The sequence below is a fragment of the Mesorhizobium sp. M0088 genome (assembly GCF_040322895.1).
In the GTDB taxonomy this organism is placed as follows: domain Bacteria; phylum Pseudomonadota; class Alphaproteobacteria; order Rhizobiales; family Rhizobiaceae; genus Mesorhizobium.
Window position 1 is genome coordinate 1 of record NZ_JAMYUI010000003.1, and the last position, 56,189, is coordinate 56,189.

The 56,189-nt window shown below is 61.6% G+C and carries 51 protein-coding genes and 1 tRNA gene (1 of these 52 running past the window's edge); 29 read left to right on the forward strand and 23 right to left on the reverse strand.

Features of this window, described 5'->3' with window-relative positions; translation table 11 throughout:
- Positions 1 to 154: 154 nt before the first annotated feature.
- Entirely contained in the window at positions 155 to 343 is a 189-nt protein-coding gene (locus tag NKJ67_RS04345) for a hypothetical protein (RefSeq protein ID WP_127272037.1), read from the reverse strand.
- Positions 344 to 531: 188 nt separating this feature from the next.
- On the opposite strand from NKJ67_RS04345, the gene NKJ67_RS04350 reads away from it, so the two are divergent.
- Positions 532 to 1,569, forward strand: a complete 1,038-nt coding sequence (locus NKJ67_RS04350; RefSeq protein ID WP_352580644.1) for a hypothetical protein — start codon at positions 532 to 534, stop codon at positions 1,567 to 1,569.
- Here the strand turns inward: NKJ67_RS04350 and NKJ67_RS04355 are convergent.
- From NKJ67_RS04355 to NKJ67_RS04365, 3 genes are all read right to left on the reverse strand, one after another.
- Positions 1,547 to 1,894, reverse strand: coding sequence for a DUF1491 family protein (locus NKJ67_RS04355; protein ID WP_127268163.1), 348 nt, complete (start codon positions 1,892 to 1,894; stop codon positions 1,547 to 1,549). The two genes, NKJ67_RS04350 and NKJ67_RS04355, sit on opposite strands and share 23 nt — an antisense overlap.
- A 69-nt stretch (positions 1,895 to 1,963) precedes the next feature.
- On the reverse strand, positions 1,964 to 2,761 hold the full coding sequence (locus NKJ67_RS04360; protein WP_128309500.1) for a peptidoglycan-binding domain-containing protein: 798 nt from the start codon (positions 2,759 to 2,761) through the stop codon (positions 1,964 to 1,966).
- Complete coding sequence (locus NKJ67_RS04365; RefSeq protein WP_352580646.1) at positions 2,736 to 4,466, reverse strand: ATP-binding protein; 1,731 nt, start codon at positions 4,464 to 4,466, stop codon at positions 2,736 to 2,738. Before NKJ67_RS04365 ends, NKJ67_RS04360 begins: the two co-directional genes overlap by 26 nt.
- Before the next feature lie 536 nt (positions 4,467 to 5,002).
- Between NKJ67_RS04365 and NKJ67_RS04370 the strand changes: the two genes are divergently transcribed.
- A complete protein-coding gene (locus tag NKJ67_RS04370; protein WP_027035810.1) occupies positions 5,003 to 5,356 on the forward strand; it encodes a DUF5330 domain-containing protein in 354 nt (117 codons plus the stop codon).
- Between the two features lie 101 nt (positions 5,357 to 5,457).
- The gene (locus NKJ67_RS04375; protein WP_256745851.1) at positions 5,458 to 5,886 is read left to right on the forward strand and encodes a SufE family protein; all 429 of its coding nucleotides are present in this window, start codon (positions 5,458 to 5,460) and stop codon (positions 5,884 to 5,886) included.
- A 167-nt stretch (positions 5,887 to 6,053) separates the two neighbouring features.
- On the opposite strand, the gene NKJ67_RS04380 is transcribed toward NKJ67_RS04375, so the two are convergent.
- Together NKJ67_RS04380 and NKJ67_RS04385 are read right to left on the reverse strand one after the other, a co-directional pair.
- On the reverse strand, positions 6,054 to 6,479 hold the full coding sequence (locus NKJ67_RS04380; RefSeq protein ID WP_013532660.1) for a Ros/MucR family transcriptional regulator: 426 nt from the start codon (positions 6,477 to 6,479) through the stop codon (positions 6,054 to 6,056).
- 443 nt (positions 6,480 to 6,922) lie between these two features.
- Positions 6,923 to 7,291, reverse strand: coding sequence for an SH3 domain-containing protein (locus NKJ67_RS04385; RefSeq protein ID WP_127268166.1), 369 nt, complete (start codon positions 7,289 to 7,291; stop codon positions 6,923 to 6,925).
- A gap of 181 nt (positions 7,292 to 7,472) precedes the next feature.
- On the opposite strand from NKJ67_RS04385, the gene NKJ67_RS04390 reads away from it, so the two are divergent.
- From NKJ67_RS04390 to NKJ67_RS04400, 3 genes are all read left to right on the forward strand, one after another.
- A complete protein-coding gene (locus tag NKJ67_RS04390; protein ID WP_352580647.1) occupies positions 7,473 to 9,596 on the forward strand; it encodes a S9 family peptidase in 2,124 nt (707 codons plus the stop codon).
- Positions 9,593 to 10,219 (forward strand): LysE family translocator, encoded by a 627-nt coding sequence (locus NKJ67_RS04395; RefSeq protein WP_127269948.1) that lies wholly within the window; start codon positions 9,593 to 9,595, stop codon positions 10,217 to 10,219. Before NKJ67_RS04390 ends, NKJ67_RS04395 begins: the two co-directional genes overlap by 4 nt.
- A gap of 156 nt (positions 10,220 to 10,375) precedes the next feature.
- The gene (locus NKJ67_RS04400) at positions 10,376 to 10,780 is read left to right on the forward strand and encodes an SET domain-containing protein (RefSeq protein WP_127321379.1); all 405 of its coding nucleotides are present in this window, start codon (positions 10,376 to 10,378) and stop codon (positions 10,778 to 10,780) included.
- Here NKJ67_RS04400 and NKJ67_RS04405 read toward each other — a convergent pair.
- The 4 genes from NKJ67_RS04405 to NKJ67_RS04420 all read right to left on the reverse strand — a co-directional run bounded on the left by NKJ67_RS04405 (position 10,777) and on the right by NKJ67_RS04420 (position 13,916).
- The gene (locus NKJ67_RS04405; protein WP_352580648.1) at positions 10,777 to 11,727 is read right to left on the reverse strand and encodes a cytochrome c; all 951 of its coding nucleotides are present in this window, start codon (positions 11,725 to 11,727) and stop codon (positions 10,777 to 10,779) included. The two genes, NKJ67_RS04400 and NKJ67_RS04405, sit on opposite strands and share 4 nt — an antisense overlap.
- 9 nt (positions 11,728 to 11,736) lie before the next feature.
- Positions 11,737 to 12,174, reverse strand: a complete 438-nt coding sequence (locus tag NKJ67_RS04410; protein WP_127269954.1) for a c-type cytochrome — start codon at positions 12,172 to 12,174, stop codon at positions 11,737 to 11,739.
- 157 nt (positions 12,175 to 12,331) lie between these two features.
- Positions 12,332 to 12,931, reverse strand: coding sequence for a superoxide dismutase (locus NKJ67_RS04415; protein ID WP_352580649.1), 600 nt, complete (start codon positions 12,929 to 12,931; stop codon positions 12,332 to 12,334).
- Between the two features lie 106 nt (positions 12,932 to 13,037).
- A complete protein-coding gene (locus tag NKJ67_RS04420; protein ID WP_352580650.1) occupies positions 13,038 to 13,916 on the reverse strand; it encodes a branched-chain amino acid aminotransferase in 879 nt (292 codons plus the stop codon).
- Positions 13,917 to 14,073: 157 nt separating this feature from the next.
- Here NKJ67_RS04420 and NKJ67_RS04425 point away from each other — a divergent pair, with 157 nt between their 5' ends.
- Both NKJ67_RS04425 and NKJ67_RS04430 read left to right on the forward strand, forming a co-directional pair.
- Positions 14,074 to 14,736 carry a haloacid dehalogenase type II gene (locus NKJ67_RS04425; RefSeq protein WP_027035819.1) on the forward strand — a complete coding sequence of 221 codons (663 nt, stop codon included), beginning with the start codon at positions 14,074 to 14,076 and terminating at the stop codon, positions 14,734 to 14,736.
- 170 nt (positions 14,737 to 14,906) lie between these two features.
- Positions 14,907 to 15,731: a L,D-transpeptidase gene (locus NKJ67_RS04430; RefSeq protein WP_127269960.1), complete on the forward strand. Its 825-nt coding sequence runs from the start codon at positions 14,907 to 14,909 to the stop codon at positions 15,729 to 15,731.
- Positions 15,732 to 15,891: 160 nt separating this feature from the next.
- On the opposite strand, the gene NKJ67_RS04435 is transcribed toward NKJ67_RS04430, so the two are convergent.
- On the reverse strand, positions 15,892 to 16,602 hold the full coding sequence (locus NKJ67_RS04435; RefSeq protein WP_352580651.1) for a FadR/GntR family transcriptional regulator: 711 nt from the start codon (positions 16,600 to 16,602) through the stop codon (positions 15,892 to 15,894).
- A 284-nt stretch (positions 16,603 to 16,886) separates the two neighbouring features.
- On the opposite strand from NKJ67_RS04435, the gene NKJ67_RS04440 reads away from it, so the two are divergent.
- The 5 genes from NKJ67_RS04440 (at position 16,887) to NKJ67_RS04460 (ending at position 22,072) form a co-directional block, all read left to right on the forward strand.
- Positions 16,887 to 17,990 (forward strand): sugar ABC transporter substrate-binding protein, encoded by a 1,104-nt coding sequence (locus NKJ67_RS04440; RefSeq protein WP_127269964.1) that lies wholly within the window; start codon positions 16,887 to 16,889, stop codon positions 17,988 to 17,990.
- A gap of 167 nt (positions 17,991 to 18,157) precedes the next feature.
- Complete coding sequence (locus tag NKJ67_RS04445) at positions 18,158 to 19,198, forward strand: ABC transporter permease (RefSeq protein ID WP_245463626.1); 1,041 nt, start codon at positions 18,158 to 18,160, stop codon at positions 19,196 to 19,198.
- A 10-nt stretch (positions 19,199 to 19,208) separates the two neighbouring features.
- Positions 19,209 to 20,753: a sugar ABC transporter ATP-binding protein gene (locus NKJ67_RS04450; protein ID WP_352580652.1), complete on the forward strand. Its 1,545-nt coding sequence runs from the start codon at positions 19,209 to 19,211 to the stop codon at positions 20,751 to 20,753.
- The gene (gene attM, locus NKJ67_RS04455; RefSeq protein WP_127268346.1) at positions 20,750 to 21,538 is read left to right on the forward strand and encodes an AttM family quorum-quenching N-acyl homoserine lactonase; all 789 of its coding nucleotides are present in this window, start codon (positions 20,750 to 20,752) and stop codon (positions 21,536 to 21,538) included. Before NKJ67_RS04450 ends, attM begins: the two co-directional genes overlap by 4 nt.
- Positions 21,539 to 21,595: 57 nt before the next feature.
- On the forward strand, positions 21,596 to 22,072 hold the full coding sequence (locus tag NKJ67_RS04460) for a YybH family protein (RefSeq protein WP_236382862.1): 477 nt from the start codon (positions 21,596 to 21,598) through the stop codon (positions 22,070 to 22,072).
- A gap of 89 nt (positions 22,073 to 22,161) precedes the next feature.
- On the opposite strand, the gene NKJ67_RS04465 is transcribed toward NKJ67_RS04460, so the two are convergent.
- A complete protein-coding gene (locus NKJ67_RS04465) occupies positions 22,162 to 23,709 on the reverse strand; it encodes a helicase HerA-like C-terminal domain-containing protein (RefSeq protein ID WP_127327181.1) in 1,548 nt (515 codons plus the stop codon).
- A 291-nt stretch (positions 23,710 to 24,000) separates the two neighbouring features.
- On the opposite strand from NKJ67_RS04465, the gene NKJ67_RS04470 reads away from it, so the two are divergent.
- The 4 genes from NKJ67_RS04470 to NKJ67_RS04485 all read left to right on the forward strand — a co-directional run bounded on the left by NKJ67_RS04470 (position 24,001) and on the right by NKJ67_RS04485 (position 28,241).
- Positions 24,001 to 25,443 carry a methylmalonyl-CoA mutase subunit beta gene (locus NKJ67_RS04470; protein ID WP_352580653.1) on the forward strand — a complete coding sequence of 481 codons (1,443 nt, stop codon included), beginning with the start codon at positions 24,001 to 24,003 and terminating at the stop codon, positions 25,441 to 25,443.
- The gene (gene scpA, locus NKJ67_RS04475; RefSeq protein WP_352580654.1) at positions 25,440 to 27,563 is read left to right on the forward strand and encodes a methylmalonyl-CoA mutase; all 2,124 of its coding nucleotides are present in this window, start codon (positions 25,440 to 25,442) and stop codon (positions 27,561 to 27,563) included. Before NKJ67_RS04470 ends, scpA begins: the two co-directional genes overlap by 4 nt.
- Positions 27,564 to 27,633: 70 nt before the next feature.
- Positions 27,634 to 27,855, forward strand: a complete 222-nt coding sequence (locus NKJ67_RS04480) for an AbrB/MazE/SpoVT family DNA-binding domain-containing protein (protein WP_127269970.1) — start codon at positions 27,634 to 27,636, stop codon at positions 27,853 to 27,855.
- Positions 27,852 to 28,241, forward strand: a complete 390-nt coding sequence (locus NKJ67_RS04485) for a type II toxin-antitoxin system death-on-curing family toxin (RefSeq protein WP_127319079.1) — start codon at positions 27,852 to 27,854, stop codon at positions 28,239 to 28,241. Before NKJ67_RS04480 ends, NKJ67_RS04485 begins: the two co-directional genes overlap by 4 nt.
- Here NKJ67_RS04485 and greA read toward each other — a convergent pair.
- On the reverse strand, positions 28,238 to 28,711 hold the full coding sequence (gene greA, locus NKJ67_RS04490; protein ID WP_256745719.1) for a transcription elongation factor GreA: 474 nt from the start codon (positions 28,709 to 28,711) through the stop codon (positions 28,238 to 28,240). The two genes, NKJ67_RS04485 and greA, sit on opposite strands and share 4 nt — an antisense overlap.
- A 120-nt stretch (positions 28,712 to 28,831) precedes the next feature.
- Here greA and NKJ67_RS04495 point away from each other — a divergent pair, with 120 nt between their 5' ends.
- Positions 28,832 to 30,208 carry a TIGR03808 family TAT-translocated repetitive protein gene (locus NKJ67_RS04495; RefSeq protein ID WP_352580655.1) on the forward strand — a complete coding sequence of 459 codons (1,377 nt, stop codon included), beginning with the start codon at positions 28,832 to 28,834 and terminating at the stop codon, positions 30,206 to 30,208.
- Here NKJ67_RS04495 and NKJ67_RS04500 read toward each other — a convergent pair.
- Entirely contained in the window at positions 30,201 to 31,205 is a 1,005-nt protein-coding gene (locus tag NKJ67_RS04500; RefSeq protein ID WP_352580656.1) for an asparaginase, read from the reverse strand. The two genes, NKJ67_RS04495 and NKJ67_RS04500, sit on opposite strands and share 8 nt — an antisense overlap.
- A 25-nt stretch (positions 31,206 to 31,230) precedes the next feature.
- The gene (locus tag NKJ67_RS04505; protein ID WP_127267966.1) at positions 31,231 to 32,397 is read right to left on the reverse strand and encodes an acetyl-CoA acetyltransferase; all 1,167 of its coding nucleotides are present in this window, start codon (positions 32,395 to 32,397) and stop codon (positions 31,231 to 31,233) included.
- A gap of 203 nt (positions 32,398 to 32,600) precedes the next feature.
- Between NKJ67_RS04505 and betI the strand changes: the two genes are divergently transcribed.
- Genes betI through betB form a run of 5 tightly spaced genes read left to right on the forward strand, consistent with a single transcriptional unit; the run spans position 32,601 to position 38,883 of the window.
- Positions 32,601 to 33,191: a choline-binding transcriptional repressor BetI gene (gene betI, locus NKJ67_RS04510; protein WP_127322783.1), complete on the forward strand. Its 591-nt coding sequence runs from the start codon at positions 32,601 to 32,603 to the stop codon at positions 33,189 to 33,191.
- Positions 33,188 to 34,717 (forward strand): choline-sulfatase, encoded by a 1,530-nt coding sequence (gene betC, locus NKJ67_RS04515; protein WP_352580657.1) that lies wholly within the window; start codon positions 33,188 to 33,190, stop codon positions 34,715 to 34,717. Before betI ends, betC begins: the two co-directional genes overlap by 4 nt.
- Positions 34,717 to 35,718: a threonine/serine dehydratase family protein gene (locus tag NKJ67_RS04520; protein WP_127327175.1), complete on the forward strand. Its 1,002-nt coding sequence runs from the start codon at positions 34,717 to 34,719 to the stop codon at positions 35,716 to 35,718. The genes betC and NKJ67_RS04520 overlap by 1 nt, the downstream gene beginning before the upstream one ends.
- Positions 35,711 to 37,363 carry a choline dehydrogenase gene (gene betA / locus NKJ67_RS04525; protein WP_352580658.1) on the forward strand — a complete coding sequence of 551 codons (1,653 nt, stop codon included), beginning with the start codon at positions 35,711 to 35,713 and terminating at the stop codon, positions 37,361 to 37,363. The genes NKJ67_RS04520 and betA overlap by 8 nt, the downstream gene beginning before the upstream one ends.
- 56 nt (positions 37,364 to 37,419) lie before the next feature.
- Positions 37,420 to 38,883 (forward strand): betaine-aldehyde dehydrogenase, encoded by a 1,464-nt coding sequence (gene betB / locus NKJ67_RS04530; RefSeq protein WP_127327173.1) that lies wholly within the window; start codon positions 37,420 to 37,422, stop codon positions 38,881 to 38,883.
- An 8-nt stretch (positions 38,884 to 38,891) separates the two neighbouring features.
- Here the strand turns inward: betB and NKJ67_RS04535 are convergent, their stop codons facing one another.
- Both NKJ67_RS04535 and NKJ67_RS04540 read right to left on the reverse strand, forming a co-directional pair.
- Positions 38,892 to 41,132 carry a mannose-1-phosphate guanylyltransferase/mannose-6-phosphate isomerase gene (locus tag NKJ67_RS04535; protein WP_352580659.1) on the reverse strand — a complete coding sequence of 747 codons (2,241 nt, stop codon included), beginning with the start codon at positions 41,130 to 41,132 and terminating at the stop codon, positions 38,892 to 38,894.
- Between the two features lie 11 nt (positions 41,133 to 41,143).
- Positions 41,144 to 42,664 carry a phosphomannomutase/phosphoglucomutase gene (locus tag NKJ67_RS04540; RefSeq protein WP_352580660.1) on the reverse strand — a complete coding sequence of 507 codons (1,521 nt, stop codon included), beginning with the start codon at positions 42,662 to 42,664 and terminating at the stop codon, positions 41,144 to 41,146.
- A 200-nt stretch (positions 42,665 to 42,864) separates the two neighbouring features.
- On the opposite strand from NKJ67_RS04540, the gene NKJ67_RS04545 reads away from it, so the two are divergent.
- The 4 genes from NKJ67_RS04545 to NKJ67_RS04560 all read left to right on the forward strand — a co-directional run bounded on the left by NKJ67_RS04545 (position 42,865) and on the right by NKJ67_RS04560 (position 44,913).
- Positions 42,865 to 42,941, forward strand: a tRNA-Pro gene (locus NKJ67_RS04545).
- Between the two features lie 783 nt (positions 42,942 to 43,724).
- Positions 43,725 to 43,940, forward strand: a complete 216-nt coding sequence (locus NKJ67_RS04550) for a hypothetical protein (RefSeq protein WP_164748709.1) — start codon at positions 43,725 to 43,727, stop codon at positions 43,938 to 43,940.
- A gap of 6 nt (positions 43,941 to 43,946) precedes the next feature.
- Complete coding sequence (locus tag NKJ67_RS04555; RefSeq protein WP_352580661.1) at positions 43,947 to 44,390, forward strand: hypothetical protein; 444 nt, start codon at positions 43,947 to 43,949, stop codon at positions 44,388 to 44,390.
- Between the two features lie 178 nt (positions 44,391 to 44,568).
- Complete coding sequence (locus NKJ67_RS04560; RefSeq protein WP_128364051.1) at positions 44,569 to 44,913, forward strand: hypothetical protein; 345 nt, start codon at positions 44,569 to 44,571, stop codon at positions 44,911 to 44,913.
- Positions 44,914 to 44,945: 32 nt separating this feature from the next.
- On the opposite strand, the gene NKJ67_RS04565 is transcribed toward NKJ67_RS04560, so the two are convergent.
- The 4 genes from NKJ67_RS04565 to NKJ67_RS04580 form a co-directional block, all read right to left on the reverse strand.
- On the reverse strand, positions 44,946 to 46,565 hold the full coding sequence (locus NKJ67_RS04565; RefSeq protein ID WP_352580662.1) for an ABC transporter ATP-binding protein: 1,620 nt from the start codon (positions 46,563 to 46,565) through the stop codon (positions 44,946 to 44,948).
- 16 nt (positions 46,566 to 46,581) lie between these two features.
- A complete protein-coding gene (locus tag NKJ67_RS04570) occupies positions 46,582 to 47,703 on the reverse strand; it encodes an ABC transporter permease (RefSeq protein ID WP_127267925.1) in 1,122 nt (373 codons plus the stop codon).
- The gene (locus tag NKJ67_RS04575; RefSeq protein ID WP_027035849.1) at positions 47,696 to 48,619 is read right to left on the reverse strand and encodes an ABC transporter permease subunit; all 924 of its coding nucleotides are present in this window, start codon (positions 48,617 to 48,619) and stop codon (positions 47,696 to 47,698) included. Before NKJ67_RS04575 ends, NKJ67_RS04570 begins: the two co-directional genes overlap by 8 nt.
- A gap of 164 nt (positions 48,620 to 48,783) precedes the next feature.
- Positions 48,784 to 50,376 carry a peptide ABC transporter substrate-binding protein gene (locus NKJ67_RS04580; protein WP_127327167.1) on the reverse strand — a complete coding sequence of 531 codons (1,593 nt, stop codon included), beginning with the start codon at positions 50,374 to 50,376 and terminating at the stop codon, positions 48,784 to 48,786.
- Between the two features lie 411 nt (positions 50,377 to 50,787).
- On the opposite strand from NKJ67_RS04580, the gene NKJ67_RS04585 reads away from it, so the two are divergent.
- Both NKJ67_RS04585 and NKJ67_RS04590 read left to right on the forward strand, forming a co-directional pair.
- Complete coding sequence (locus tag NKJ67_RS04585) at positions 50,788 to 51,201, forward strand: TadE family protein (RefSeq protein ID WP_185928987.1); 414 nt, start codon at positions 50,788 to 50,790, stop codon at positions 51,199 to 51,201.
- Complete coding sequence (locus NKJ67_RS04590) at positions 51,202 to 52,956, forward strand: Tad domain-containing protein (RefSeq protein ID WP_127267928.1); 1,755 nt, start codon at positions 51,202 to 51,204, stop codon at positions 52,954 to 52,956.
- Between the two features lie 13 nt (positions 52,957 to 52,969).
- On the opposite strand, the gene bglA is transcribed toward NKJ67_RS04590, so the two are convergent.
- Positions 52,970 to 54,595, reverse strand: a complete 1,626-nt coding sequence (gene bglA / locus NKJ67_RS04595; protein WP_352580663.1) for a beta-galactosidase BglA — start codon at positions 54,593 to 54,595, stop codon at positions 52,970 to 52,972.
- Positions 54,582 to 56,189, reverse strand: partial view of a glycogen debranching protein GlgX gene (gene glgX, locus NKJ67_RS04600; protein WP_352580664.1) — the 3' portion only. Its footprint extends 396 nt past the window's final position; the window shows 1,608 of its 2,004 coding nt (coding positions 397–2,004); the start codon falls outside the window, past its right edge; its stop codon occupies positions 54,582 to 54,584. The genes bglA and glgX overlap by 14 nt, the downstream gene beginning before the upstream one ends.

Consider the following 56,189-nt stretch of genomic DNA (forward strand, 5'->3'; position numbering starts at 1 on the left):
GTCTTGCCATGGTTCTCTCTCCGAAAACCCGACAGCCATGGTCAATTCCTCAGGACGATCTGTCCACCCCCAGGGGCGCACTCCAAACCGAGGTCACTTTTGGGCGACATGCACTAGACATGATCCCGGACCAAAGGTCCGTGGCCGCCGAAACTCAGTGGTGCGGGACCGGTTTTGGTCCTGGCGAACCCGGCTTGTCGGGATCGACCGGCCGCACTTCGCCGGCATGCGGCCGCTCGTAGCGGATGCCGGGAAAGATGATCACCGCTGCCGGCATTTCGGCGGTTTGCTTTACTCTGGTGTTTGGTGCCGTACGCGGCACGAAAGACAGTACCATGCCCATGGTTCGCGCATTCCTCTCGGTTTCCCCGGAGCACAACGCAACGCCTCCAAATGTCATTAAGGCCGGCAGAGGGTTAACGGAACGCTAACGGATCGTCGCTAACTTGAACTTTGTTCTTGGCACTCTCGGAACCGACACGGTCCCGGTCGAGCGTCGTCAAGGTTGTGTCGAGTACGGGCGTATCCTTCGTGTCATCTTCGGACTTCAGGCAAATCGCGGTGCGAAAAGACTCGGGAAAGGCCGAAAGGCTGTTCCGCGCCGCGGTGTCGGCATTCTGCTCGCTCACTCGCCCTTCACGCCGCGAGATCGGTCAACTCGAAGACCTGACGCTGCCGCTGTTCAATGACGTGTCCGTCGAATCTCGCCGTTACGTGGCAGCCGCCCTTTCCGAATGCGAATACGCACCCGCCGCCCTGGTGCGCCGTCTTTGCGAGGAGCCGGTCGACATTGCCGCGCCGCTGCTCATCCGCTCACGCGCCGTCAGCGACATCGATCTCATCGCCCTGATCGGGCGACATGGCCTGCCGCATGCGCGTGCCATCGCGCGCCGCAAGGGCTTGAACCCGACCATTGCTGATCTGATCAGAGCCCTCGAGAGGCCAACCCTGGTGCGAGCGCCGGAACCGGATGCGAACACCGCCGCGGCAGACAAGATCGCGCCAGCGAGTGCGGAAACCGCCTCCGGCGAGCCCGCCCGGGAACAGGCGCTCGGCATCGCGGCCGAGAATGCACGGCGCAGGCTGCGCTCGATGATGCGCACCGGCGACGAGGCGACAGCGACGGGCCCCGACCCTTTCAAGGGCGTCGACACCTATGTGAAATTGCGCGAGACAGCTCTGACGGGAAACGCCGCGTTCTTCCAGACCGCGCTCGCCGATGCACTCGATATCGATTTCGAGATCGCGCGATCACTCACCGCCAACCAGAATTATGCCTCGCTGCTTGCCGCCTTGCGCTCGCTCGATCTCAGCGAAGACAGGGCCTTCCTGATCACGGTTGCCGTCTATCCCAGCCAGTTCCCGCATCCGCAGGCTATCCGGACTTTCCTCGACCGCTACCGGCTGCTGCATCGCGAGGCGGCCCAGGACAAGATGCGGTCGTGGAGAGCGGAAACCCTTTCAAGGGTGGTTCGCGGCGCAGCACCTGCCAACGGCGATACACGCACCGCTTCGGACAGCGACGATGCGGCGGCTTCGTCCGGCCTCAGGGCGTCTTCACGGAAATAAGCTCCTCGACGGGCACGGTACCGGCCTCGATCTCGACCACCCAGATATCGGGATCGAATTTTTTCTCCCTTTCCAGCCTGGCGTCGAGCACTGTGGCATCCTCGCCGGTTCCGAGCTGAGTGAAAAACCGGTCGTCGGGCTTGGCCGAATCATAGCTTGTCTGCGGCGCCGGCCCGAACAGGGCAACCTCACCCAGCCTGCCCCGCGCCAGCACGAACACAGCGCCGGCCTCGGTCGCGCCGCGCTTGACCACGGCGGCAAATCCCCCGGCGCCGAAAACCCGGCGCAACAGGGCCGAGACCCACAGATCCGATGTGACGCGCATGAGAGAGCTCCCGAAACTGCCGGTTCTCTATCGATATTTCCGCCGCTGGGCGAGCCGTCGTTTCAGCCGTCAGTTGGTCAGGCCGATCTCGCGCATCTTGACGTAGACGATCTCATCGGGCTCGCCGGTCTGCGGCAGCCCGAACAGCGACTGGAATTCCTTGATCGCCGCCTTGGTGCGCGCGCCGACGACACCATCCAGCTGCATGTCGTCATTGCCGAACGCCTTGAGCCCGGCCTGGATCTTGACGATGCGGGCATCGGGCGCTTGCGTCTCGGCATCCGCCTGCCCGGAATTTGTCTGTCCTGAACCTGTCTGCAAAGACACCGGAACGGCGGCCGGCATATCCGGGCGCGGCTGCGGCCTGGGTACGACGGAAGCGGTTTTCGGCGTCGCGCCCAGTTGATCGAGCAGAAGCGCGTCGATCTCGCCGGACGCGTTGAGCCCGACCTTCTGCTGATAGTCCTGGATGGCCTTGCGGGTGTTGGGTCCGGAAATGCCGTCGACCGTTCCCGAATAGAAATCAAGATCCTTCAATATGCCTTGCACCTGCTCGACAACCGGATCGCCCTTGATCGGTGCCGGCGCGCCGGATGGCCGCACGATGTTGAACGTCGTTTCCGGCTCGTCGGGCGCCGCGTGCGGAAAGCCCGCAATGCTGCGGGTCGCGAAGAATGCGCCGGCATGCGGGAAAGGCTGGTACCACAAGGCATTTGCGGAGACGTAGAACAGCGTCACCAGGAATGCCGTCGAGCCGCCCACCAGGACAGGATTGCGCGAGATCATGCCGCCGACGGCGACAGCGCCGTCCTGAAAGGCATTGCTGCGGCGCTTGACCGCCTTAGCCGGTTTTGCGGAGCGAGCCATCTCTGTCCCCTTTCGCCATCGCTACAGGCATGGTCGGCACGCCGGCCTTCTCCGCCTGATGTCCCTTCGGTCCGTTCACCGGCAGGCTGATGGTCACCGTGGTGCCCTCGCCCGGCATGCTTTCGATGGACATCGTGCCTTCGTGCAGCGCCACAAGGCCCTTGACCAGTGAAAGGCCAAGACCAGTCCCCTCGAAACGGCGGGTATAGTCGTTCTGGATCTGCATGAAGGGCTTGCCGAGATTGGCGAAATCCTCCTCGGCGATGCCGATGCCGGTATCCCTGACCCAGAAATGGAGGCGCGAACCGATCCGCTTGGCACCGACGACGACGTCGCCGCCGTCGGGGGTGAACTTGATCGCATTGGAGACCAGGTTGATCAGCATCTGCTGCACGGCGCGCTGGTCGGCATTGATGTCGCCGGCGTCCGGCGCGATCTGCGCCCGCAGATCGATGTTCTTGGCCTGCGCCTGCAGCTGCATCATCGACTGGCACATGTCGACCGCTTCCGCGAACCGGAACGGCTCCGGCTCGGTCGCATAAACGCCCGATTCAATCCTGGACACGTCGAGTATCGAGGTTACGACGGCGAGCAGATGCTGGCCCGAATCCCTCACCAGGCCGACATATTCCTTCTGGCGCGGATCCTTGAAGCCGCCGAACATCTCATGCAGCAGCATATCCGAGAAGCCGATGATGGCATTCAACGGCGTGCGCAGTTCGTGGCTGACCACCGCCAGGAAGCGGCCCTTCGCCACTTCGGCGGATGCGGCCGCCTCATTGGCCGCCGCGAGATCCTCGCGCAACCGGGCGATCTCGTCATTCTCGCGCAGGACGAGCGTAAAGACGTCACCCTGTTCCTCACCGCGCACCAGATCAAGTGAGAACGGGCGGTAATTGTCGGCCGTCAGGCTATTGCCGTTCTGAGGCAGGCGGATGCGCAATTCGAGCCGGCGCGACAGCGCACCGTCGCGCATGTCGGCCATTGCGCTGAGATAGGAAACGCGATCCGACAGATGGACGCGATCGAAGAGGCCGTTTCCAGACAGCAGTTCGGGCGGCAGTTTCAAAAGCGTGCGCGCTTTCGGCGACGCGTCCAGGACCTCGCCATGGCGGGCGACCCGCAAGACCACCGCATCGATGATTTCTTCGAGCCGGTCGGCAGTGTCGACCACAGCCGCGTCGGCCGTGTTTTGAAACGCCGATGCACGCGGCATCAGCGTAAGCGCCCACGCCAACGGCACCAGCCAGTGCCACGCCGCGATCTGCGCTCCTGCGAACGGAAATACGGTTCCAGCCAAAGGCTGAGCCAGGATGGCGACAGCGGCCGACACGGCTCCCCACAGTGCTGCACGTCGCGAGCCGCCGATCCACCAGGCTTCGAAAGGCAGCGCCAGGACAAGCATGGCGACAGGCGAACTCAGCCCGCCGGCGGCGGCAATGAGACTGCCGAGAGAAATGCCGGCCAGCACCAGGGCGAGCCCACTCGCCATCGCCATCTTGCCGGTCGCCGCCACCAGCAAGGCGACGAACCAGCACAGGCCAAAGGCGGCGAAGATGGCGGCCATGGTGACGGCAACGCCCATGCCTGAAGTGACCAGGGTGACCGCGGCGCCGGCGGCAAAGAAAGGAGCGGCGAGCATGACGCCGATGAAACGGCGCTGGCGCTCGCGGTCGCTCCGCCCAAGGATGGACGGATGGACCATACGTTCGCAACCGGCAGAAATCGCGCCAGGCAATTCAACGTATCTGGCCTTGATTGAACTCAACTCAACGCACTCGCACTTGTCGTGGACAGCTCTGCTTTGCAGATGGTTCTGGTTGGCTTTGAAACTGGCATCCAGCGTTTAAGGAATGGATAAGGCAGGGCCGACCAAGGCCCTGGCCTGCGGCAAATATCGGGATGCCGGCCGCCGAAAGCACGGGCAAATGCAGCCATAGTAAACGGAGAGTTATCCGGCGACGGCACCTATCGGACAGGCGCACACGGCACCCGGACTTCCGCATTCCAAGAAAAATACAGGAAAATCAGGGGGATGTATGGTTATTTGTTGTTAAGGAAAATCACTGGCAATTGAGACAAATCGATCGCAGAACGCTTCGTCTCGAATTTGCCTAAAATTTGAGGAAAATTCTCTCTTTGCCCGCAAGCCGTCCTTTGCGCCTGTGTGCCAAGATCCTGCCTACAAAAGAGGTCATGCCATATGGATGCATGATCCGGTCACGACGAGAGGGCAAGGGCATGGTCTTCCTCATAAGAATGGCTTTCTGGTTTTCGCTGGTGCTGCTGGCGCTGCCGCTGGCTGTCGGCCCCGATGAATCGGGCCGCGAAAGCGTCGGGCCGATCCAGGCCTTGTTTGCGGCACGCGAAGCGGTTGGCGATATCGCCGGCATTTGCGAACGCAAGCCCGATGTCTGCGAGACTGGCAAGTCGGCAATGCACACCATCACCGCCCGCGCCAAGGAGACCGCCAAGATCGCGGCAGCGATGATGGACGACAAGTCCGCCGCCGGCCCCGACACGTCGACGATGACCGGCAGCCTGCCCGAAGAAATCGTCTTGCCCGAGACCGTCAACCTGCCGCCTCAGAATTAAGCCGTTTCGACGGCGCACCGCGGGCTGTCTGCCCTCTCGACGCCCGCGGTGTCCTTGTTTTTTCCGTGACGCGGCGCCGCCGCGTGACTATATCCGGCATTATGATCACCACGATCCAGACGATCCGCGACGATTTTTCGTTCCTCGAGGAATGGGAAGACCGCTATCGCTATGTCATCGAACTCGGCGAGGCGCTGCCGCCATTTCCCGACGAGCAGCGCAGCGCCGCCAACAAGGTGCCAGGATGCGTGAGCCAGGTCTGGTTGACCACCGAACGCGGGGCTGGAGCCGACCCAGTCATCACCTTCACGGGCGATTCGGACGCTCACATCGTGCGTGGACTGGTTGCGATCATACTTGCGCTGTTTTCCGGCAGGACCGCCAGCGAAATCCAGCAGACCGATGCGGAAGCGACATTGAAAGAACTCGGCCTCGACGAACATCTGTCGCCGCAGCGCGCCAACGGCCTTCGCTCGATGGTCAAGCGCATCAAGCGCGACGCCGAGGCAGCGCTCAAGCAGACCGCCTGACACCTTCATACCGGATCCGCGCCTCGCGGCGCAAAAATCAAACGGCGCCCGAAGGCGCCGTTGATGTCGATCCGATCTGGCTTATTTTGACGCAATTCCCAAGGGAGAGCTCTATGCGCTTTCCCGGGAAAACCGTTTCACTTTTCCTTGAATTGCTCTGGCAGCGATTACCGCGCTTTGCGCTTGCGGCCGAGGCCCATCTTCTTGGCAAGCTGTGACCGGGCAGCCGCATAGTTGGGTGCAACCATCGGATAGGTCGGGTCAAGGTTCCACTTTTCGCGATACTGGTCCGGTGTCAGGTCATAGTGGGTCATCAAATGGCGCTTCAGCGACTTGAACTTCTTGCCGTCTTCAAGGCAGACGATGTAGTCGTCATGAACCGACCGCTTCGGGTTGACCGCCGGCTTCTGCTTGTCGGCAGGCGGCTGTTCGGCGGTTCCGCCCACACGCCCGAGCGCAGCATGGACATCGGATATCAGGTTCGGCAATTCGCCGACCGGCACGGGATTGTTACTGACATAGGCGGCCACCACATCGGCGGTCAATTCGATCAGCGCATCGCTGTTTCTGGAAGGTGTTTCGACAATATCCATGGTCTTCGGGCCCCAACAAGAGTTACATCGATCTGCGCCCTTTTTTACAAGCAGGGCATCGCACGAATTTTGTGCAGGTAGAGTTTCTACGATTCGTGTCGCGGGCACATCAATGAGCGCCCAGACCAAGTAAGTCAATTCGGCCCTTACGCTATATTGAACGATATTGATCAATTATTCCGCGATCAGCTTCAATCTTTCGTGCATTGTGTAATTTATCGATATTTCGCGCGCTCGTCGGCAACGGCTGACGCAACGTCAGCTCACCGTTACATTCGCGGCATCTCACGAAATGGGTTTTAATGTTTGATTTTGCTTGGCTATCGTCGGGCAATATTGGTTGTTCATATTTGTCCACAAAACCACAGGTTGCCGTGGTCATACGCAAGCAATCAGGCGACATGCCTGTCATCCGGCGGATCGGCTGATTGCTGCCGGATCAATCAATGCGGCGTGATGTATTTGCCATACGCCCAGCCGGTGACGAATTTGCCGTTCTGGGCCGGATCATGCCAGACTTCGCACCAGCGAAAACGAATCTTTTGTTCCTGCTTCCATGCCGGCTGGTTGGCGATGTCGAGCAGGTTTATTCCGCCGGTGCATCGCCCGGTCATCTGCAGAACGGTCCCGTTCGGATATGCCGCCTGCTTCTGGGATGCGCCCGAAGGGTATTTGCGCACATTGAGCGTGTCGCCGAACGGCACATTGGCCACTTGCCAAGCCGCGAATACGGTCGCATGAGACTGGCCGGCAAAGGCCAGAGTTAGTGAAGCAACGGCGAAAGCCGCAGCAGTCCGAGACCAAATAGTCATCATCTCTTCCTCCCGGCTCATCTCCTGGAGCCGACACAATCCATACGCTCCGGCTCTTGAACCTGCCCTGATCGGCGTGTTCATTCGCCGTTCAAGATATTTCTCCATTTGAGATGGTCCATTCAAGATACTGGCCTATTCAAGATACTGGCCCGTTCAAGATACTGCAAAGCGAGACGCAATGACCAAGACATCCATATTTCCGATCGTCAGCCCGCCTACGCCCGAGAAGCGGCCGGTTTCCGACACGCATCACGGCATCACGCGAACCGACGACTATGCCTGGCTGCGGGCCGACAACTGGCAGGAAATGTTCCGCGACCCGTCATTGCTCGATACCGGGATCCGCGCAGAACTCGAGGCGGAGAATGCCTACCAGTCAAAGCTGATGGCCGACACGGTCGAACTGCAAAAGCAGCTTTTCAAGGAGATGAAGGGCCGTATCAAGGAAGACGATTCTTCCGTGCCGATGAAGGATGGGCCCTATGCCTATGGCTCGTCCTTCAAACTTGGTGGCGAGCAGCCGCGCTATTTCCGCATGCCGCGAGACGGCGGTGCCGAGCATATCCTGCTCGATGGTGACGCGGAGGCCGCGGGCAAGGCCTATTTCCGTCTTGGCGGCGTCGACCATTCGGCCGACCACGCAAGGCTGCTGTGGGCATTCGACGACAAGGGCTCCGAATTCTACACGCTTCGCGTGCGTGACCTTGCCGACGGCAGGGAACTTGCGGACCAGATCCCCGACACCGGCGGTTCAGGTGTCTGGAACGCCGCCAATGACGGCTTCTTCTATACACGTCTCGACCCCAACCACCGCCCGTCGAAGGTGCTGTTCCATGCGCTTGGCAACAGCCCGCAAAGCGACCGGCTGATCTATGAGGAAACCGATCCCGGCTTCTTCATGAATGTCGACGGCACCCGCAACAACGAGTGGATCATGATCGGCATCAACGATCACGAGACCTCGGAATACCGCCTGATGCGCGCCGACGATCCGTTTGCCGAACCGAAACTGGTGTCGCAGCGCGAGATTGGCCTTCAGTACGAGTTGGAAGAAGGCGGCGATATCTTCTTCATCCTGACCAATGCCGACGGCGCCAAGGACTTCAAGATCATGACGGCACCAGCGGGCGATCCCGTGCGCGCCAACTGGCAGGAACTGGTGCCGCACGAGCCCGGCCGGCTGATCCTGTCGGTGATCGGCTTCAGAGACCACATGGTTCGGCTCGAACGCAAGGAAGGCCTGCCGCGCATTGTGGTGCGCGATCGCACCAGCGGCGAGGAGCATCTTCTGTCCCTCGACGAGGAGGCCTTCTCGCTCGGCCTGTCGGGTTCCTATGAGTACGACACCGAGATCATGCGCTTTTCCTACTCGTCGATGACGACGCCGGCCCAGGTGTTCGACTATAATATGCGTACCCGCGAGCGGGTATTGCTGAAGACCCAGGAAGTGCCGTCCGGCCATGATGCGGACCACTATGTCACGCGGCGGCTGATGGCGCCGGCCAGCGATGGCGAACTGGTGCCGATCTCGCTTTTGCACCATCGCGACACGCCGCTGGACGGATCCGCACCTTGCCTGCTTTACGGCTACGGCTCCTATGGCATCACCGTGCCCGCCGCCTTCAACACCAACTGGTTCTCGCTGGTCGACCGTGGCTTCGTCTTCGCCATCGCTCACGTTCGCGGCGGCAAGGACAAGGGCTATGGCTGGTACGATGACGGCAAGCGGGAGCACAAGATGAACACGTTCACCGATTTCATCGCCGTCGCGCGCCATCTGGTGACGGAGCGTTACACGGCGCATGACCGTATCGTCGCCCAGGGCGGTTCGGCCGGCGGCATGCTGATGGGTGCCGTCGCCAACATTGCGCCGGATTGTTTTGGCGGCATCGTCGCCGAGGTTCCCTTCGTCGATGTCCTCACCACCATGCTCGATGCGACCCTGCCGCTGACGCCGCCGGAATGGCCCGAATGGGGCAACCCGATCGCGTCCGCCGACGACTACCGGACCATTGCCGCCTACTCGCCCTATGACAATGTCGCTGATCACGACTATCCGCCGATCCTGGCGCTGGCCGGTCTCACCGATCCGCGCGTCACCTATTGGGAACCGGCCAAATGGGTGGCCCGGCTGCGCGACCGCAAGAGCGGGGACAATCCGGTTCTGTTCAAGATCAACATGGATTCCGGCCATGCCGGTGCCTCCGGCCGGTTTTCGCGGCTGGAGGAGATCGCCTACACCTATTCCTTCGCGCTGAAGGTGATGGGTAAGGCGCAGCCTACGGGAGAAATCGACCGATGATCGATCTCGCTACACTGATTGCTTATGTCGCGGTTGTGCTCGGCTTCGTCTTCATCCCGGGCCCGGCCACGCTCCTTACCATAGCGCGGGCAACGAGTTCCGGAACCAAGGTTGGCATCGCGACCGGCGCCGGGATCGCTGTCGGCGACATCTTTCACACCGTCATGGCCATGATCGGCATATCGGCGATCATCGCCGCATCGGCGACGCTGTTCAGCGTCATAAAGTACATCGGCGCGGCCTACCTGGTTTATCTCGGCATTCGCGCGATCATGGAGAAAACACCAGGCGGCCCGGCTGCCGGCGCGCTTGCGATCTCTGCCGGGAAGGCGTTTCGACAGGCTGTCCTGACCGAAGTGCTCAACCCCAAGACCGCTCTGTTCTTCCTTGCCTTCCTGCCTCAGTTCGTGCGGCCTGAAAACGGGACGGTGATGCTTCAGATGACCGTGTTGGGGGCCATCTTCGTCGTACTGGGCCTTTTCAGCACGGTCGTCTTTGCCGTGAGCGCTGGCCGGCTCGGCACGTTCCTGCGCCGAAATCCGTCGGTGTTACGTTGGCAGGGCAAAGTTGTCGGCGGCATCTACTGCGCTTTGGGCGTCCGTCTGGCGCTGCAGCAACGCTGACTCCAGACGATGATCGACGCGCCTTCCGAAGAGGCTGCGTGATCAGGGTTTTTTAAGTTCCCGTTGCTCATTTTCACTCGCAATTGCGATGACCGCGCGCTACCCAGTGCGCGGTTTTTCCCGGCCCGACAGCCTCCAATCGCGTAAAGGTCCATTATGCTGCTCGTCGACGTCTATCTCGACAAATCGCCTATCCAGGGAATCGGCGTCTTTGCCAAGAACCACATTCCTCGTGGCACTCTGATCTGGAAGCTGGACCCAAGGTTCGATCGGCTCATCGAGGTCGAGACTTATGAACGTGCGGCCGGTCCGGTGAAGAGCTATCTCGATCGCTACTCCTATCCCGACCGCCGCGATCCGAACTACATCGTCTTCGAAGCCGACGACGCGCGCTACATGAACCATGCCGACGAGCCGAACTGCGACGTCTCCTCACCGGAGGAGAGCTTTGCGCTGCGCGACATCGCGCCTGGCGAAGAGCTGACCTGCAACTACAACCATTTCTTCGAGACGGGTTTCGATTTTCTCGGCGACCGTCACCTGTCTGAAGACTCGGTCTAGCTTGCCGTCTTCTTGCGGGCCGGATAGCCGTTTGGATGCGCCGGTATCGCCCTCAGATAGGCGGCGATGGCCGCACGGTCCTGCGGCGTCAGTTCGGCCATGTTCCGTTGGACATCGACCATGGCGCCGCCGACCGAATCGAAATCGGGCGTGAAGCCGGTTTCGAGATAGTTGGCGATATCGGCCTCCGACCATTCGGCGAGACCGCCCTCGCCCGATGTGATGTTCGGCACGACGCCATTGCCTTCGGCGGCCACGGCGCCCGCCATCCACTCGTTCTTCTTCGTGCCGCCCGCAAGATCGCGCGGCGTGTGGCATTCGCCGCAATGGCCCGGACCCTCGACCAGGTAGCGGCCTGCCATCACCGGATCAGGCGTGCCTTCGGGGAAGGCAACAACCGGCTGATCGCTGAGATAGAGCAATTTCCACAGGCCGATGCCGCGGCGGACATTGAAGGGGAAATCGAGCGAATTGCCCGCTGCCTTGCCGGCGACGGCCGGCAACGTCTTCAAGAAGGCATAGAGATCGCCAATGTCAGCCGGATTCATGCGCGCGTAGGATGCATAGGGAAACGCCGGATAGAAATGCTCACCAGAAGGCGACACGCCCTTCAGCATGGCATTGGCGAGGTCCTCGACAGACCATGCGCCGATACCGTCCTTGGGATCTTGCGAAATGTTGGGCGGCACGAAGGTTCCGAACGGCGTCTTGAGTTCAAGGCCACCCACGAGTTGAAGCCGGGCGTCGCCCTGTGAGCCCGGCTTTGCATGGCAGGATGTGCAACCGCCGGCATAAAAGATGCGCTTGCCCCTGGCTGCGTCGCCAGGACCGAGCTTGGCCAGGGTTTCCCTGTCGAGCCTCACCGGCGCCGACAGGACCCACCCGGCAACCGCGCCGACGCCGCCCAGAATGACGACGGCGCCGACAAGTTTCTTCAGCCATGCCATGGCTGGTGATCAGCCCTTCTTGATTCTGTAGCCTTGATGGCAGGTGCCGCAATCCGAGCCGATAGCGCCGACTTGCGCCTTCAGCGCGTCGGCATCGGCGGGAGCCGCAGCGACCGCGGCCTTCACGTCTGCGAGATATTTGTCCTCGGCTGCGTTGAAGCCAGCCATGTCTTGCCAGATCTTCGGCGAGGCCGTGGTGTCGCCGGTGTCGCTGCCGGCCGGAAACAGCGCATCGGCATCAAATTTTTCCGCATTCGCCTGCAACGCCTGAAGTTGCGTCAGCACAGCCGCGGCATCAAAGGGCTCCTCGCCCTTGACAACTTTCGACAGGCCGCCGACGATCTTTCCACGTTCCTTCATCAGTGCCTGCCGGTCGAGGACCGGGTCGGCAAAAGCCGCCGAGGCCGCGAGTGCGAGCATAGAGATGGCGATAACAAGCTTTCTCATTCAATTGGCTCCATGATGAAGGCATTTCGGGACAGGACGTTAACGGATGCCGTAGGAGGAAAATTCCCTCCCCGGACGACTTTTGCCAGATCTTTGCTTTTTATGGGACACTGAAAAAGAAAAGCCCCGGGTGATACCGGGGCTTCCTGGAAATCGATCACTTCGCCTTTTCGTACAATTCAAGGACATGGTCCCAGTTGATCAGGCTGTCGACGAACGCCTCGAGATATTTCGGCCGGGCGTTGCGATAGTCGATGTAATAGGAATGCTCCCAGACATCGACCCCGAGGATCGGCGACGCGCCATGGACGAGCGGGTTCTCGCCGTTCGGCGTCTTCGAGATCGCCAGCTTGCCATCCTTGACGGAAACCCAGGCCCAGCCGGAACCGAACTGGGTCGTGCCGGCGGCAATGAAGTCGGCCTTGAACTTGTCATAGCCACCGAGATCGCTATCAACTGCCTTCTGCAAGGCGCCCGGCAGCTTGTTGCCGCCGCCGCCTTTCTTCATCCACTTCCAGAAATGGATATGGTTGTAGTGCTGGGCGGCATTGTTGAAGAGGCCGGCATTCTTGCCGAACGACTGCTTGACCACCTCTTCGACCGACAGATCACCCAAGCCTGCCTCGGCGGCGAGCTTGTTTCCGTTATCGACATACGCCTTGTGGTGCTTGTCGTGGTGATATTCCAGCGTCTCTTTCGACATGTAAGGCTGCAAGGCCTCACAGTCGTAAGGCAGAGCGGGCAATTCAAAGGCCATGGATAGTACTCCCTCGTGGAAAAATCCGGTGTCGATACCGGAGTAAGATAGGTCTGGAATGGATTGGGACAACTCCGGATGAAGCGTCGGTCGCCTTTTTATCCGCTCAAGCAGCGGAAGTCGAATGCGCCCAATCCCAATAGAGTTCGCGCGCCTTTTTGGCCACCGGCCCGGGTTGCAGATTGCGATCCTCGATACGCGTGACCGGCACGATCTTGGAATGATTCCCGGTCGAAAAAATTTCGTCCGCTTCGAGGAAATCGCGCACCGACAGCGTCTTTTCCGTGGTCTTGAACCCATACTCGCCAAGCAGCGTTATCGTGCGCGAGCGGGTGATGCCGGACAGGAACGTGCCGTTCGGCGCCGGTGTAAAGACATGACCGTCCTTGACCAGGAAGATGTTCGAGGTTCCGGTCTCGGCGACGTTGCCCAGCATGTCGAGCACCATTGCGTTGTCGAAGCCGCGCATCTTGGCTTCGAGAATGGCACGGCCATTGTTGGGGTAGAGGCAGCCGGCTTTGGCGTTGGTCGGCATGGTTTCGATGGTCGGACGCCGGAACGGCGACACGGTCACCGAAAAGCCAGTCGCCGGAATCATCGGCGATTCATAGAGGCAAAGGCAAAAGCGGGTCGACGCCGGGTCGGCCGGGACGCCCATATAGCCGCCATGCTCGGCCCAGTACATCGGCCTGATATAGACCGCCGTCTTGCCGTCGAACTTCTTCAACCCGTCCCATGTCAGCCCGACGATCTTGTCGGCGCTCATGTTCGGCTTCAGGCCGAGTGCGATCGCCGAAGAATTCACCCTGGCGGCATGGAGGTCGAGATCCGGCGCCACGCCTTCGAACCAGCGGCCACCGTCGAACACGCTGGTGCCGAGCCACATGGCGTGGCTGCGCGGCCCCAGAATGGCGACGTTGCCCTCGTGCCAATCACCATCGACGAAAGTCCATGTCGCGGATTGCGCCGCCGCCGCCAGTGTCATCGTGTGGTCCCGCCTCAATCGGTCTCGTGTGACGGCCATTGGAAGATGCTTTGGCGGGCGCCGTCAACCGGCATCATGGAGTTTTGTTGAGGCCAGTGCCGGGGCGCAATGCAATCAAAGCTTGCACCTTGTCGCACCTGCCCTCAAAACTGTTGTCATGCAATACGCCGCCTATGTCTTCGACGCCTATGGCACGCTGTTCGACGTGCATGCCGCCGTGCGTCGTCATGCCGACCGGATCGGGCCGGACGGCCAATTGTTGTCCGAGATCTGGCGCGCCAAGCAGCTCGAATATTCCTGGGTGCGCACGCTGATGGGCGCCTATGCCGATTTCTGGCAACTGACCGAACAGGCGCTCGATTTCGCCTTGCGCAAGGTTCCCTCGGCCGACCCCGGTCTCAAGGCGATATTGCTGGATGCCTACTGGCGGCTGGATTGCTATCCGGAAGTGCCGGCCGTGCTCAAGGCGCTCAAGGCTTCGGGAGCGAGGCTGGCGATCCTGTCCAACGGCTCGCCCGAAATGCTGCAGGCGGCGGTCAAATCCGCCGCGCTCGACCAGGTTCTGGATGACATCTATTCCGTCGATAGGGTGCGGCGCTTCAAGACCGACCCGGCGGTCTACGATATGGTCGCCACCGGCTGGCGCCTCTACCCCGGCGCGGTTTCCTTTCAGTCGTCCAATCGCTGGGACATTGCAGGCGCCACCAAATTCGGTTTTCGCACGGTGTGGATCAACCGCTCCAACCAGCCCGAAGAATACCGGGATTTCCCACCGGCCCTTATCCTGCCGTCGCTCGAAGCCCTTGTGCCCGGCAGCTAGGAAACCTGTGTCTCTGGCGCCACAGTAGCAGCCTGGTCACAGCTTCGCCTTTGTTTGCCCACGTTCGGGCCAGAATCGGAACCGCCTATCGCCCCAGGTGTTGTCAGGCACCCGCGCAACTGTCGGCGAATTCACGTTTTGTTGCGATTTGAGACTTAAAGAAGGCAACCATGTCCATTACCGAAATCGAATCTTTTCGCCTGAGCCGTCGCGGCTTTCTCAACGCCGCAGCCCTGGGCGCCGCTTCGATCGCGGTTTCCGCATGCGCTACCACCGGGCCGGGTCCGGTCGAGCCGCCGCCACCAACCTATGTCGAGCCGCCTCTGGCCGATTATGTGACGATGTACGCCGCTGTCAGCGACGGCGGCTTCGATTTGCCGGCCATCCCCGTCGACAAGATCGATCCGCAGTTCCTGCGTCAGATCGTTCCCGACCCGACGGGACAGAAGCCGGGAACCATAGTCGTCGATACCACCGGCCACTTCCTTTATCTGGTTCGCCCAGGCGGTCAGGCGATACGCTACGGCGTCGGCCTTGGCCGCGCCGGCTTCGAATGGTCCGGCGACGCCGTCGTTCAGTGGAAGCAGAAATGGCCGAAGTGGACGCCGCCGGATGAAATGATCGCCCGTCAGCCGGAATTGAAGCCCTATAGCGCCGACAATGGCGGCATGCCCGGCGGCCTGAAGAACCCGCTCGGCGCACGCGCGCTCTATCTGTTCCAGGGCAATGTCGACACGCTCTATCGTCTGCACGGCTCGCCTGAGTGGCGGTCGATCGGCAAGTCGGTCTCGTCAGGCTGCGTGCGTCTGATGAACCAGGACATTATCGACCTCTATGATCGCGTGCCCTCGAAGACTCCGGTCGTCGTGACCAGCGACGCCAGCCAACCCATGGTGGCGACGGCCAACCGACAGGCGATTCCGATCGACGCCGGCGTGCCGGACGGATCGGTGCTGCTTGGACCGGTCAAGGCGATCACCAATTCGATCTTCTGATCTGCGGGGGCGTGACGAGGTTTGCCCCATGAGGAGCTTTAGCTGTTCCTCAGCGGGCGCCAATGTAGCAACCTTCATGGACCATGCAGAGATTGCCGTCGCGCCGTGCAGGACGTTCACACCCTGATCTCACTGGGGAGCGCACTTTAGGCGAACGGGCTCACTTCAGTCCCAGATGCAAGGACAGTCGATTTGCAGCTCCTCGAAGGTGCTTTTCCGCAGCTTTGCGAGCCTCTTGTGGATTCCCCTCCGCGATCGCGTTGAATATGGCGATATGCTCTTCCTGAACTTGGGAGAGTAGGGCATTTCGCAGCGAACTTGCGCGAGCCTTTCGGATAAAATTCCGTACATGCGACTCCAGGAAATTGGACATTTCCTTGAAATGCGGATTGCCGCAAGCATCGACGATTTCTCTGTGAAAGGCCATATCCTCCTCAACGCCGGCTTCATCGCTGTCGAACGCCCGCTGGATGGCATGTAATTGCATTTCAATCGCCGCAAGCTGCTTTGCGGAGCGCCGTTCGGCAGCCAAAGCTGTTGCAGCTGATTCCACCGCCATCAGAAGCTCGATGATGTTTTCAACATCCAATGCATCGGTCAGATCAACACCGGCCAATCGAAACGCCATCTCCTTCGTCTCGATTACGAACGCCCCTAGACCCTGCCGGGTTGCAACGAGTCCGTCGCGTTTGAGGATGCCGATTGCTTCCCTGACGATCGGCCGGCTCACACCATATTTTTCCGATAGCTCGTGCTCCGTTGGCAGCTTGTCGCCCTTGGCGTGTGCGCCCGAAGTGATGTCACTCCTGATCCTCGAGGCTACGGAATCGGCAAGTGAAGGTCCTCGTCTAACCTTTTCATCATAAACCATACGGTGCTCCAACCATCGTCGCTTTCGGACGGCACATCTAAGCCGTTGTGGCTCTGTTGTACCCACGCTGCCGCGAATTTTCTTTTGTCAGAATAGCAGATTTAACTTGTCAGGCAACCTGGCAATATGGTTCATTGGCAACTCGGGCATGCGGTACCAACGCCTTGCTGCTGCGCGAACGCTGGGATGTCGTGTCGGCATCGGTCCGAAGCGTGAGAACGCTCAGTCGCTGAGGTGAGCGGTCGGGCCTTCGCAAGAACGGGTAGAGAAACGGGAGGAAGCGCATGAATATTTTTGATGATCCGCAACGGTTACGCCGGCTTGCACAAGAGGCCACCGAATACACCGATTTCAATCGCCGGACTCTTCTGAAGAGTGTGGGCGGTCTGATCGGCGGCGCGGCGCTTGCAAGCACATCGATACTTGCCAGCGCCGAGGAAATAACGCCGCCCGCTGCCGGCAAGAAGGTGCGCATTGGCGTCCCGCTGACCTACGGGCCGTTCAATCAGCCGTGGCGCCGTGGCTGCTGGCAGATCGTCAAGGCGGTGCTCGATGCCGGAGGCGAGGTCGTCACGATTCGCGGCGAGCCGACAAAGCCAAGCGAACAGTCCGCCGAGCGGGCGCTGCTCGACCGCGGGATCGACGCGCTTGTGATGGGGATCTACTCGCAAGAATCCGAAACCGCCTATATTGCGGACGAGGCGCACAAGAGAGGCATCAAGACGGTCGGCTTCACCATTCCGGTCAAGAATTCACCGGCCGTCATGGACGATGTCTGGGGAACTGCGACCACGCTCGGCTACTTCGTTCAGAACTATACCGGCCGCCAGGGCACCTTCGCCCAGACCGCGGAACAGCGTGGTTATTTCACGCCGTTCGACATGGAAGTGGACATGTTCGAACTCATGTGCCGCTACGAGCCGCGCATGAAGGTGCTGCCCTTCATCGACGGCGGCCAGGGCACGACCGATGAGATTTCGGTCGGCCGTAAGAACATGCTGTCGCTTTTGCAGGCCCATCCGGAGCCTGGTTCGCTTGCGGCCTTCATCTCGTGGTGGTGGCCATTCACGCTCGGCGCGGCGCAGGCGCTGAAACAGATGAACAGGGACGACGTTCCGCTGTTCAATCACTACCTGTCGACCCAGTTCCTTGAAGCCTGGGCGGCCAAGCAGGTGCCGGTGGTCTTCAGCTGCGACTCGCCCTTCCCTGAAATCGGCCGCAAGACCGGCGAACTCGCGGTTAAGCTCGCGCGAGGCGAGGACGTGCCAAATATCGTCTACCGCATCCCCGTGATCACCAAGACGCCGGATCAGGCGAGCGAGGCTCTCGCCGAACTCAAAAGCTGGGACGAGCAGGCAATCGCCCTGCTGAAACAGTACGGCGGCTAGACGCGAACTGGCATACGGCGAGCAGAGCGTTGCCGCCGTATGCCCCGCTTTCAGCAGAATGCGACTCGTGCCGAAGGGTGCCGGGACCCAATCCATTTGGTGACGGCAATCGCGTGGCACTGGACCGTACCCTTGCATCTGATCAACGAACGACTGGAATCTAAAAAGTGACGCATGTGGAGCAGGAAAGCCTTGCCAAGGCGAACACAGCCAAGGGCACTGCCGTCAACGCAGTGCCAGCGGGAAGACGCGAATCCGCCGTCATGCGGTTTCTCAGGCAATGGGGAACAATCATCGTCCTGGTCGTGGCCGCCGTTGGATTTTCCATAGCCTCGCCCTACTTCGCCACCGCTTCCAACTTGAACAACATCCTCTTTTCGATGATCGTCAGTGCGTTGGTCTCTATGGGATTGACCTGGGTCGTGATCGCGGGGAGCTTTGACCTTTCGATCGGTCTCACAGTGACGACATCATCAATCCTCGTCGCCTTTCTGATCCCTATCACCGGCCCTTGGCTTGCAATCGTGTTTGCTCTGCTTGCCGCATGCCTGATCGGTGTGGTGAACGGGCTTCTGGTGACCTATGGACGGCTATCGGGCATTGTCGTCACGCTTGGTGTGATGTTTGTGCTCGATGGGATCAACGTTTTTATCACGGGCGGTTATCAGGTCCCTGTTAGCTACGACGAAACCGCATTCCTTTATCTCGGCCAGGGTAAGCTCGGAATCGTCGGCGTGCCCGTAATCATCCTGGTAGCGGTGTTCATCGTAGCCCTCATCGCCGCAGCGCGGACACGGATCGGCCACTACATCGCGGCGGTCGGTGACAATCCGATGGCGGCGTTCTACTCCGGGATCAACGTTTATCGATGGGTCATCCTCGCATTCGTGCTTTCGGCATTGATGTCGGGGATTGCGGGCGTGATCGTGACCGCTATCTCATCCTCGGCGCAACCGGTCGGTGGCGAGGGCTACCTCCTCGAGGCCTTCGCCGCGGTGTTCCTTGGCGCAACCGTGCTCGGAAAGGGCAAGCCACATCTGTTTGGCACTCTCGTTGGCGTCTTTTTCCTGTATATGGTGGATTCCGGGATGAATATGGTCGGCTTCCCCTTTGCCGCCCGCCACATCTTCCAGGGACTGGTGCTCATCGTCGCGGTTGGAGCAAATGCGCTTCTCAACCGTGAAGAAGTCCATCTCAAGTTTATCTGAGGTGACGGCGATGAACGCGACACCACTGGTTGAACTGAAGAATCTCGAGAAGGAGTTCGCCGGCACCAAAGCGTTGAAGGGCGTGAGCCTTAGCTTTCTGCGCGGCGAGGTGCACGGCCTGCTTGGTGAAAACGGTGCGGGCAAGTCGACCCTCATCAAAATCTTGACGGGTGTCTATGCCCCGAGCGCCGGTGAGATTTTCCTTGAAGGGTCACCGGTCAGGGTTTCCAGCCCGCCGGAAGCCCATCGGCTGGGCCTCGGAGCGGTCTATCAGGACGCAGAACTGGTATCCAGCTTCACGGTTGGGCAAAATATCCTTCTCGGCAATGAGCCTGGGAGGATCGGTATAAGCGACCGGGCGATCCATGACGAAGCTGCGGAGATTCTGTCGCAAATGGGCATCGAGCTCCACGTGCGGCGGCTTGCCGGCGCACTGTCCGCAGCCGAGATGCAACTCGTCACCTTGGCGACCTTGTTCCATCGGCGCTACAAACTGATCGTTCTTGATGAGCCGACAGCTCGCCTTTCGGCAGCGGAATCGGAAGTTCTTTTTCGGATCGTCGATGGCTTCAAAGCGCAGGGGATAGCCATCGTTTACATCTCCCATCGGCTTCGAGAGGTCCAGCAGATCTGCGACCGCGCCACGATCCTTCGAGGGGGACTTGTTTCCGGAACCCTTAATCGTGGCGAGGTCACCGAAGACCGCGTTACTGAACTCATGGTGGACCGCAGCCGCTCTGAGCTTGCGACCTACAATGATGGCAATAGCGTCCGTCCAGAAGTCCTGGTTGAGGTTGCTGGCCTCGGCACGGCGCAGTTGGCGCCCCTCAGCTTCAAGATACAAGCCGGAGAGGTGCTGGGCTTCACCGGTCCCGTTGGCGGCGGGATGGAAGATGTCGCACGGGCGCTTGGCGGCATCAGCCGGCATTCCGGCACGGCAAAGGTGCGGGGCAAAGCGGTCAATCTGGCCACCCCGATCGCTGCACGTCGTTCAGGCATCGCGCTGATCCCCGAGGACCGGCGCAAACAAGCCCTTTTTCCCGCACTCTCGGCTGCCGAAAACATCTGCCTGCCGGTCCTGCATTCGCTGCAACATTTTTTGATGATCCGGCCCGGCATCATGAAAAGATATGCAGAAGCCGTGCTGGACCAGCTTGCGGTGCGCCCACGCGCTTCCTCCACGCAGGTGCGCTTCTTCTCCGGTGGCAACCAACAGAAGCTGGTCATCGGCAAATGGATGAGTGCGAAAGCCACCGTCTATATCATCGTGGAGCCGACCAACGGCGTCGATGTCGGTGCGATCAAGGAAATCTACGATATCATACTGCAACTTGCCCGCGATGGCGCCGCAGTCCTGCTCATTTCGTCGTCCCTGAACGAAATGCTCGCGCTCGCCGATCGGATCATGGTCATTCATGACGGCAACTGCGTCGCGGAGGCACCGAAAAAGAGCTGGACATATGACGACCTTCTGGCCGTCACCCTGAGCGGCAAGTCGCGACACACGGCGTCGCCGCCGCACGTCACCCGTTCAACAGAAGAGGAAAGCAGATGAGCACGGATATCAGGCTCTACATGTTCCAGACTGGGCAGATTCGACAGAAGGAGGTCGATATCAAGCTTGGCTACAGCCAGGACGAGTTCTTCACCCCAATCCCCTGGTACCTAATCGTCCATCCCAAGGGAAACATCGTTATCGACGGCGGCACAGCGGTTGAAGCAGCGCGTGATCCGGTTGGCTGGTGGGGCGACACCACCAAGAAATACTATCCTATCATGGATCCCGAAGAGGGCTGCGTGAACCAACTCGGCAAGATCGGAATGAAGCCCGACGATATCAAGTTCGTGCTGCATTCGCATTTGCATCTCGATCACTCCGGCGCCTGCGGCAATTTCCCAAAAGCCCGCCATCTTGTGCAGCGGCGGGAGATTGCATGGGCGTTCGCCGCCGACTGGTTCATGCAAGGCGGCTATATCAAGAAGGATCTGACCAAGGATGGCATCAACTGGGACGTGATGGAGGGCGAGGACCAGTATGATGTCTTCGGCGATGGCAGCGTGCAGACTTTCCTGTCTCCGGGACACACCCCCGGCCACCAGTCCATCATGGTACGGCTGCCCAACACCGGTTCGATCCTTCTCGCAATCGACGCCGCTTACACGATGGATCACTGGGAAGAGAAATGCCTGCCCGGCGCGCTGACGTCCGCGCAGGAAGCCGCTGCTTCCGTCAGAAGGCTGCGGCGCATCGCCGAGAAAGAAAACGCGATTGTCGTGCCAGGCCACGACATGGAAACCTGGAAGAAGTTCAAGAAAGCTCCGGCGGAATACTATGACTAGGTTCCGCTGAAATATGCGGCCGGCTGAAGATCGCCGGCCGCACCGCTAAAAACCAAAATGGTCCTTCAAAATCAGTTGCGCGCGCGGACCGCCTCAACAAGGCGGCGCGGTACGCGTGGCGGGTTGCACGAGAGTATTTATCAGATGCACAAGGCTGCTCTCGATCAAATCCAGCAGCGCTGGAACGAGGCCTCCGCGCCATGGGATAAGAAATTGCTCTCCCAGATTTATACGCAAGACGCTCTTTTTTTCGGTCTACTGCCTAGGTTGTACGTCGGACGATCTGAAATAGAGGAGTATTTTGGAAGCTATCAACTCATACTAGAAAAAGTGAATTTAACGCTTGTCGACCAGAATACGAGATCGTTGAGTCGAGGTCTGTTCGCGGCGCAAGGGTTTGGCGATATCGTTAATTACTATCGTGACGGCTCTGTCGTAAAAAATAGGGTCAGGACTTCGTTCGTTGTTTCAAGAATCAATGGTGACTGGCAGATTTATCTGCACCATTTCTCTGAGCTGATCCGGGATAAATAAAGTCTACGGACAGTGGCGAGGCTCGCCAGGAACCGCGCTGAGCAACGGGTGTTCTACTCGCGCGACGGGTGGCGCATAGCTGCCGCTCCTTACCTGCCCCTCGACAGACTCCCCAATATCCCGCGCACGATTGCCCGGCCGACCGACGAGCCAACCGAGCGCACCACCGACTTGATCGCCGCCTCGGCCACCGTCTGGCGGTTGGACGGGCGCGGTGCAGATGTGCGCCTGCCGCCGGATTGCGGCGCGGGATCGTCATTGCCGAAGCCCGGAATGGTCCAGCGCGAGCCGCCGCTGCCGGCCTGCTGGGCCTGCTCTTCGGCATCCTGCGCGTCCTTGGCTTTTTTTTGCAGCATTTCGAAAGCCGACTCGCGATCGACGGCCTGATCGTACTGGCCGGCGACCGGGCTTTCCTGGATCAGCTTTTGTCGCTCGGCTGCCGTTATCGGTCCAAGGCGCGACGACGGCGGGCGGATCAGGGTCCGCTGCACCATGGACGGGACACCCTTGGCCTCCAGCGTCGAGACCAGCGCTTCGCCCGTGGCAAGCTGGGTAATGGCGGTCATGCAGTCGAAATCGGGATTTGGCCGGAACGTTTCGGCCGCCGTCCGGACTGCCTGCTGCTCACGCGGCGTATAGGCGCGCAGCGCGTGCTGGACGCGATTGCCGAGCTGGGCCAGGACTTTTTCAGGGATATCCAACGGGTTCTGCGTGACGAAATAGACGCCGACGCCCTTCGAGCGGATCAGTCGGACCACTTGTTCGACGCGATCGATCAGCACCTTGGGTGCTTCGTCGAACAGAAGATGCGCCTCGTCGAAAAAGAACACCAGCTTCGGCTTGTCGGGGTCGCCGACTTCCGGCAGCACCTCGAACAGTTCCGACATCAGCCATAGCAGGAAGGTCGCGTAGAGCCGCGGATTCATCATCAGCTTGTCGGCGGCAAGCACGCTGATGGCGCCGCGTCCGTCGCGGGTGGTGCGCATGATATCGGCGATACGCAGTGCCGGTTCGCCGAAGAAATTTGCGGCCCCCTGCTGCTCCAGAACCAGCAGCGTGCGCTGGATCGCCCCGACCGATGGCTTCGTCACGTTACCGTAGCGCGAGCCGATCTCGTCGGCACGCTCGGCGATGTTGGCCAAGAGCGCCTGCAGGTCCTTCATGTCGAGCAGCAGCAGACCTTCCTCGTCAGCCAGGCGGAAGGCGATGTTCATGATGCCTTCCTGCGCCTCGGTCAGGTTCATCAGGCGCGACAGCAACAACGGCCCCATTTCCGAGACCGTGGCGCGGATCGGATGACCCTGTTCGCCGAACAAGTCCCAGAAGATGACGGGGAATTCCTGGAAGTTATAAGGATCGAGCTTGACCTGTTCGGCCCGCTTGACGAGGAAATCCTGTGCCGTGCCCATCATCGCGATGCCCGACAGATCCCCCTTGATGTCGGCGCAGAACACAGGCACGCCGGCGTTGGAAAATCCTTCGGCCAGGATCTGCAAGGTAACTGTCTTGCCGGTACCGGTGGCGCCCGTCACCAGGCCATGACGATTCCCATATCGTAGCAACAGCTGCTCGGCACGCTGATAGCTGTCGTCGGGCTTGCGGCTGGCGCCGATGAAAATACTGGTGTCGTCAGCCATATGTCCGGTCTCCGCAAACTGATGTGTCTAAAGCCAGTGGCCTTGCCGCAGGTATAGTGAGGCCATTGCACAGCGACAATGCCATTCGTCCAAATCGGGGCCATTCGTCCAAATCGGGTTTTTGGAGCTTGCGGATTTTGCCGCTGTTTGGCAATCGTCGTTCACGCGGATTGACCTATATCTGATGGATCGAATCCGGTCACTGGAAGCGCATTGCATTGCGATATCGGACCGGGGACCGTAGACTGCACCGCTCCCGGCCGGTGCGGCCGCATGAAACGAGGAGGACGGATGGGCGCCGGAGCCTTGATCCAGGACGTGGAACCCGAAAACATCGAGCGCCAGCGATGGCTCGCCTTGGCGGAAAAGGCTTTGGCAGGCGCTTCCTTCGAGGAAAGGCTGGTCTCGCACAGCGACGACAACATCCGTATCGAACCGCTCTACGACCGCAGCACCGCGGCGGAACCGATCGTACGCGCAAACCCGAAATCGCCATGGATCGTCAGCCAGCGAGTCGACGATCCCAACACCAACCGCGCCAAAAGCCAAGCGCTGGAGGATGTGGCACAGGGTGCCACGGGATTGTCGCTGGTCTTCGAGGGGGCGCCGAACGCGTTCGGATACGGCTTGCCGAGAACGGCGGAGGCGTTGGAGGCGGTGCTGGACGGCATACCGCTCAACCGCATCCAGGTTCGCATCGACGCCCATCCCTGGAGCCGCGCCGTGGCCGACTGGCTGGTCGCTTTCCTGAGCAAGCGGCGGTCGGACCCGGCAAAACTCAACCTCTCCTTCGGCATCGATCCAGCAGCGATCTTCGCGGGAACCGGTCGGCTGCGCATGTCGATCGAGGCGCTGCGGGCCTCCATGCCGCAGTCGCTGGCGCATTTCTTCGCGATGGGCGTTCCGGGCGTGCTGCTGGAAGCTGACGGGCGCGTGTTCCACAATGCCGGCGCCACGGAAGCGCAGGAACTTGGCATCATGCTGGCTTCGGCTGTCTCCTACCTCAGAATGTTCGAGACGGCGCGGCAGCCGCTTGTCTATGCCGCACCTCATATCGGTTTTGCACTCAGCGTCGACCAGGACCAATTGCTGTCGATAGCCAAGATGCGGGCGCTGCGCAGGCTCTGGGCGCGGGTGCAGGAGGCTTGTTCGATCCCGACATCCACGGCCAGTATCCATGCCGAGACGTCGTTTCGCATGATGACGGCGATGGACCCGGAGACCAACATCCTGCGCACCACCATTGCATGCTTTGCCGCGGCGTGCGGCGGCGCCGATTCGATCTCCATCCTGCCGCACACGATCGCGCACGGTCTGCCGGCGGGTTTTGCCCGTCGTGTTGCCCGCAACACGCAGCTGATCATGGCCAATGAAAGCCATATCGATCATGTCACCGATCCCGCCTATGGTTCCGGCGCTGTGGAAGCGCTGACCGCGGAATTGTGCGAACTGGCCTGGGCGGAGTTGCAGACGATCGAAGCCGAGGGCGGTGTCCTGTCCAGCCTTCAGGACGGACACATCCAGAAGCGCGTCCACGCAGCGGCGGAGCAGCGCAATGCAGCCTACCGCACAGGTGAACGGGCCATCATCGGCACCACGCTCTATCCATCGAAGGACGAACGTCCGGTCGAGACGCTGGCGGCGGAACGGCGACCGGCCTTCACCGAAGGCGTTGCCGTCTGCGAGCCGCTGTTTCCAGTCCGCATCGACCAATCGATCGGAGCCGGCTCTTGATCCCGGACTTCGGCCAGATCGGCTGGGTCCTGCCACGCCGCACGCCTGTCGAGGTCAAAGGCCAGCGGACCACGCCGGAAGGGCTCATTGCCAAGCATCTGTACAATCAAAGCGATCTCAAGGGGCTGCCGCATCTCGACACCTATCCCGGCCTGCCGCCCTTCGTGCGCGGCCCCTACCCGACCATGTATGTCCAGCAGCCCTGGACGATCCGGCAATATGCCGGTTTCTCGACCGCCGAAGATTCCAACGCCTTTTACCGGCGCAACCTTGCCGCCGGCCAGAAGGGGCTGTCGGTCGCCTTCGATCTCGCCACGCATCGCGGCTATGACAGCGACCACCCGCGCGTTGCCGGCGATGTTGGCATGGCGGGCGTTGCCATCGATTCCATCCTCGACATGCGGCAGCTCTTCGACGGCATTCCGCTCGACGAGATGACGGTATCGATGACGATGAATGGCGCGGTGCTGCCGATCATGGCGCTTTACATCGTCGCAGCGGAAGAACAGGGCGTTGCACAGAGGGATCTCGCCGGGACCATTCAGAACGACATTTTGAAGGAGTTCATGGTCCGCAACACCTACATCTATCCGCCAAAGCCTTCGATGCGGATCGTGTCGGACATCTTCTCATACACATCGAAGAACATGCCGAAGTTCAATTCGATATCGATCTCCGGCTATCACATGCAGGAGGCCGGCGCGACGGCCGACCTTGAGCTCGCCTACACGATCGCCGATGGCATCGAATATGCCCGCGCCGGCGTCGCGGCGGGCCTCGACATCGACCGCTTTGCGCCTCGCCTGTCCTTCTTCTGGGCCATCGGCATGAATTTCTTCATGGAAGTCGCCAAGCTGCGGGCCGCGCGCCTGTTGTGGGCGACCCTGATGCAGAAGAATTTTTCGCCCAAGGACGAGCGCTCGCTGTCGCTGCGCACCCATTGCCAGACTTCTGGCTGGTCGCTGACAGCGCAGGATCCCTACAACAACATTGTCCGCACCATGATCGAGGCGATGGCGGCAACGCAGGGCCACACCCAGTCGCTGCACACCAATTCCTTCGACGAGGCGATGGCGCTGCCGACCGACCACTCGGCGCGGATCGCCCGCAACACCCAGCTCATCCTCCAAAAGGAATCCGGCACCACGCGCATCATCGACCCGTGGGGCGGTTCGGCCTATCTCGAACGGCTGACGCATGATCTGGCGGCGCGCGCTCTTGCCCATATCGAGGAGGTCGAGGCGCTCGGCGGCATGGCGGCGGCGACCGAACAGGGCATTCCCAAGCTGCGCATCGAGGAAGCCGCCGCGCGCACGCAGGCGCGGATCGATTCCGGCGAGCAGATGCTGGTCGGCGTCAACGCCCATCGGCCCGAGACCGACATCGAGGTCGACGTGCTGAAGATCGACAATGCCGAGGTCAGGGCCCGGCAATTGTCGAAGCTGCAACGGCTGAAGGGCACGCGCGACGTCGCCGCCGTCGAAAGCGCGCTCGATGAGCTGACCCGTGCCGCGCAAGGCAATGAAAACCTGCTGGAATTCGCCATCCGAGCCGCGCGCGCCAATGCCACGGTCGGCGAGATTTCATTCGCGTTGGAAAGGGCGTTTGGGCGCCACGTCGCCACGGTACGGACCATTTCCGGGGTCTATCGCAAGGCGCTTGGCGATCATCCCGTGGTCGACGGTCTGCAGGACAAGCTTGACGCCTTCGAGAAGAAGACCGGCGGCAAGCCGCGCATCCTGGTCGCCAAGATGGGTCAGGACGGCCACGACCGTGGCCAGAAGGTCATCGCCACGGCCTTCGCCGATCTCGGCTTCGACGTCACCGTCGGCGCGATGTTCCAGACACCGGAGGAGATCGCCAAGCTGGCGGTCGCACAGGACGTCCACATCGTCGGCGCCTCGTCGCTGGCGGCGGGACATCTGACGCTGATCCCCGAACTGCGCGACGCGCTGAAAAAGCTCGGCTGCGGCGACATGCTGATCGTCGCCGGCGGCGTCATCCCACCGCAAGACTATGACGCGGTGCGACAGGCCGGCGCTGCCGAGATCTTCCCGCCGGGAACTGTTATTCCGGAGGCGGCGGATCGGCTGCTGGACCGGCTGCTGGCGGTCCGCTAGGCTTGTTATAATATCTGTTGCAACTTCTCGCCGGTCGAGTTATAATCGGCGTTGCAACAGGATATCTGTCATGAACACGACCATTCGCAAGATCGGCAATTCGGAAGGTGTGATCCTGCCCAAGGATCTGCTCGATCGTCTGAACATGAAGACAGGTGATCAGCTCCAGATCGTCGAAACGGACAAGGGCATTGCCCTTGAGCCGATGGACGACAGTTTCGAGCGGCAGATGGAAGCTGCTCGCAAGGTCATGGACAAATACAAGGTCGCGCTTCAGAAGCTCGCCGAATGAGCTGGGAGTTCCTTACCCGGCGTGCGGTTGAAGCGATGCATGCCGAGCAGTTGCGCAGGCATGGCGGTGCTCAAGGTTTGAGAGATGAAAATGCTCTCGAATCTGCGCTCGCGCGTGCCGAGAACAAGGCCAACTACGAAAACCCTTCGGTTGAAGACCTAGCAGCCGCCTATGTCTTCGGCATCGCAAGAAATCATGCCTTTGTCGACGGCAACAAGCGCACGGCCATAGTTGCAGCCGGTGCATTTTTGATCGTGAACGGCCATGTCCTGACAGCCGACAACGGCACGCTCTACGAATTCGTCATGGCCCTTGCTTCAGGCGAGATCGATGAAGCCGGAGCCGCGGCGTTCTTCCGCGACCATGTCGTCAAGATCGAGGATTAGCTCTCGGAGAGCTTGACGATTTCCCATTCCTTGCCGTTGACGCTGGCCAAGTCGCCGACCTTCTTGCCGAACAGGGCGACAGCCATCGGTGACACATGGGAAATCGTGCCCTTGGCCGGATCTGCCTCGTCCTCGCCGACGATCTTCCAGTGCACCTTCCTGCCGTCATTGCTCTCGATCGTGACGCCCATGCCGAAGCGCACAAGGTTACTGCCCGGCTCCGGTACGGAGAGTTCGGCGCTTTCACGCCGGGCGGTCCAATAGCGCAGGTCGCGCGACACGACCGCGATGCGCTCGCGGTCGGCTTTCCGTTCGGCCTTCGCCAAGATATCGCGCAGATCGGCAAGATTGTCCTCAATCTGCGCCAGGCCGCGTTCCGTCACCAGATTGCGATGGTGACTGACTGGCCGTTCACCGACACCGGCAATGGCGTTTTCGCTGTCTTCCTCGCGCGTGAAAGCTCTGCTCATCCCCTGAACTTAGGCCCGCGGAGGCTGCCCGACAAGCCATCGTAGCGGCCTCGGTGGGAGAGACATAACGGCTGGCACGATTCCTGCGATATCAGGCTTGAACGCTGGGATTCTGTGCCGATGTTGAACAGGCGAACGCTGCTGACCGGGACCGCCGGCTTTGCCGTCATGGGCCTTGCGCTCGGCAAGGCGGTGGCCGCAAGCTTGAGCGGCATCGAGAAAGCCTCGATGCGCGGCTCGATCAATGCCACAGAACTCGGCGTGCAGCCCGGCACATCAGACGATCAGAGCAAGGCCTTCGCCAAGCTGCTGCGTGACGCCAATGCCCGCGATATGCCGGTGTTCCTGCCGCCCGGCACTTATGTCGTCTCCAATCTCTCGCTGCCCGGCCGCGTACGTCTTTCCGGGGTGCCGGGCGCGACGCGCGTCGTTTACGGCGGTGACGGCCACCTTTTCATGGCCGAACAGGCTGACCATATCGAACTCAGCGGTCTGGTCTTTGATGGTTCGAACCGCACGATGGGCGGTTACACGCAAGGGCTGCTCGATCTGCGCCGTATCGCGCACCTCGCCATCGACAATTGTCAGATCACCGGCAGCGGCAAGAACGGACTGGCGCTGGAACACGCGATCGGCCGGATCGAGCGCAGCGAGATATCGGGCGCCGCCGATGCCGGCATCTATTCGGTCGAGGCCGGCGGGCTGTCCATTACGGGCAACACCGTCTCCGATTGCGCCAATGGCGGCATCCTCGTGCATCGCTGGCAGGCGGCGGAAGACGCCACCATTGTCACCGGCAACCGCGTCCAAGGGATCCAGGCACGCAGCGGCGGAACCGGGCAGAACGGCAACGGCATCAATGCCTTTCGCGCCGGCAATGTCGTCATCTCGGGCAACATCGTCTCGGAGTGCGCCTTTTCGGCGATCCGCGCCAACAGCGCCAGCAACCTGCAGATATCGGGCAACACCTGCTCGCGTTCGGGCGAAACGGCGGTCTATTCCGAGTTCTCATTCGAAGGCGCCATCATCAGCAACAACATTGTCGACGGTGCCGCCAACGGCATCTCGATCGTCAATTTCAACGAAGGCGGCCGTATGGGCGTCTGCTCCGGCAACATCGTGCGCAATCTGTCGACCAGCGGCCCCTACCCCGCCGACTCGCCGGGATTTGGCGTCGGCATCGGCGTTGAGGCCGACACCACCGTTTCCAACAACGTCATCGAGAACGCGCCGCTCTATGGCATGCAGATCGGCTGGGGCCCGTACCTGCGCAATGTCGTCGCCACAGGCAACATCATCCGCAAGGCCGGAACCGGGATCGTCGTATCCGTGGTCGAGGGCGCCGGTACGGCCATCATTTCAGACAATGTCATCGACGGCGCGCTGAATGGTGCGGTTGTCGGCCAGCGCTGGGCGGAGCCCGCGACAGGCGATCTCGCCTCGTCAAACGGTAGCGGCTACGCGCATCTGACCGTCGAGCGCAATCACGTCAGTTGAGGGCCGCTGTCGGCCTCAGCGCCCCGACCTTGGCACCGTTGCGGTTTTCGATGGGCGTGTTTGCCAATTCGCTCAGCTTGAACGCCAAGGCCTCGTCGGCGCGCAACAGTTTGGCAAGGACGGCGGCAATCATGGCTTCGCCGGCGCGGCCGGCGCCATCATCGCACTTGAGCGCGATGCCGAGGCCAAGTTCCGGAATTGCGGCACAATGGACGCCTTCGGCGCCGCCTTTCGTGAAAATCCGCCCTGGTGCGGCCTCCATCAACGCGACGTCTTCGCGGCCGCTGCCGGCAACGAAGAAGGGCTCGGCCATGCAGGCGGAAAGCAGCCGCTTTGCAGCCTTGGCTCGCTCTGGGCCAAAACCTGATGTCGTGGCCATGCGGGCAAAGCCGAGCGCAAAGCTCCTGAGCGGCACCGCATAGGTTGGGATCGAACAGCCATCGATGGCCCGCTGGTCCTCACCATGGACAGCGCCCGTCACCGATTGCATGGCGTCGCGCACCAGCTCCTGCAAGCCATGTCCCGGCTTGACATAGCCACGATGCGCAATGCCGGCGTGGACGCAGGTGCAGAGGAAGCCGGAATGCTTGCCGGAACAGTTGTTGTGCAACGCGTTCGGTGAACCGCCGGCGCGGGCGAGCGCAATCTCGGCTTCATGATTGGACGGCCAATGCGTGCCGCATTCGAGCGCTGATCCGTCCAGCCCGGCCTTGGCCAGCATGGATCGCGCAAGGTCGACATGGGCCGGCTCGCCCGAGTGGGACGCACAGGCGAGCGCCAGTTCGCGGTTGCCGAAGCCATAGGCATCGGCCGCACCACTTTCGACCAGCGGCAGTGCCTGGATCGCCTTGACCGCCGAGCGCGGAAACACCGGCTTGGCTGTGTCGCCGATCTCCCAGACGGGCTTGCCATCGCCATCGAAGACCGCGACCGAGCCGCGATGCGCGCTCTCGACGATCACGCCGCGCAACACTTCGATCAGAACCGGATTTGTCATGAACCCTCCCGTAAATGCGGGCGGTTTACCTGATCCGGTCGAGAATGGAAACGTAGTTGGCGACCGCGGCACCGCCCATATTGAAGATGCCGCCAAGCTTGGCGCCCGGCACCTGGATGCCGCCGGCCTCGCCGACAAGCTGCATGGCGGTCAAGACATGCATCGACACGCCCGTGGCGCCGATCGGATGGCCCTTGGCCTTCAGCCCACCGGAGGGATTGACCGGCAGGCGGCCATCCCTGGCCGTTGTGCCGTCCAGCGCCAGCTTGGCCCCCTCTCCCGGCTTGGCAAGACCCATCGCCTCATATTCGATCAGTTCGGCAATGGTGAAGCAGTCATGCGTCTCGACGAAGGACAGATCGTCGAGCGTCACGCCGGCTGATTTCAACGCCCGGTTCCAGGCCTGTTCGCAGCCTTCGAAGGTCAGGATGTCGCGCTTCGACATCGGCAGGAAATCCTGCACATGCTCGTTGGCGCGGAAGGCAACGGCACGGCGCATCTTCAGCGCCGTGGCGGTGTCGGCAAGGATAAGGGCGGCGGCGCCGTCGGAGACCAGCGAGCAGTCGGTGCGCTTCAGTGGGCCGGCAACGAACGGGTTCTTCTCGCTCTCCTGGCGGCAGAACTCGTAGCCGAAATCCTTGCGCATCTGTGCATAGGGGTTGTCGACGCCGTTCTTGTGGTTCTTGGCGGCAATCATGGCCAGCGCATCCGACTGGTCGCCGTAGCGCTGAAAATAGGCCTGCGCGATCTTGCCGAAGACGCCGGCGAAACCCGCCGGTGTCTCGCCGTCCTCGGGCAGATAGGACGCCTTGAGCAGGTTCTTGCCGATCTCCGGCCCCGGCGTCGTCGTCATCTGCTCGGCGCCGACCACCAGCACGATGCGGGCGGCATTGGCGTCGATGGCGCGGATGCCCTGACGGACCGCGGCCGATCCGGTGGCGCAAGCGTTCTCGACGCGCGTCGCCGGCTTGAAGCGCAGCCGGTCGTCGGCCTGAAGCACCAGGCTGGCGGTAAAATCCTGCGCCGAAAAGCCGGCGTTGAAATGTCCAAGCACGATCTCGTCGACCTCGTCGGGACCGATGCCGGCATGGTCGAGCGCGTCGGTTGCCACCTTGACGATCAGATTTTCGAGCGTTTCGCCCTCGAGCTTGCCGAAGCGCGAATGCGCCCAGCCAACGATGCATGCGGTCATGGCGGTCTCCATCCTTGGCGCCAGCCTAACATGTGGGCTCACGGCGCATTTCGCCTTTATTGTTCAAATATAAACAATCCTGCCCACTTCGTGAAGGGCGGGAGGCGGACAATCGCTTGGTACAGCCAAGATCGCGGCCGATTTTTTTGTTGATTGACGCGTCAATAAAAAATAATCCTGTTTTCTCAAAGGATCATCGCGAGATGCCGAAAGTCGGAATGGAACCGCTGCGCCGCAAGGCGCTGATCGACGCGACGATCTCGGCGATCGGCGAGCGCGGCTCGCTCGACGTCACCATGTCCGAGATCGCCGGACGCGCCGGGGTTTCGTCGGCTCTTGCCCATCACTATTTCGGCGCCAAGGACGAGTTGTTGCTGGCGACGATGCGGCACATCCTGGCCGAACTGACCATCGACATGCGACGCGCCCTTCAATCGGCTGGTACCGCGCGCCAGCGCGTTTCGGCGGTGGTCGCCGTCAACTTCTCCGACATCCAGTTCCAGCCGGAAACCATCGCCGCCTGGCTCGCCTTCTATGTCGAGGCGCAGAAATCATCGGCCTTGCGCCGGCTGCTCAGGGTCTATGCGCGGCGGCTGCACTCGAACCTGATGAGCGGGCTTGTCGGCATCCTGCCCAGGGCCGAGGCCGACCGCGCCGCCGAAGCGACCGCGGCGATGATCGACGGGCTCTACATCAGGCGGGCGCTGAAAGACGGCGTGCCTGATGCCGCGACCGCAATCGCGCTGGTCGAGGACTATCTCGAAACAAAACTCGGCGAGCGGCGCAAACAGTGACAACGAAGCGACCCAATTTTCTGATCGTCATGGTCGACCAGCTCAACGGAACCTTGTTTCCGGACGGCCCGGCGGATTTTCTGCACACACCGCATCTGAAAGCGTTGGCTGCGCGTTCGGCGCGCTTTGCCAACAACTACACGGCCTCGCCGCTCTGCGCACCAGGCCGTGCCTCGTTCATGAGCGGGCAATTGCCGTCGCGCACCGGCGTCTACGACAATGCCGCCGAATTCGCCTCGTCGATCCCGACCTTCGCCCATCATCTGCGCGCTGCCGGCTACTACACCTGCCTGTCGGGCAAGATGCATTTCGTCGGGCCGGACCAGTTGCACGGTTTCGAGGAACGGCTGACGACCGACATCTACCCTGCCGATTTCGGCTGGACGCCGGACTACCGCAAGCCCGGCGAGCGTATCGACTGGTGGTATCACAATCTGGGCTCGGTGACCGGCGCCGGCGTTGCCGAGATCACCAACCAGATGGAGTATGACGACGAGGTCGTGTTCCTAGCCACACAGAAGCTCTATCAGCTTTCGCGCGAACAGGACGATGCGAGCCATCGGCCATGGTGCCTCACCGTCTCGCTGTCGCACCCGCATGATCCCTATGTCGCGCGCAAGCAGTATTGGGATCTCTATGAGCATTGCCAGGCGCTGGATCCGGAAACCGGGTTCATCGCGCATGACGAGCAGGATGCGCATTCCCGGCGGCTGTACCACGCCAGCGACTATCCTTCCTTCGAGATCACGCCGGAACAGGTGCGTCGTTCGCGGCAGGGCTATTTCGCCAACATCTCCTATGTCGACGACAAGCTGGGCGAGATCCTGGACGTTCTCGAGCGCACCCGCATGGCCGACGACACAATCATCCTGTTCTGCTCGGACCACGGCGACATGCTCGGCGAGCGCGGCCTATGGTTCAAGATGAGCTTCTTCGAGGGCTCGGCGCGGGTGCCGCTGATGATTGCCGGCAAGGGCGTTCACGCCGGGCTGATCGAGACGCCGGTTTCCAATCTTGACGTGGCGCCGACGCTTTGCGACCTCGCCGGCATCGACATCGCTGCAATCGCGCCGTGGACCGACGGCCAGTCGCTGCTGCCGCTCACCAAGGGGTTTGAGCGCACCGCGCCGGTGCTGATGGAATATGCCGCCGAAGGGTCCAACGCGCCCTTGGTGGCGATCCGCGACGGCAGATACAAATTCGTCCATTGCGAACTCGATCCGCCGCAACTGTTCGATCTCGAAGCCGATCCGCTCGAACGGGACAATCTGGTCGATGACGCGGCCAATGCGGGCCTGGTGGCGGCATTCATGGACAAGGTCCAGTCGCGCTGGGACATGGCCGGATTCGACGCCGCTGTCCGCGAAAGCCAGGCGCGCCGCTGGGTCGTCTATCCGGCGCTGCGCAACGGCGCCTATTACCCCTGGGATTTCCAGCCGCTGCAAAAAGCGTCCGAGCGCTACATGCGCAATCACATGAACCTCGACAATCTCGAAGAGAGCAAAAGGTATCCGCGAGGCGAATGATGTCAGACCTTCTCGTCCCCTCCCTCGACCACCTCAAGCAGGCCTATGCCGTCACCTCCAGGGCGACGCAGATCACACCGCTGCTGGAATCGGCGGCACTGGCCCGCGAGACGGGTGCGGCCCGCGTCTTCATCAAGCCGGAATCGCTGCAATGGGCCGGATCGTTCAAGGTGCGCGGCGCCTATTGGCGCCTGAAGCAGCTTTCCACTGAAGAGGCCAGGAAAGGCGTCGTCGCCTACTCCTCCGGCAATTTCGCGCAAGGGCTGGCGGCTGCCGGCCAGGCGCTCGGCATTCCCGTCACCATCGTCATGCCGATCGACGCACCGGCCGCCAAGCGTGATGCTACGGCCGGCTATGGCGCCCGCGTCGTGCTGACCGACCATGGCGAACGCGCGCGTGAGGAAGTCGCCGCCGCCAAGGCACGCGAGATCGCCGAGACCGAAGGCTTGGCCCTGCTGCATCCGTTTGACGATCCGGAGATCGTTGCCGGCCAGGCGGGCGCCGGCCTCGAAGCGCTTGACCAACTCGAAGCCAAAGGCGCCAGCGCCGATCTTTTGTTCTGCTCGGTCGGTGGCGGTGGGCTGATCGGCGGCGTTTCGCTCGCCTTCCACTATCTGTCGCCCGCCACTGAGATCATCGGCGTCGAACCTGAAGGTTTCAACGGCATGGGCTCGTCGCTGGCACATGGCAGCATCGAGACGATGCCGATCGGGCCGAAGTCGATCTGCGACGGGCTGATGTCGCGACGGCCGGGCGACGCGCCTTTCGCGGCAGTCAAGACCGCCGGTGTTCGCGGCATCACCGTCGACGACCAATCGGTGCGCAGCGCCATGCGGATCGCCTTCGAGCGCATGAAGCTGGTGCTCGAGCCCTCGGGGGCCGCCTCGCTCGCCGCACTGCTCGGCGGCAAGGTGGATGTGAGGGGCAAGACCGCCCTTGTTGTGGCTACCGGCGGCAATGTCTCGCTCGCCGATTTCATGGCGCATATGAACCATGCTTGAAGCAGATTTCGTCATCATCGGCTCCGGCTCGGCCGGCTCGGCCATGGCCTATCGCCTGTCTGAAGACGGCAAGCATTCGGTCATCGTCATCGAATTCGGCGGCAGCGATATCGGGCCGCTGATCCAGATGCCGTCGGCGCTGTCGATCCCACTCAACATGAGCCTCTACGACTGGGGTTTTGCCAGCGAGCCGGAACCGCATCTCGGCGGCCGCGTGCTGGCGACACCGCGCGGCAAGGTTATCGGCGGCTCGTCCTCGATCAACGGCATGGTCTATGTGCGCGGCCACGCCCGCGATTTCGACCATTGGGCCGAAGAGGGTGCGGCCGGCTGGGGCTTCGCCGACGTGCTCCCCTATTTCAAGCGTATGGAAGATTCGGACGGCGGCGAGGATGGCTGGCGCGGCCACGGCGGGCCGCTGCATGTGCAGCGCGGCTCGCGTAAAAATCCGCTCTATGGCGCCTTTGTCGAGGCTGGTCGCCAGGCCGGGTTCGAACTGACCGACGACTACAATGGTTCCAAGCAGGAAGGGTTTGGGCCGATGGAGCAGACCATCAGCGGCGGCCGCCGCTGGTCGGCGGCATCAGCCTATCTGAAGCCGGCGCTGAAGCGCAAAAATGTGAGTCTGGTCAAGGGCTTTGCGCGGCGCGTGATCATCGAGAATCAACGCGCCATCGGCGTCGAGATCGAAGCTCACAAACAGATTCAGGTCGTTAAGGCGCGACGTGAGGTGATCGTCGCCGCATCGTCGATCAATTCGCCCAAGATACTGATGCTGTCCGGCATCGGCCCGGCCGAGCATTTGCGCGCAAACGGCATTCCGGTGGTGGCCGACCGGCCCGGTGTCGGCCGCAATCTGCAGGATCATATGGAGCTCTACATCCAGCAGGAATCATTGCTGCCGATCACGCTCAATTCGGTGCTGAACCCGTTCTCGAAAGCACTCATCGGAGCGCAGTGGTTGTTCCTCAAGACCGGGCTTGGCGCCACCAACCACTTCGAAGCGGCAGCCTTCGTGCGCTCGCGCGCCGGCGTCGACTACCCCGATATCCAGTACCATTTCATCCCGGCGGCAGTCCGCTATGATGGCAAGGCGGCTGCGAAATCGCACGGCTTCCAGGCGCATGTCGGACCGATGCGCTCGAAGTCGCGCGGTTCGGTGACGCTGCGTTCGCCGGACCCGAAATCCAAGCCGGTGATCCGCTTCAACTACATGTCGCATCCAGACGACTGGACGGAGTTCCGCCACTGCATCAGGCTGACGCGCGAGATCTTCGGGCAGTCGGCGTTCGACCCCTATCGGGGCAAGGAAATCTCTCCGGGCAGCCACATGCAGTCGGACGACGAGCTCGACATCTTCATCCGCGATCATGCCGAGAGCGCCTACCATCCTTGCGGCACTTGCAAGATGGGCCGCGCCGACGACATGATGAGCGTCGTCGATCCGGAATGCCGGGTCATTGGCGTCGAAGGCTTGCGGGTCGCCGATTCCTCGATCTTCCCGCGCGTCACCAACGGCAATCTCAATGCGCCATCGATCATGACCGGGGAGAAGGCTTCCGATCACATCCTTGGCCGGACGCCGCTGGCGCCGTCCAACCAGGAACCATGGATCAATCCGCGCTGGCAGGCGTCGGACAGATAGAGCATGATCGTGACTGCACGATCATGCATGCCGCGAAGACGATTTGGAGACCTCCCATGCGCGCCCAGCCCACGGCATCGCACTATGTCAACGGACGCTACATCGAGGACGAAGGCGGCGCGCCGCTGCCGGTCATCTATCCGGCAACCGGTGAGACCATCGCCATGCTGCGTTCGGCGACGCCGAACGTGCTGGAACTCGCAGTCGAGGCGGCGCGGGCGGCGCAGCCCGCCTGGGCGCGGCTGAAGCCGGTCGAGCGCGGGCGCATCCTGCGCCGCGCCGCCGACATATTGCGCGCCCGCAACGCCGACCTCGCCCGCATCGAGACACTGGATACAGGCAAGGCGATCCAGGAAACGCTGGTGGCGGACGCCCCATCGGCAGCGGACTGCCTTGAATATTTCGGCGGTGCGGTTGCCGCCTACAATGGCGAGTCGGTCGATCTCGGCGGACCCTTCGCCTACACAAGGCGCGAAGCGCTCGGCGTCTGTGTCGGCATCGGCGCCTGGAACTACCCGATCCAGATCGCCGGCTGGAAATCGGCACCGGCGCTCGCCATGGGCAACGCCATGGTGTTCAAGCCATCGGAAAACACGCCGCTTTCAGCACTCGCACTGGCGGAGATCTACAGCGAGGCCGGGCTGCCTGACGGCCTGTTCAACGTGGTGCAAGGCTATGGCGATGTCGGCGCCGGGCTTGTCGGCCACGATGTCGTCGCCAAGGTCTCGGTGACCGGCTCGGTGCCGACCGGCCGCAAGGTGCTGTCGCTGGCCGGCTCGAAGATGAAGCACGCGACGATGGAACTCGGCGGCAAGTCGCCGCTGATCGTGTTCGACGATGCCGACATCGAGAACGCCATTGGCGGCGCCATGCTCGGCAATTTCTATTCGACTGGGCAGATCTGTTCCAACGGCACGCGCGTCTTCGTGCAGAGCGGCATTCACGACCGCTTCGTCGAGCGTCTGATCGAGCGGACCAAGAAAATCCGCATCGGCGACCCGCTCGACCCCGAAACCCAGATGGGGCCGCTGGTTTCCAAGGCGCAGCACGACAAGGTAGTGGGCTATATCGAGATCGGCAAGCAGGACGGAGCAACGCTTGCCTGTGGCGGCAACGTGCCTTCGCTGCAGGGTTTCCAGGGCGGATTCTTTGTCGAGCCAACGGTGTTCACCGGCGTCACCGACACAATGCGCATCGCCCGCGAGGAGATTTTCGGGCCTGTCATGAGCGTGCTGAAATTCGACGGTGAGGACGAGGTGATCGACCGCGCCAACGACACCGAATTCGGCCTTGCCGCCGGCGTCTTCACGCGTGACCTGCCGCGCGCCCACCGCGTCATTGCCGAGCTGCAGGCCGGCACCTGCTGGATCAACGCCTACAATCTGACGCCGGTCGAAATCCCGTTCGGCGGCTTCAAACAGTCGGGCATCGGACGTGAGAATTCATTGGCGGCGCTGGCACTCTATTCGCAGCTGAAGTCGATCTATGTCGAGACGGGCGACGTGGCGAGCCCGTACTGATCAACCCTCTACGCCTTCGGGTCGGCCGTGCTGTCCAGATACTGGGTCAGCGCACAGACCAGATGATAGAAGATGCTGGCGGGCACGTCCGATGCCAGTGAGCGGCCGCGCTCGTCGATGCGATCGATCCACAGGCCGAGCGGCGCCGGGTCGATGTGCCAGCGAAACAGCCGGCCGACGCGCGCTTCGATCTCGGGCTTCAGGTCCGGCCCGCCCGAACCATCCAGCGCGATAGCCGCCTTCACCGCTTCGGCCTGCGGCCAGCTGCGTGATATCAGGTCGAGCGGCAGGCCCTGCCGCGAGACGGCGCCATAGGCAAGGCCGGTGGCGCGGTTGAGGCCATTGGCAGTGGCCGACGCGTAAAGTTTTCTGGCAAAGCCGCTCAATTCGGCCTGGCCGCTGCGTCCAGCGAAATCGACCAGCAGCGAGGCCCACTCGAAATGGTGGCCAGGCTCGGTCCATGACCCTTTCTCTCCTGCGGATGGCTTCCATTCGGCATCGAAATACTCGCCAAGCGTCCAGCTTTCCGGATCGAAGAAATGACTTCGGAAGAGGTCGATGATGCGCGCTGCGCGGCGCAGATGGGCGCGCTCGCCAGTCGCCTGATGCCAAGCGAGGAAGGCCTCGAGCAGATGCATATGCGGGTTGGAGCGGCGCTCGCCTTTGCCGTCCGATGTCTCGAGGAAGCCGGTCATGCGGCTGTCTTCGAGATGCGCATCGAGAAAGGCGAAGGTTTCCTCGCCGAGGCGCAAGGCGTCTGGATTGCCAGACATATGCGCATGCGCGAGCGCCAGGAGCACGCAGGAATGATCGTAGGCATCCTCGGTGGCGTCGGCGACCGAGCCATCGACATTCAGCGTGCGAACCCAGCCGCCCTTGTCGGTGCGGCCCTTGCCGGCCATGAAGGTGATGCCGTGGCTGATCAGCCGGTCGGCCGGACCGTCCCAGCCGCGCGCTCGGGCGACGGCGAAAGCATAGACCTGCCTTGCCATGGTGCGCATGCGCTTGGGCTTCATCAGCGGCGAGGCGTCCAGGCCGAGCGCTTCGTGAAAGCCGCCATGGCGTTCGTCGACCCCCGATGTCGACCACAGCGGCAAGGTCTCCTGAAACAGCCAGTGATGCACGCGCCGGCGCCAGGCGCCGCTTTCGATGACGCGGTCATGCGCCGGCGTGAACCTGGTTTCCAGGCGACCTGATTTTTCGAGCTGCTCGACGATCTTCTTGACGTGCTGGCTGTGGCTGACCGGGGCGACGAAGGTGGCATCCGATGTCGAAACGATGGCGATGTCCTTCATGCCGATCGCCGACAGCAGGCGGCCATCACTGCGAATGTAGGAATTCTCGCAATCGATAGCGACGACATCGCCGATGATGACATTGCCCCGGTCGTCGGCGGGGCCGACATCGAGCAGCGACTGCCAGGAGCCGAGATCGTTCCAGCGGAAGCCGGCCGGCACCATGGCGATGTCTTTTGCCCGCTCCATGATGGCGTAGTCGATCGAGTTCGACGGAATGGCGGCGTAGAGTTCTAGCGGCATGTAAAGGCCGGACAGATCCGATGTCGCTGCCCTGTAAGCTGCTTCGGTGGCCAGCCAGATATCCGGCTGGAACGCTATGAAGGCATCACGCATGGCGACGGCGCGAAACAGGAAGATACCGGTGTTCCAGTAGAAATTTCCGGCCTTGAGATAGCTTTGCGCAGTCTCAATATCCGGCTTTTCGACGAAGCGCGACACATCGAAGGTGCCGCCGCTTTCGGCCGCGACCTCGATATAGCCGTAGCCGGTCTCGGGCTGTGTCGGCTTGATGCCGAACACCACCAGCCGTCCACTACGCGCTGCCTCGGTGCCGGCTTCGACGCTATGCCAGAATTGGCGCGGGGTCGATATCTCATGATCCGACGGCACCACCAGCACCAGGCTGTCACCGAATTCGGACAGCGTGCGCAGCGTCGCCAGTGCGACGGCGGCGGCTGTGTTGCGCCCGGTCGGCTCGAACAGCGGACCGCCGCCGGCGAGGTCGAGACCAGCAAGATCGGCGTGAACGCGATCAGCATGGCGCTCCGCGGCGATCAGGAAGATCGGCGTTTCGCCTTCCGGCCGGGCCGTCAGCCGGCGCAAGGTCTTGGCCAGCATCGAGCCATCGCCGGACAGATCGTGGAACTGCTTGGGGTTGTCCTCGCGCGACAGCGGCCACAATCTCGAGCCGACGCCGCCGCTCATGACAAAACTGACAATCCGCTCGGTCATTCAACTACCATTCAAAAGGTCTGGTTGTAGGCGCCCACCTCGGGGCTGCGGCGCAGCACGGCGTCGACAGCCTCGAACATCTCCCGTCGACGCTGCGACGACACCGGGCTTTCGACCACCACGACCAGTTCCGGTTTGTTCGATGAGGCGCGCACCAGCCCCCAGGTGCCGTCGTCGGCGACGACGCGCACGCCGTTGACGGTGATGAGGTCTGCGATCTTCTGGCCAGCGAAAACCATTCCATCCCGCTTCATGGCCCGAAAGTCGGCAACCACCCGCTCGACAACCCCATACTTCACGTCGTCCGCGCAGTGAGGCGACATGGTCGGCGTGCCGAAGGTCAGCGGCAGGGCGCGATAAAGATCGGCCATCGAATTGCCCGGGCTGCGATCCAGCATTTGGCAGATGGCGATGGCGGTGATCAGCCCGTCGTCATATCCGCGCCCGATCGGCGGATTGAAAAAGAAATGACCCGACTTTTCGAAACCGGCGACAGCACCGAGTTCGGCGACGCGGCGCTTGATGTAGGAATGGCCGGTTTTCCAATAGTCAGTGACGGCGCCATTGGCGCGCAGCATTGCGTCGGTATGGAACAGGCCGGTCGATTTGACGTCGACGACGAAGGTCGAGTTGGGATGCTGGCTGGAAATATCCCTTGCCAGCATCACACCGACCTTGTCGGCAAAAATTTCATTGCCTTCATTGTCGACGACGCCGCAGCGGTCGCCATCGCCGTCGAAGCCAAGGCCGATGTCGGCGCCTGATGCCAGCACCTTGTCCCGGATGGCATGCAGCATCCGCATGTCCTCGGGATTGGGATTGTAGCGCGGAAATGTATGGTCGAGCTCGACGTCGAGCGCGATGACCTCGCAGCCGATGCGCTGCAACGCCCGCGGCGCGAAGGCGCCGGCGGTGCCATTGCCGCAGGCTGCGACCACTTTCAGCTTTCGGGCGATGCGCTTGTCGCGGGTCAGATCGTCGAGATAGGTCGCGCGAAAGTCGCGGATGAAATCGTAGGAGCCGCCGCCGACGAGATCGAAATCACCAGCCAGCACGATCGCCTTCAGCGCGCTCATCTCTTCCGGGCCGAAGGTCAGCGGCCGCGCAGCACCCATCTTGACGCCAGTCCAGCCATTTTCGTTGTGCGAAGCGGTGACCATGGCGACCGAGGGCGTATCCAAAGCGAACTGGGCGAAATACGCCATCGGCGACAACGCCAGTCCGATGTCCCTCACCCGTGCGCCTGCGGCCATCAAACCGGACACCAGGGCCAGTTTGATCGACAGCGAATAGGAGCGGAAATCATGCCCGGTGACGATATCTGGACCGGCGCCGAGACGGCGGATCAGCGTGCCAAGCCCCATGCCGAGCGCCTGGACGCCGATCAGATTGAGCTCCGGCAGTTGCGCGGAGCCGGGATGGCCGAACCACCAGCGCGCGTCATATTCGCGAAAGCCGGACGCCTTGATCAGCGCTTCGGTTTCGAATTCGAAACTGTTGGGCCGGGCGTCGCCAACGATGCTGAAGGACAAGACTGGAAACTCCGAATGGCAGAAATTACGAATTGTCGAGGGCTGCGGCTTAGCACACAAGGCTTTAGGCCACGTTTATTCCGGAAGGGAATCCGGGCCTTTCGGGCAATGCTCGACGAAAGCCGACGAAATGCGACAGAAGTGCCGCCGTGCCGCTTGCAGGAACCAAGTGTGGCGGCTATAAGCCCGCGGTCTGGTCACGGAGTGTAGCGCAGCCTGGTAGCGCACCTCGTTCGGGACGAGGGGGTCGCAGGTTCAAATCCTGCCACTCCGACCAGAAAAAACAAAGAGTTAGCGCATCCCGACTTCGGCGCTCCACCTGCCCCTCAAGCGAGACTACTCGCGTCCCCCGTCAGTCGGATGGGCGAGTTTCTATTCGCCGTGCCTCTGTGACTCGGCCGACAGCGATGCCTCTTGCACTGGACAGTAACCAGACGGTCCAACCGGCCGCCTGATGCCTTCATGCCTGCGCTCGCGGACAGATCCCGGAAAACATCTCAACTGGTACGCGCGTTTCCGCTCAGCGGAGGCCAAAAAAGCTCAAGATCGCTATCACGATGACTACAGCTCCAACGAGCCAAATGATGTTGTTCATGATCTCTCTCCTGCTGCCTGGGGAAGCCCGCGCCTCTGGCGGAGAACGCGGGCCGACCAGCCTTTGCCGACTGATCTGCAGCAGACACCAAATCGTGATCCCGGCTGCGAGAAATAAACCATCAGGCACGCCTAATGTTCCGTCGTGCGTCCTATGATCATAGGCGCCGGCATCATCACCACGACAGCGCTGTCGTGACAGGTTCCGTCCTAACCCATCGGCACCATCCGGTGGTGATCGAACGACGGGTACCCGACGCAGGGATCCGGCCCCGATTCTTGATGGGAGTCGGGTCTTGATGGGAGTGGGGCCACGAGAGGCCTTTGGCACGCATCCCAATCACGCCCGCAACCAGACTTAAGTCCAGCCCCTGCCCGACCGAAGTCCAGGTTGGAAACGCTTGCCCTTGCCCCAAATTCGGGTGGTGGGCGAAAAATGATCAATGAAAAACTAAAGAGCAGCAGCATGTCGAACCGTGAGACCAAGAAATCCCATGCCCTGGGCATGCGCATGACAGAGATCAAAGCCAGGATGCAGGAAGCCCAGATTACCGAAGACGAGATGAAGACCTTCCAGAAGGTCGCGGCCATCATGGAGGGCGACGAGGGCCTAATCGAGGTTGACGACCTGATTGCCGCGTCATTCCTCACCGACACGACGCTGAACAGCCAGAAGCGTTAAGCGACCATGCCAACGATTAGCAGACTTTTTGATTCCCCCGCCGACGCGGCGCGGGTCGCCAGCGACTTGGTGGCGGCCGGAATTCCTCGCGTACAGATCGCCATCATCGGGCCTTACAATAACGAGGCGGGATCTCTTAGGGTTTCCGCTTTGGGATCGTTACTTGGCGCTGCCGCCGGCGTGTTGGCCTGCCTGAGCGCCGTTGCGGCCTATGGCACCAATCCTGTTGCTGCGAGCGTGCTGCCAACAGCGGTGGCGGGCGCGGTCTGCGGCGGCGTTGCCGGCGGTCTGTTTGGAACATTCGCCATGGCCGCCATGAAGGCGGATGATCAGGACGTTGCCGAGGGGGTGGTTCTGGTGATGGCGCATGTCGATGAAAATGACGCCGACATCGCTCAGACAGTGCTCGGCGGTTGCTCCCCGTCGACGTTCGTGGCCGAAGCAGCGTAGGAAAGGACCGCCCGACGTCGCCGGGACGGGCTCTCTGCGTTCACCAGCGATTGCGCCGGACGGAAAGGCTGGGCCGGTGGCAGGTTTCTTCGCGGGCCGCATATTTTGACGAAAAGGTCCGTCGGCTTTAGGGTCGATGGACCTGATGGAGTCAGCGAAACGGCGGGCCGAGTGCGACATGAATTTGAATTCAACCACAGCCCCGCCCTTGATTCTCGTGATGACGCTGGTTCTCGTCGCTGGCTGTTCATCGCTCGGCAGAACCGTCGATGCAGCGAAATACGATTCGATGACGTGCACCGACCTCAACAGGGCGATGGGAGACGTCGCCCGTGACATCTCGCAAACGGCAATCACGCGCGGCAAGGTGGCCAACACCAATGTTCCACGCTGGCTGCTCGGCGGCTCACGCGTGAAGACGGCGGTAGCCAACCGTGAAACAGCCAGGATCGACCGGCTTAAGCAGCAACAGGATGCCATTGCCGCTGTGCGAGCACGCAAGTGCCCCAGGTCCGCGAATTGAGCGGACGCCAATGCCTCGGTGCGGAGCCCGGTTCAGGCGCTCAGGCGAAATCGCGTCACGTCGATCGCCGCGGCCATCAGCGTCTGTGTGTAGGCGTGCCGCGGATCGCTGAAGATCGCCTCAGTCGGCCCTTCCTCGACGATCTTGCCCTGTTTCATGACGATGATGTAGTCGGCCATGGCGCGCACGACCGACAGATCGTGGCTGATGAAGAGATAGGACAATTCGTGGTCCGCCTGCAGCTTGCGCAGCAGTTCGACGATCTGTTTCTGCACAGAGCGATCGAGCGCTGAGGTCGGCTCATCCAATACCACCAGCCTGGGCTTCAGGATCATGGCGCGAGCAATGGCGATGCGCTGCCGCTGGCCGCCGGAGAATTCGTGCGGGTAGCGATTGCGTGCGTTGGGGTCGAGGCCGACCTCGCGCAAGGCGTCGACCGCGCGTTGATCACGCTGCTTGCCCGAAAGATCAGGCTCATGCACCAGAAGTCCTTCGGTGATGACCTGGCCGACGGTCATGCGCGGCGACAGCGAGCCGAACGGGTCCTGGAAGACGAGCTGCATCTGGCGCCGCAGCGGCCGCATCGCCTGCCTGTCGGCTTGGGAAATGTCGCGATCGCCGAAACGGATAAGCCCGTCGCTCGGCAACAGCCGCAGCAAGGCGCGGCCGAGCGTCGACTTGCCCGAGCCGGATTCACCAACGATGCCGATGGTCTGGTTTCGCTGCAGCCGGATCGAGATGTGATCGACGGCACGCAGCATCAGCGGTTCACCAGCAAGAAACCCGCCGCCAATCCTGAACGTCACTTCGACATTTCTGCCTTCGAGCAGCACCGGAGCATTGGCGGGCGGCGGCGCCTTGCTGCCGGCCGGCTCGGCCGCCAGCAGCATTTTCGTGTAGGCATGCTGGGGATTGACGAAGATGGCCTCCGCCTCCCCCTCCTCGACAACCTCGCCCTGGCGCATGACATAGACCCGGTCGGCAAAGCGGCGGACGATGCCAAGATCGTGGGTGATGAAGACGATCGCCATGCCGAGCTTGCGCTGCAATTCGGCCAGAAGCATCAGGATCTGCGCCTGGATGGTCACGTCGAGCGCCGTCGTCGGCTCGTCGGCGATCAATATGTCAGGGTCGTTGGCGAGCGCCATCGCGATCATCACACGCTGGCGCTGGCCACCGGACATTTCATGCGGATAGGATTTCATCCGCCGCTCGGGATCGGGAATATGCACCAGCCGCAGCAGCTTGAGCGCCTCTTCCCGCGCCTCGGCGGCATTCACGCCCCGGTGCCGGCGGATCGGCTCGATCAACTGGTTGCCGATCGAATAGAGCGGATCGAGCGAAGTCATCGGCTCCTGAAAGATCATGCTGATCTTGCGGCCACGAACCTGGTTGAGCTCGGATTTGCTGAGCGTCAGAAGATTGCGGCCGCGATAATCGACGCTGCCTGTCGCTTCGCCATTCGATGCCAGCAGGCTCATCGCCGCCATCATCGTCTGGCTTTTGCCGGACCCGGATTCGCCAACCACGGCAACGGTCTCGCCCGCATTGACGTGGATGCTGATGCCCTTCACCGCCTCGACTGCGCCGTCGAGCGTGCGGAAGCGGACACGCAGATCCTTGACGCTGAGGATCGTTTCGGAAGCAGCCATCTTAGCGATCCCCATCTTAGCGATCTCTCGGGTCCAGTGCGTCGCGCAGGCCGTCGCCGACGAAGTTCAGCGCGAACAGCGTCGAGACGAGGAAGAAGGCGGGAAACAGGAGCAGCCAGTTGGCGGTGCCGATGTTCTTGGCGCCGACCGAGATCAGCACGCCCCAGCTGGTCATCGGCTCCTGCACGCCGAGGCCGAGAAACGACAGGAAGCTTTCCAGGATGATGACTTGAGGCACCAGCAGCGTCATGTAGATCACCACCGGGCCGAGCAGGTTGGGGATGACGTGGCGCAGCAGGATACCGCGCTGGCCGACACCCATGGCTTCCGCCGCCTGGACATATTCCTGCCGGCGGATCGACAGCGCCTGGCCGCGCACGATGCGCGCCATGTCGAGCCACAGCACGGCGCCGACCGCCAGGAACATCAGCACGAAGTTGCGGCCGAAAAACACTACCAGCATGATGACGAAGAAGATGAAGGGCAAGGAATAGAGCACGTCGACGATGCGCATCATCACCTCGTCGACCTTGCCGCCGGCAAAGCCGGCAGCGGCCCCGTAGACCACGCCGATGACCACCGCCACGACACCCGCGAGCAGGCCGATGGCCAGCGATATGCGCCCGGCCATCAGCGTGCGCGACAACAGATCCCGGCCGGTGTTGTCGGTGCCGAACAGGAAATATTGCTGCTTGATCGAGGCGCTCATCGTCACTTCGAGACCGTCGGGCGACTTGCTCTCGATCTTGGTGCCGTCAAAGGCATCTGAACGGTCGAGATAACGGATGTTGCGATCGTCGATCGGCCTGGTCGACTTGACGGTGACGAAGACCTGGTTGCCTTCCTGCCGCCACTCCTTGATGTCGACCCGCATGCGCTTGATCGCTTCGGTAAGCGCCGTCTCGATCATGTCGGCCTTCGGATAGGCTGACAGGCTTGGCGGCATGCGCACATAGTCGGCATAGATGGTGGTGTATTGATGTGGCACGAACCACGGCCCGAACACGCTGACGACACCGATCAGGGCAAGGTAGTACAGGCTGAACATGGCGGCGCGATTGGCCTTGAGCCGCGCCCAGGCGTCCCCCCAGAGCGAACGGCCGATGACGGTGGGGGCTGTGGCTGCGATGTCAGTCATAGCGCACCCTCGGATCGACGACCGCGTACATGACGTCGACGATCAGGTTGAAGACAATGGTAAAGATGGCGATCACCACCACCGTTCCCATCACCAGCGTGTAGTCACGATTGAGCGCGGCATCGACGAAATAGCGGCCGACGCCTGGAATGGAGAAGATCGTCTCGACAATGACCGAGCCGGTCAGCAATGCCGCCGCCGCCGGACCGGTGAAGGAGACGATCGGCAGGATGGCACCGCGCAGCGCATGCTTGACCACCACCGACCAATCGGACAGGCCGAGCGCGCGCGCCGTGCGGATGTGGTGGGACCGCAAGGATTCGATCATCGAGCCACGCATCAGCCGGGCGACGATGGCGATCTGCGGCAGAGCGAGCGTCAACACCGGACCGACCTTGTTGATGAAAGCGCCATCGCCCCACCCACCGATCGGCAGCAGCCTCCAAGTCAGCCCGAACAGGAGTTGGATCACCGGCGCGATGACGAAGGTTGGGATAGTGCTGCCGGCCGTCGCCAGCGCGATCACCGTATAGTCGCCAAGCTTGTTCTGGTTAAGCGCCGCAATGGTGCCGAGCACACAACCGAGCAGCAGCGCCAGGACGAGCGCCGAGGCACCGAGCTGAACCGATATAGGCAGGCCCTTGGCGAAGAGTTCGGTGACGGTGAAATCCGGCATGTTGTAGCTCGGGCCGAAATTGCCGCGCAGCAGATTGCCGAGATAATGGACGAATTGCAGCCAGAGCGGGTCGTTGAGGCCGAACTGGGCTTCGAGATTGGCCTTGATCTCGGGGCTTAGCCCCCGCTCCTGGTTGAATGGGCCGCCCGGCGCGACGCGCATCAGGAAAAACGCCATGGTCACGATGACAAACAGCGTCGGGATGGCGGTCAGAAGCCGCCGTAATACGTATCGCAGCATCGGTGCCCCGCTTGATCCAGAGCAACGCGCGTCCAGTTGGACGGTTGCGCCCTAGCCTTCAAATCTTCGCACCGACATGCCGAAAATCGATTCCGGTTCCCGGGCCGATGCGATGGCAAACCAGCACCGCCGCGCATCTCGTTGCGCGGCGGCCCGGCTAAGGATCAGTCCTTGCTGATGAAGCGGGACGGATGGATGTCCATCACATTGTCGTCGAAGCCATGCAGCTTCGAGGAAACGATGTCGTGGAAGCTGTAGTAGAGAAGCGGAATGTTACCGACGTCATCGACAAGGATGCGCTCGGCCTCAGTGAGGTCCTTCATGCGCTCTTCCGGTTTGCCGCCGGCAGCCGCAGCCTTGTCCATGGCCGCTTCATATGCCGGGCTGACATAGCTCGAATAATTGTTGCCGCTGGCCTTGCGGGTGATGCCGAGGAAGGTCTCCGGATCCTTGTAGTCGGCGATCCAGGCGGCACGCGCCACGTCGTAGTCGCCCTTCTGCTCGAGGAAGGAGTAGTGGGTCTTGGTGTCGGTGTTGACGAGCGAGACGTCGATGCCGAGCGGCTTCAACTGTTCCTGGATGGCGACGGCCGTGTTCTTGTGGTTTTCCGAAGTGTTGTAGCGGATCTCCATCTTCAATGGATGCTCGGGCGTATAGCCGAGTTTCTCGAGGGTCTTCTTGGCAGCGTCCTCGCGGTCGATCTGCGACATGTCGGCGTATTTGGCCATTGCCGGCGTGTAGCCCGCGATGCCCGGAGGCACCATCGAATAGCCAGGCAGCATCGAGTTCTGCCAGACCTTCTCAGCGAGGAAGTCGCGGTCGATCGCCATCGAGATGGCGTTGCGCAGTTCGACATTGTCCCACGGCGCCTTGTCGGTCTTGATCGCATAATAATAGGTGCCGAGATAAGGTCCGACGCGGATCTGGTCGCCGAACTTGGTCTTGAGGTCAGCGAGTTGTTCGGTCGGCAGGTCGCCGTAGCTGTCGAGTTCGCCGGCCTCGAAGCGCTTCATCGCCGATGAGCGGTCTTCGGTCGGGATATAGTTGACGACGTCCATCTTGACGGTCGCGGCGTCCCAGAATTTCGGATTCTTGACCAGCTTCATGTGGTCGTTGGGAATCCACTCGGCCAGCGTATAGGCGCCGTTCGAAACGAGATTACCCGCCTTGATCCAGTCGGCGCCGAGCTTGTCGATCGAAGCCTTGTTGACCGGATAGGCGGCCTGGTGGGTCAGCATCTCCAGGAAGTAAGGCGTCGGCGCCTTCAGCGTGACTTCGAGGGTATTTGCGTCAATCGCTTTGACACCCATATCTTCCGGCTTGCCCTTCTTGGTGTTGACGTCCTCCGCACCCTTCACCGGGTACAGCATCGAGGCGTATTCGGCAGCGGTGGCCGGATCTTCCAGCCGACGAAACGAATAGACGAAATCGTCCGCCGTCACCGGGCTGCCATCCGACCAGAGGCCATCCTTGCGCAGCTTGAAGGTGTAGACAGTGCCGTCGTCGGACACTGTCCAGCTTTCGGCCGCGCCCGGAATGAGGTTCGTCTTCTGGTCATGCATGACCAGGCCCTGGAACAGGTCGCGTATGATATCGGCTTCGTAGACTGTCGAGGTCTTGTGCGGATCGACCGTCTCCGCTTCGGCGGCGCTACCTCTGTTATAGATGGTCTCGGCGAAAGCCGGCGTGTAGAACGTGCCGGCGGCCAGCGCCATGGTCGTGGCGAGCACCGTCGCCTTCAGCATGTTTTTCAGCATGAAGTTCTCCCTGTCGGCGCTGCCGTTGGCGCGCCTATTAAGTGTTGACGCCCTGGAGCCGATATCTGACCCCTTTGAGCGCGCCGCTGGTTCCCGTCCTGCGGCTCGTGCCCAGACACTAACGCGGAGAATTTTTATTTCAACAGACTCTCTGGGTCACCCAAAGTAAGGCGGACGAAAGCTATGGCGTGGCCGCTGAAACACCAGCCGAAACCAGAAGCTTGACTTGGTTTCTTCACCTCGACGCCATTTTTCACCGCGAATCGGAGCCATGCCAGTTTGCCGGAATGTCTTAATGCGTTCTTAAGCAACCTGGGGTTACATTATGAGTACCTTCTATATGGTTCGAACTTCAGACGCGTGGCGGCTATGAGTAACAGAGCAAGTAAATTGCCCAAAATCCGTCAATTAATGCGGAAATTTCAAGAAGAACACGGCACTTCTGCGGTCGAATTTGCCTTGCTTTCACCGATTTTCATTCTTCTTCTACTCGGAATGGTTGCATATGGTATATACTTCGGCGCCGCCAACTCGATCCAACAGATCGCAGCGGATGCCGCCCGCACGGCAATTGCCGGGTTGAACCAGACCGAACGCCAGACGCTCGTAGCCAGCTTCGTCACCAACAATGCCGGCGGATATCCCTTCGTGGATGTCAGCAAGTTGACCTACCAGGCCAACGACAGCACGGCTGATGGAAGCCAGTTCGTGGTTTCCATCCAGTACGACGCCCGCAACCTGCCGATCTGGAACCTTTTCCCGGGCATAGCCATGCCCGGGACCACGATCAAGCGCCAGTCAACGATCAGGGTCGGGGGCATTTGAATGCTGCTGCATGCGTGCAATGGGATCGGTCGGCTTGCCCGGTTGATGCTGAGTGACAGGAAAGCGAACTTCACCGTCATGGCGGCATTGAGCGCGCCGGTGGCGCTGGCGCTGGCCGCGGTGGCCATCGACGAAGCCTCGATCTACACCGAGCGCCGCGAAGCCCAGGCAATGGTGGACCTGGCGGCGATCACCGCCGCCTCGAACATGACCAATGTCAACACCGCGGTTGTCACCACACTGACCGACAACGGCATGCCAGGGGTTATCGTTCAAAGCTCGGGACAGACGATCGAGCCGGCGGCCGGCAAAACCGTCGTGACGGTCACGCCCGGGCGATATGTGGCATCCGGCGCCAATGTGGGCCAGCGTTTCCAGGCCAGCGTAACACCCTACAATGCCGTCCATGTCACCCTGAAGAAGATCCCGGCCCGCTATTTCGCGAGTTCGCTGATCCCAACTCCCGTCATCGGCACCCAAGCCATCGCCAGCATGACGCCGCAGGCGACGTTCTCGGTCGGATCGAGGCTCGCCAGCCTCGATGGCGGTATCCTCAACGCGCTTCTCGGCGGACTTCTCGGCAGCAACATCTCGCTCAGCGTCATGGACTACAACGCGCTGCTCTCCGCCGATGTGAGCGTGCTCTCCTTCGTCGACGGCCTTGCCACACAGTTGAACCTGACCGGCGTGTCGTATTCGGATGTGCTGGCATCGAAGGCGACCGTCGGCCAGATCGCCACGGCCATGGCCAATGTGCCGGGGCTTGGCAACACGGCCAAGGTCGCCCTGCAGACGATCGCTTCCAAGTCGACCAGTACGGTCCAGATCCCGCTCAGTCATCTGATCGATCTCGGCTCCGTCGGCAAGTTGGGCCTCGGTCAAAAGCCGGCCGGCCTTGGCGTCGATGCCAGCGCGATGGGCATGCTGACCGCCGCCGCCGGACTGGCAAACGGTTCGAAGCAGGTCGACGTCGCCCTCGGCGCCGCCATTCCGGGGGTGCTGTCGACCACGCTCGCCATCGCCATCGGCGAACCGCCGCAATCCTCGCCATGGCTGGCGGTTGGCGAGGTCGGCGCCATTGTGCGGACGGCGCAGACCCGCATCAAGCTAATAGTGAAGATCGGGGGCGGTAACAAAAATGTCGGAGGCGGTATCACCTTGGTATCGGTCAGTTTGCCCCTGCATGTCGAAGTCGCCTATGCCGAGGCCAAGCTCATGGACATAAGTTGTCCAACAGGCCCTGACAGTATCAAGGTCACCGTTGCTACACGTCCCGGTATCGTCGAAGGACATCTCGGTGACAGCAGCAGCGCCGGCTTTGCCGATTTCACCAATAAGGAGACGTTTTCCAACACCGAAATCGCGGCCGTGAAACTTCTGCTCATCCCCGTGGTGTCCGTAGTGGGCTCAGCGGCGTTTAACATGGCCAATAACCCCGCGACGACGCTGACTTTCAACAAGGCCGACATCGATGCCAAGACGATAAGGACCGCTTACACGCAAAATTTTACCCAATCGTTGACTACGTCGCTGGTCAGCGGCCTGTCGCTGACGGCGAATTTACTCGGCCTGCCGCTGAATCTTGACGCCCTTCTGGGATTTGTGAAGCCGCCGGTGGTGGCACTTCTGAACAGCGTGGCGGCCCCGATCGATACCTTGCTTGCCAACCTGCTTGGAGCCCTTGGCGTGCGTCTCGGCGAGGCGGATGTCCGGGTCACCGGCGCGACTTGTGGACGCTCCGTGCTGGTGCAGTAGAGCAGTCGAGGCATCAGTCGAGCCTACCGAGGAAGCATCCAAGTCCCGGCAGCAAAAGCTCGACCTCCCTGGTGAGCGAGGCATCGCCGTCAAGTTCCGTAACCGCTCCTAAGTCTTGCGGCAACGGCCAATTGGCCGGTCCTCCAGCAAAATTGAAGACACAGAGCAGTCTTTCGCCGCCGCCCTCGCGAACGAAAGCCAGCACGTCACCCTCGGCGTCGAGAAAGCGGATCGAGCCTGATACCAGCGCCTCATGCTTCCCGCGCAAGGCCAGCGTGGTCCGATAGGACTTCAGCACCGAGGCCGTGTCGGCATTCTGGACGTCGACCGCGCGGGTGCGATGGCTGGCCGGTATCGGCAGCCAGGGCCTGGCCGTGGAGAAGCCTGCATTGTCGGCGCCGGCCTCCCAGACCATTGGCGTGCGACACCCATCCCTGCCCTTGACGCCTGGCCAGAAGCGGATGCCGACGGGATCGCGCAGATCCTCATAGGCCAGCTCCGCCTCCTCCAGGCCCAGCTCCTCGCCCTCATAGAGGCAGATCGAGCCGCGCAGGCAGGACAACAGCATGATCGAGAATCTTGCGACGGCGTCGGGATCGCTGCCCGGCCTTGTCCAGCGGCTGACATGGCGCACCACGTCATGGTTGGAGAACGCCCAGCAGACCCAGCCGTCGGAGACGGCCGCCTCGAAGGCTTCGACGCAGCCACGCACATGCGCGGCCGAGAACTGCGGACCGAGCAGGTCGAAGGTGTAACACATATGCAGCTTGTCGCCGCCTGAGGTGTAAGCCGCGAGCGTCTGCAGCGAGCGGCCTTCATCGCCGATTTCGCCAACCGCGGCGCGGTCGTCATATTCATCGAGCAGCGCCCTGAAGCGGCGCAGGAACGCCAGGTTTTCCGGCTGCGTCTTGTCGAACAGATGCTCCTGGTAGAGGTAGGTGTTGGTCTCGCCGTTGGTGCCGGCGACGCTCGACGCCAGGGGCGGATTGCTGCGCAGCCAGCGGTCGTGGACATAGTAATTGACCGTATCGAGCCGGAAGCCGTCGACGCCGCGCTCCAGCCAGAACCGCACCGTGTCGAGAAGCGCGTCCTGGACCTCCGGGTTGTGGAAATTCAGGTCGGGCTGCGAGGCTAGGAAGTTGTGCATGTAGTATTGCCGGCGGGTCGAATCCCATTCCCAGGCCGGGCCACCGAACACGGAGAGCCAGTTGTTGGGTGCCCCGCCATCTGGCTTGGCATCGGCCCAGACATACCAGTCCGACTTGGGGTTATCGCGGCTGGCGCGGCTTTCGACAAACCAGTCGTGCCTGTCGGACGAATGCGACAGCACCTGGTCGATGACGATCTTCAGGCCGAGACGATGCGCCTCGGCGACCAGCGCATCGAAATCCTCGAACGTGCCGAACATCGGATCGACATCGCAGTAATCCGACACGTCGTAGCCCATATCGGCCATCGGCGACTTGAAGAAAGGCGACAGCCAGACGGCATCGACACCAAGCGAGGCGACATGGGCGAGCCTCGAGGTGATACCGGCGAGATCGCCGCTGCCATCGCCGGTCGTGTCCTGGAAGGAGCGCGGATAGATCTGGTAGATGACGCAACCACGCCACCATCCGGTCTTGTCACTCGCCGCCATTGCGCTTCTCCCCTGTGCCGGCTTGCGCTCGTTCGATCATGAAGATCACCGCCCGTCCCGATATCGGTCGCGATCTGTCCGCCGCATCCGGCGCTTCGATGGCTGGAGCCCAGAAGAATCCGTCTCGCTCAGGCAAGGTGAACATGCAGGCCCGGCGATCGCCGTTGATGATGACGGCAAGGCGGCTGACGCCACCCAGGATCATGACGAGGCGGTACCGCTGCGGGTCCTGCCAGCACTGTTCATTGAGCGGCGCGCCTGTCTCGGTCAGCCATGCGACGTCCGGTATCTCTGAACCTGCCGGTGGCTGGCCAGTGAGGAAGCTTGTATCGGAGAGCGCCGGCATCGACCGGCGCAGCCTCGAGAGTTCCTCCGTGTAGCGCTCCAGCACCTGGTCACGGCCGGCCCAGTCGAGCCAGGTGATCTCGTTGTCCTGCGCATAGGCGTTGTTGTTGCCTTGCTGGGTGCGGCCGAACTCGTCGCCTGCGGTCAGCATGATGGTGCCGCGCGAGGCAAACAGCGTGGCGAGCAGCGCGCACTGATCGTTCTGGCGAGACTCCCATACGGCCGGATCGTCCGCATCCCCTTCGACGCCGTTGTTCCAGAATAGGTTTTCATTGTGACCGTCGCGGTTCTGCTCGCCATTGGCTTCGTTGTGCTTGCGCTCGTAGCGCACGATATCGGCGAGCGTCATGCCGTCATGGGCGGCGATGAAATTGACGGTCCGACTGGCGTTTTGCCGGTTCGTTGCGAACACATCGGACGAACCGGCAAGCCGGGTCGCCAGCGCACCGACCATGCCGGCGTCGCCGCGCCAGAAGCGCCTGACGTCATCGCGATACTTGTCGTTCCATTCGAGGAAGGGCGGCGGGAAATTACCGAGCTGATAGCCGTCGGAACCGATGTCCCACGGCTCAGCGATCAACACGCGATCGGCCAGCAGCGGGTCGTCGCGCATCGCTCTCAGCATCGGCGCCTCGGCATCGAATGTTCCTTCAACCCTGCCCAGAATGGGCGCCAGGTCGAAGCGGAAGCCGTCGACGCCGGCATCCCTGACGAAATGGCGAAGCGTGTCGAGGACCATCTCCTGGACGACAGGATGATCGCAAGCGACCGTGTTGCCGGTGCCGGTATCGTTGGCCAGCCCGCCGTCTGATGAGTGCCGGTAGTAGGCCTTGTTGTCCAGGCCGCGCAGCGACAGCGTCGGGCCAAGCCAGTCGCTCTCGCCGGTGTGGTTGAAGACGAGGTCGAGGATGACGCCGATGCCAGCCTCACGCAGCACGGCGACCGTGTTTCGCAACTCCATGATGCCGCCCGGCGCCAAACGCGGATCGAGGGCCATGAAAGTCACGGGATTGTAGCCCCAGGCGTTGCGCAGCCCGAGCGGCGGCAAATGTCGCTCGTCAATCCACGCGGTCACCGGCATCAGTTCGACCGCGTCAACCCCCAGTTTTTTCAGATGCTCGATAACCGCCGGGTGAGCAAGTGCGGCGACTGTTCCGCGCAATTTTTCGGGAATGTCCGGATGCAGCATGGTGAAGGCGCGCACCGGCACTTCGTAAATAAGGCCGCCCGGCTGGAATAGCGGCGGGGC

What these genes read in the sequence shown, in the direction of transcription:
- NKJ67_RS04345 (WP_127272037.1), bottom strand. Translation starts at nt 343, where the DNA reads ATGGGCATGGTACTGTCTTTCGTGCCGCGTACGGCACCAAACACCAGA.
- NKJ67_RS04355 (WP_127268163.1), bottom strand. Translation starts at nt 1,894, where the DNA reads ATGCGCGTCACATCGGATCTGTGGGTCTCGGCCCTGTTGCGCCGGGTT.
- NKJ67_RS04360 (WP_128309500.1), bottom strand. Translation starts at nt 2,761, where the DNA reads ATGGCTCGCTCCGCAAAACCGGCTAAGGCGGTCAAGCGCCGCAGCAAT.
- NKJ67_RS04365 (WP_352580646.1), bottom strand. Translation starts at nt 4,466, where the DNA reads ATGGTCCATCCGTCCATCCTTGGGCGGAGCGACCGCGAGCGCCAGCGC.
- NKJ67_RS04370 (WP_027035810.1), top strand. Translation starts at nt 5,003, where the DNA reads ATGGTCTTCCTCATAAGAATGGCTTTCTGGTTTTCGCTGGTGCTGCTG.
- NKJ67_RS04375 (WP_256745851.1), top strand. Translation starts at nt 5,458, where the DNA reads ATGATCACCACGATCCAGACGATCCGCGACGATTTTTCGTTCCTCGAG.
- NKJ67_RS04380 (WP_013532660.1), bottom strand. Translation starts at nt 6,479, where the DNA reads ATGGATATTGTCGAAACACCTTCCAGAAACAGCGATGCGCTGATCGAA.
- NKJ67_RS04385 (WP_127268166.1), bottom strand. Translation starts at nt 7,291, where the DNA reads ATGACTATTTGGTCTCGGACTGCTGCGGCTTTCGCCGTTGCTTCACTA.
- NKJ67_RS04390 (WP_352580647.1), top strand. Translation starts at nt 7,473, where the DNA reads ATGACCAAGACATCCATATTTCCGATCGTCAGCCCGCCTACGCCCGAG.
- NKJ67_RS04395 (WP_127269948.1), top strand. Translation starts at nt 9,593, where the DNA reads ATGATCGATCTCGCTACACTGATTGCTTATGTCGCGGTTGTGCTCGGC.
- NKJ67_RS04400 (WP_127321379.1), top strand. Translation starts at nt 10,376, where the DNA reads ATGCTGCTCGTCGACGTCTATCTCGACAAATCGCCTATCCAGGGAATC.
- NKJ67_RS04405 (WP_352580648.1), bottom strand. Translation starts at nt 11,727, where the DNA reads ATGGCATGGCTGAAGAAACTTGTCGGCGCCGTCGTCATTCTGGGCGGC.
- NKJ67_RS04410 (WP_127269954.1), bottom strand. Translation starts at nt 12,174, where the DNA reads ATGAGAAAGCTTGTTATCGCCATCTCTATGCTCGCACTCGCGGCCTCG.
- NKJ67_RS04415 (WP_352580649.1), bottom strand. Translation starts at nt 12,931, where the DNA reads ATGGCCTTTGAATTGCCCGCTCTGCCTTACGACTGTGAGGCCTTGCAG.
- NKJ67_RS04420 (WP_352580650.1), bottom strand. Translation starts at nt 13,916, where the DNA reads ATGACACTGGCGGCGGCGGCGCAATCCGCGACATGGACTTTCGTCGAT.
- NKJ67_RS04425 (WP_027035819.1), top strand. Translation starts at nt 14,074, where the DNA reads ATGCAATACGCCGCCTATGTCTTCGACGCCTATGGCACGCTGTTCGAC.
- NKJ67_RS04430 (WP_127269960.1), top strand. Translation starts at nt 14,907, where the DNA reads ATGTCCATTACCGAAATCGAATCTTTTCGCCTGAGCCGTCGCGGCTTT.
- NKJ67_RS04435 (WP_352580651.1), bottom strand. Translation starts at nt 16,602, where the DNA reads ATGGTTTATGATGAAAAGGTTAGACGAGGACCTTCACTTGCCGATTCC.
- NKJ67_RS04440 (WP_127269964.1), top strand. Translation starts at nt 16,887, where the DNA reads ATGAATATTTTTGATGATCCGCAACGGTTACGCCGGCTTGCACAAGAG.
- NKJ67_RS04450 (WP_352580652.1), top strand. Translation starts at nt 19,209, where the DNA reads ATGAACGCGACACCACTGGTTGAACTGAAGAATCTCGAGAAGGAGTTC.
- attM (WP_127268346.1), top strand. Translation starts at nt 20,750, where the DNA reads ATGAGCACGGATATCAGGCTCTACATGTTCCAGACTGGGCAGATTCGA.
- NKJ67_RS04460 (WP_236382862.1), top strand. Translation starts at nt 21,596, where the DNA reads ATGGTCCTTCAAAATCAGTTGCGCGCGCGGACCGCCTCAACAAGGCGG.
- NKJ67_RS04465 (WP_127327181.1), bottom strand. Translation starts at nt 23,709, where the DNA reads ATGGCTGACGACACCAGTATTTTCATCGGCGCCAGCCGCAAGCCCGAC.
- NKJ67_RS04470 (WP_352580653.1), top strand. Translation starts at nt 24,001, where the DNA reads ATGGGCGCCGGAGCCTTGATCCAGGACGTGGAACCCGAAAACATCGAG.
- NKJ67_RS04480 (WP_127269970.1), top strand. Translation starts at nt 27,634, where the DNA reads ATGAACACGACCATTCGCAAGATCGGCAATTCGGAAGGTGTGATCCTG.
- NKJ67_RS04485 (WP_127319079.1), top strand. Translation starts at nt 27,852, where the DNA reads ATGAGCTGGGAGTTCCTTACCCGGCGTGCGGTTGAAGCGATGCATGCC.
- greA (WP_256745719.1), bottom strand. Translation starts at nt 28,711, where the DNA reads ATGAGCAGAGCTTTCACGCGCGAGGAAGACAGCGAAAACGCCATTGCC.
- NKJ67_RS04495 (WP_352580655.1), top strand. Translation starts at nt 28,832, where the DNA reads ATGTTGAACAGGCGAACGCTGCTGACCGGGACCGCCGGCTTTGCCGTC.
- NKJ67_RS04500 (WP_352580656.1), bottom strand. Translation starts at nt 31,205, where the DNA reads ATGACAAATCCGGTTCTGATCGAAGTGTTGCGCGGCGTGATCGTCGAG.
- NKJ67_RS04505 (WP_127267966.1), bottom strand. Translation starts at nt 32,397, where the DNA reads ATGACCGCATGCATCGTTGGCTGGGCGCATTCGCGCTTCGGCAAGCTC.
- betI (WP_127322783.1), top strand. Translation starts at nt 32,601, where the DNA reads ATGCCGAAAGTCGGAATGGAACCGCTGCGCCGCAAGGCGCTGATCGAC.
- NKJ67_RS04520 (WP_127327175.1), top strand. Translation starts at nt 34,717, where the DNA reads ATGTCAGACCTTCTCGTCCCCTCCCTCGACCACCTCAAGCAGGCCTAT.
- betA (WP_352580658.1), top strand. Translation starts at nt 35,711, where the DNA reads ATGCTTGAAGCAGATTTCGTCATCATCGGCTCCGGCTCGGCCGGCTCG.
- betB (WP_127327173.1), top strand. Translation starts at nt 37,420, where the DNA reads ATGCGCGCCCAGCCCACGGCATCGCACTATGTCAACGGACGCTACATC.
- NKJ67_RS04535 (WP_352580659.1), bottom strand. Translation starts at nt 41,132, where the DNA reads ATGACCGAGCGGATTGTCAGTTTTGTCATGAGCGGCGGCGTCGGCTCG.
- NKJ67_RS04550 (WP_164748709.1), top strand. Translation starts at nt 43,725, where the DNA reads ATGTCGAACCGTGAGACCAAGAAATCCCATGCCCTGGGCATGCGCATG.
- NKJ67_RS04555 (WP_352580661.1), top strand. Translation starts at nt 43,947, where the DNA reads ATGCCAACGATTAGCAGACTTTTTGATTCCCCCGCCGACGCGGCGCGG.
- NKJ67_RS04560 (WP_128364051.1), top strand. Translation starts at nt 44,569, where the DNA reads ATGAATTTGAATTCAACCACAGCCCCGCCCTTGATTCTCGTGATGACG.
- NKJ67_RS04565 (WP_352580662.1), bottom strand. Translation starts at nt 46,565, where the DNA reads ATGGCTGCTTCCGAAACGATCCTCAGCGTCAAGGATCTGCGTGTCCGC.
- NKJ67_RS04570 (WP_127267925.1), bottom strand. Translation starts at nt 47,703, where the DNA reads ATGACTGACATCGCAGCCACAGCCCCCACCGTCATCGGCCGTTCGCTC.
- NKJ67_RS04575 (WP_027035849.1), bottom strand. Translation starts at nt 48,619, where the DNA reads ATGCTGCGATACGTATTACGGCGGCTTCTGACCGCCATCCCGACGCTG.
- NKJ67_RS04580 (WP_127327167.1), bottom strand. Translation starts at nt 50,376, where the DNA reads ATGCTGAAAAACATGCTGAAGGCGACGGTGCTCGCCACGACCATGGCG.
- NKJ67_RS04585 (WP_185928987.1), top strand. Translation starts at nt 50,788, where the DNA reads ATGCGGAAATTTCAAGAAGAACACGGCACTTCTGCGGTCGAATTTGCC.
- NKJ67_RS04590 (WP_127267928.1), top strand. Translation starts at nt 51,202, where the DNA reads ATGCTGCTGCATGCGTGCAATGGGATCGGTCGGCTTGCCCGGTTGATG.
- bglA (WP_352580663.1), bottom strand. Translation starts at nt 54,595, where the DNA reads ATGGCGGCGAGTGACAAGACCGGATGGTGGCGTGGTTGCGTCATCTAC.